General features: G+C 53.0%; 55 protein-coding genes and 1 pseudogene (1 of these 56 only partly in view). 24 read left to right on the top strand and 32 right to left on the bottom strand.

Annotation, left to right across the window (positions count from 1 at the left end; translation table 11 throughout):
- Nucleotides 1-164: 164 nt before the first annotated feature.
- From HMPREF0494_RS05050 to HMPREF0494_RS05040, 3 genes are read right to left on the bottom strand one after another with little or no spacing between them, the layout of a single operon-like run.
- Nucleotides 165-1157, bottom strand: coding sequence for a LacI family DNA-binding transcriptional regulator (locus HMPREF0494_RS05050; RefSeq protein ID WP_007123865.1), 993 nt, complete (start codon nt 1155-1157; stop codon nt 165-167).
- Nucleotides 1158-1187: 30 nt separating this feature from the next.
- Complete coding sequence (locus tag HMPREF0494_RS05045) at nt 1188-2636, bottom strand: UDP-glucose--hexose-1-phosphate uridylyltransferase (protein WP_007123864.1); 1449 nt, start codon at nt 2634-2636, stop codon at nt 1188-1190.
- A 29-nt stretch (nt 2637-2665) separates the two neighbouring features.
- Nucleotides 2666-3844, bottom strand: coding sequence for a galactokinase (locus tag HMPREF0494_RS05040; RefSeq protein WP_040458813.1), 1179 nt, complete (start codon nt 3842-3844; stop codon nt 2666-2668).
- Between the two features lie 182 nt (nt 3845-4026).
- Between HMPREF0494_RS05040 and HMPREF0494_RS05035 the strand changes: the two genes are divergently transcribed.
- From HMPREF0494_RS05035 to HMPREF0494_RS05020, 4 genes are read left to right on the top strand one after another with little or no spacing between them, the layout of a single operon-like run.
- On the top strand, nt 4027-5004 hold the full coding sequence (locus HMPREF0494_RS05035; RefSeq protein WP_007123862.1) for an SGNH/GDSL hydrolase family protein: 978 nt from the start codon (nt 4027-4029) through the stop codon (nt 5002-5004).
- A complete protein-coding gene (locus HMPREF0494_RS05030; RefSeq protein WP_007123861.1) occupies nt 5001-5807 on the top strand; it encodes a tyrosine-protein phosphatase in 807 nt (268 codons plus the stop codon). The genes HMPREF0494_RS05035 and HMPREF0494_RS05030 overlap by 4 nt, the downstream gene beginning before the upstream one ends.
- 27 nt (nt 5808-5834) lie before the next feature.
- Nucleotides 5835-6341, top strand: coding sequence for a YbhB/YbcL family Raf kinase inhibitor-like protein (locus tag HMPREF0494_RS05025; RefSeq protein ID WP_007123860.1), 507 nt, complete (start codon nt 5835-5837; stop codon nt 6339-6341).
- Nucleotides 6342-6355: 14 nt separating this feature from the next.
- On the top strand, nt 6356-6580 hold the full coding sequence (locus tag HMPREF0494_RS05020) for a hypothetical protein (RefSeq protein ID WP_007123859.1): 225 nt from the start codon (nt 6356-6358) through the stop codon (nt 6578-6580).
- 74 nt (nt 6581-6654) lie between these two features.
- On the opposite strand, the gene HMPREF0494_RS05015 is transcribed toward HMPREF0494_RS05020, so the two are convergent.
- From HMPREF0494_RS05015 to HMPREF0494_RS05000, 4 genes are all read right to left on the bottom strand, one after another.
- Nucleotides 6655-8022, bottom strand: coding sequence for an APC family permease (locus HMPREF0494_RS05015; RefSeq protein ID WP_007123858.1), 1368 nt, complete (start codon nt 8020-8022; stop codon nt 6655-6657).
- The gene (ald, locus tag HMPREF0494_RS05010; RefSeq protein WP_040458812.1) at nt 8015-9127 is read right to left on the bottom strand and encodes an alanine dehydrogenase; all 1113 of its coding nucleotides are present in this window, start codon (nt 9125-9127) and stop codon (nt 8015-8017) included. The genes HMPREF0494_RS05015 and ald overlap by 8 nt, the downstream gene beginning before the upstream one ends.
- Before the next feature lie 393 nt (nt 9128-9520).
- Complete coding sequence (locus tag HMPREF0494_RS05005) at nt 9521-9847, bottom strand: hypothetical protein (protein ID WP_007123856.1); 327 nt, start codon at nt 9845-9847, stop codon at nt 9521-9523.
- A gap of 15 nt (nt 9848-9862) precedes the next feature.
- Entirely contained in the window at nt 9863-10936 is a 1074-nt protein-coding gene (locus tag HMPREF0494_RS05000) for a hypothetical protein (RefSeq protein WP_007123855.1), read from the bottom strand.
- A gap of 84 nt (nt 10937-11020) precedes the next feature.
- On the opposite strand from HMPREF0494_RS05000, the gene greA reads away from it, so the two are divergent.
- On the top strand, nt 11021-11527 hold the full coding sequence (gene greA / locus HMPREF0494_RS04995; protein WP_007123854.1) for a transcription elongation factor GreA: 507 nt from the start codon (nt 11021-11023) through the stop codon (nt 11525-11527).
- Nucleotides 11528-11709: 182 nt separating this feature from the next.
- On the top strand, nt 11710-12462 hold the full coding sequence (gene pnuC, locus HMPREF0494_RS04990; protein ID WP_007123852.1) for a nicotinamide riboside transporter PnuC: 753 nt from the start codon (nt 11710-11712) through the stop codon (nt 12460-12462).
- An 89-nt stretch (nt 12463-12551) separates the two neighbouring features.
- Here pnuC and HMPREF0494_RS04985 read toward each other — a convergent pair whose 3' ends face one another.
- Nucleotides 12552-13538, bottom strand: coding sequence for a D-2-hydroxyacid dehydrogenase (locus HMPREF0494_RS04985; RefSeq protein ID WP_007123851.1), 987 nt, complete (start codon nt 13536-13538; stop codon nt 12552-12554).
- Nucleotides 13539-13551: 13 nt separating this feature from the next.
- On the bottom strand, nt 13552-14703 hold the full coding sequence (locus HMPREF0494_RS04980) for an aminotransferase class I/II-fold pyridoxal phosphate-dependent enzyme (RefSeq protein ID WP_007123850.1): 1152 nt from the start codon (nt 14701-14703) through the stop codon (nt 13552-13554).
- Between the two features lie 158 nt (nt 14704-14861).
- Between HMPREF0494_RS04980 and HMPREF0494_RS04975 the strand changes: the two genes are divergently transcribed.
- The 4 genes from HMPREF0494_RS04975 to HMPREF0494_RS04960 all read left to right on the top strand — a co-directional run bounded on the left by HMPREF0494_RS04975 (nt 14862) and on the right by HMPREF0494_RS04960 (nt 19286).
- A complete protein-coding gene (locus HMPREF0494_RS04975; protein WP_007123849.1) occupies nt 14862-15542 on the top strand; it encodes a response regulator transcription factor in 681 nt (226 codons plus the stop codon).
- Nucleotides 15535-16509, top strand: coding sequence for a sensor histidine kinase (locus HMPREF0494_RS04970; RefSeq protein ID WP_007123848.1), 975 nt, complete (start codon nt 15535-15537; stop codon nt 16507-16509). Before HMPREF0494_RS04975 ends, HMPREF0494_RS04970 begins: the two co-directional genes overlap by 8 nt.
- Before the next feature lie 96 nt (nt 16510-16605).
- Nucleotides 16606-17361: an ABC transporter ATP-binding protein gene (locus HMPREF0494_RS04965; RefSeq protein ID WP_007123847.1), complete on the top strand. Its 756-nt coding sequence runs from the start codon at nt 16606-16608 to the stop codon at nt 17359-17361.
- A gap of 2 nt (nt 17362-17363) precedes the next feature.
- Nucleotides 17364-19286, top strand: coding sequence for an FtsX-like permease family protein (locus HMPREF0494_RS04960; RefSeq protein ID WP_007123846.1), 1923 nt, complete (start codon nt 17364-17366; stop codon nt 19284-19286).
- A gap of 52 nt (nt 19287-19338) precedes the next feature.
- Here HMPREF0494_RS04960 and cls read toward each other — a convergent pair whose 3' ends face one another.
- The 4 genes and pseudogenes from cls to HMPREF0494_RS04940 form a co-directional block, all read right to left on the bottom strand.
- Complete coding sequence (gene cls, locus HMPREF0494_RS04955) at nt 19339-20832, bottom strand: cardiolipin synthase (protein ID WP_007123845.1); 1494 nt, start codon at nt 20830-20832, stop codon at nt 19339-19341.
- A gap of 117 nt (nt 20833-20949) precedes the next feature.
- Complete coding sequence (locus HMPREF0494_RS04950) at nt 20950-21222, bottom strand: hypothetical protein (RefSeq protein ID WP_007123844.1); 273 nt, start codon at nt 21220-21222, stop codon at nt 20950-20952.
- Nucleotides 21223-21254: 32 nt separating this feature from the next.
- Complete coding sequence (scrK, locus tag HMPREF0494_RS04945; RefSeq protein WP_007123843.1) at nt 21255-22133, bottom strand: fructokinase ScrK; 879 nt, start codon at nt 22131-22133, stop codon at nt 21255-21257.
- 19 nt (nt 22134-22152) lie between these two features.
- Nucleotides 22153-23513 (bottom strand): annotated as a pseudogene (locus tag HMPREF0494_RS04940) (glucose-6-phosphate isomerase).
- Between the two features lie 204 nt (nt 23514-23717).
- Between HMPREF0494_RS04940 and HMPREF0494_RS04935 the strand changes: the two are divergent.
- A complete protein-coding gene (locus HMPREF0494_RS04935; protein ID WP_007123840.1) occupies nt 23718-24005 on the top strand; it encodes a SemiSWEET family transporter in 288 nt (95 codons plus the stop codon).
- Between the two features lie 257 nt (nt 24006-24262).
- On the opposite strand, the gene HMPREF0494_RS04930 is transcribed toward HMPREF0494_RS04935, so the two are convergent.
- The 7 genes from HMPREF0494_RS04930 to HMPREF0494_RS04900 form a co-directional block, all read right to left on the bottom strand.
- Nucleotides 24263-24769: an O-acetyl-ADP-ribose deacetylase gene (locus HMPREF0494_RS04930; RefSeq protein ID WP_007123839.1), complete on the bottom strand. Its 507-nt coding sequence runs from the start codon at nt 24767-24769 to the stop codon at nt 24263-24265.
- Nucleotides 24769-25407 carry a helix-turn-helix domain-containing protein gene (locus HMPREF0494_RS04925; protein WP_007123838.1) on the bottom strand — a complete coding sequence of 213 codons (639 nt, stop codon included), beginning with the start codon at nt 25405-25407 and terminating at the stop codon, nt 24769-24771. Before HMPREF0494_RS04925 ends, HMPREF0494_RS04930 begins: the two co-directional genes overlap by 1 nt.
- 259 nt (nt 25408-25666) lie before the next feature.
- Nucleotides 25667-27571: a M13 family metallopeptidase gene (locus HMPREF0494_RS04920; RefSeq protein ID WP_007123837.1), complete on the bottom strand. Its 1905-nt coding sequence runs from the start codon at nt 27569-27571 to the stop codon at nt 25667-25669.
- 69 nt (nt 27572-27640) lie between these two features.
- Nucleotides 27641-27937, bottom strand: coding sequence for a hypothetical protein (locus HMPREF0494_RS04915; RefSeq protein ID WP_007123836.1), 297 nt, complete (start codon nt 27935-27937; stop codon nt 27641-27643).
- A complete protein-coding gene (locus HMPREF0494_RS04910; protein WP_007123835.1) occupies nt 27930-29189 on the bottom strand; it encodes a vWA domain-containing protein in 1260 nt (419 codons plus the stop codon). Before HMPREF0494_RS04910 ends, HMPREF0494_RS04915 begins: the two co-directional genes overlap by 8 nt.
- The gene (locus HMPREF0494_RS04905) at nt 29186-30355 is read right to left on the bottom strand and encodes an AAA family ATPase (RefSeq protein WP_007123834.1); all 1170 of its coding nucleotides are present in this window, start codon (nt 30353-30355) and stop codon (nt 29186-29188) included. The genes HMPREF0494_RS04910 and HMPREF0494_RS04905 overlap by 4 nt, the downstream gene beginning before the upstream one ends.
- Entirely contained in the window at nt 30356-30988 is a 633-nt protein-coding gene (locus HMPREF0494_RS04900; protein ID WP_007123833.1) for a DNA-3-methyladenine glycosylase, read from the bottom strand. It lies immediately after the preceding gene.
- Nucleotides 30989-31054: 66 nt separating this feature from the next.
- On the opposite strand from HMPREF0494_RS04900, the gene HMPREF0494_RS04895 reads away from it, so the two are divergent.
- Both HMPREF0494_RS04895 and HMPREF0494_RS04890 read left to right on the top strand, forming a co-directional pair.
- Entirely contained in the window at nt 31055-31411 is a 357-nt protein-coding gene (locus HMPREF0494_RS04895; RefSeq protein WP_007123832.1) for a DUF488 domain-containing protein, read from the top strand.
- Between the two features lie 115 nt (nt 31412-31526).
- Entirely contained in the window at nt 31527-31907 is a 381-nt protein-coding gene (locus HMPREF0494_RS04890; RefSeq protein ID WP_007123831.1) for a helix-turn-helix domain-containing protein, read from the top strand.
- Between the two features lie 51 nt (nt 31908-31958).
- Here the strand turns inward: HMPREF0494_RS04890 and HMPREF0494_RS04885 are convergent, their stop codons facing one another.
- Both HMPREF0494_RS04885 and HMPREF0494_RS04880 read right to left on the bottom strand, forming a co-directional pair.
- Complete coding sequence (locus HMPREF0494_RS04885) at nt 31959-32282, bottom strand: DUF7671 family protein (RefSeq protein WP_007123830.1); 324 nt, start codon at nt 32280-32282, stop codon at nt 31959-31961.
- 2 nt (nt 32283-32284) lie between these two features.
- On the bottom strand, nt 32285-32686 hold the full coding sequence (locus HMPREF0494_RS04880) for a hypothetical protein (RefSeq protein ID WP_040458811.1): 402 nt from the start codon (nt 32684-32686) through the stop codon (nt 32285-32287).
- 111 nt (nt 32687-32797) lie between these two features.
- Between HMPREF0494_RS04880 and HMPREF0494_RS04875 the strand changes: the two genes are divergently transcribed.
- Together HMPREF0494_RS04875 and HMPREF0494_RS04870 are read left to right on the top strand one after the other, a co-directional pair.
- Nucleotides 32798-33439 (top strand): NAD(P)H-hydrate epimerase, encoded by a 642-nt coding sequence (locus tag HMPREF0494_RS04875; RefSeq protein WP_007123828.1) that lies wholly within the window; start codon nt 32798-32800, stop codon nt 33437-33439.
- Nucleotides 33440-33460: 21 nt separating this feature from the next.
- Complete coding sequence (locus HMPREF0494_RS04870) at nt 33461-34222, top strand: NADPH-dependent oxidoreductase (protein WP_007123827.1); 762 nt, start codon at nt 33461-33463, stop codon at nt 34220-34222.
- Between the two features lie 81 nt (nt 34223-34303).
- Here HMPREF0494_RS04870 and hisS read toward each other — a convergent pair whose 3' ends face one another.
- The 3 genes from hisS to HMPREF0494_RS04855 all read right to left on the bottom strand — a co-directional run bounded on the left by hisS (nt 34304) and on the right by HMPREF0494_RS04855 (nt 37725).
- On the bottom strand, nt 34304-35581 hold the full coding sequence (hisS, locus tag HMPREF0494_RS04865; protein ID WP_007123826.1) for a histidine--tRNA ligase: 1278 nt from the start codon (nt 35579-35581) through the stop codon (nt 34304-34306).
- Nucleotides 35582-35897: 316 nt separating this feature from the next.
- Nucleotides 35898-37082, bottom strand: a complete 1185-nt coding sequence (locus HMPREF0494_RS04860) for an MDR family MFS transporter (RefSeq protein ID WP_007123825.1) — start codon at nt 37080-37082, stop codon at nt 35898-35900.
- Between the two features lie 22 nt (nt 37083-37104).
- Nucleotides 37105-37725 (bottom strand): LVIS_2131 family protein, encoded by a 621-nt coding sequence (locus HMPREF0494_RS04855; protein WP_007123824.1) that lies wholly within the window; start codon nt 37723-37725, stop codon nt 37105-37107.
- A 237-nt stretch (nt 37726-37962) separates the two neighbouring features.
- Between HMPREF0494_RS04855 and HMPREF0494_RS04850 the strand changes: the two genes are divergently transcribed.
- A complete protein-coding gene (locus HMPREF0494_RS04850; protein WP_003714304.1) occupies nt 37963-38148 on the top strand; it encodes an LBP_cg2779 family protein in 186 nt (61 codons plus the stop codon).
- 45 nt (nt 38149-38193) lie between these two features.
- On the opposite strand, the gene HMPREF0494_RS04845 is transcribed toward HMPREF0494_RS04850, so the two are convergent.
- Nucleotides 38194-39132, bottom strand: coding sequence for a LacI family DNA-binding transcriptional regulator (locus HMPREF0494_RS04845; RefSeq protein WP_007123822.1), 939 nt, complete (start codon nt 39130-39132; stop codon nt 38194-38196).
- Between the two features lie 386 nt (nt 39133-39518).
- On the opposite strand from HMPREF0494_RS04845, the gene HMPREF0494_RS04840 reads away from it, so the two are divergent.
- Together HMPREF0494_RS04840 and HMPREF0494_RS04835 are read left to right on the top strand one after the other, a co-directional pair.
- A complete protein-coding gene (locus tag HMPREF0494_RS04840; protein WP_007123820.1) occupies nt 39519-41366 on the top strand; it encodes a LysM peptidoglycan-binding domain-containing protein in 1848 nt (615 codons plus the stop codon).
- Between the two features lie 123 nt (nt 41367-41489).
- Nucleotides 41490-41816, top strand: a complete 327-nt coding sequence (locus HMPREF0494_RS04835) for an ArsR/SmtB family transcription factor (protein WP_007123819.1) — start codon at nt 41490-41492, stop codon at nt 41814-41816.
- Between the two features lie 71 nt (nt 41817-41887).
- On the opposite strand, the gene HMPREF0494_RS04830 is transcribed toward HMPREF0494_RS04835, so the two are convergent.
- The 6 genes from HMPREF0494_RS04830 to HMPREF0494_RS04805 form a co-directional block, all read right to left on the bottom strand.
- Nucleotides 41888-42109: a hypothetical protein gene (locus tag HMPREF0494_RS04830; RefSeq protein WP_040458810.1), complete on the bottom strand. Its 222-nt coding sequence runs from the start codon at nt 42107-42109 to the stop codon at nt 41888-41890.
- A gap of 208 nt (nt 42110-42317) precedes the next feature.
- On the bottom strand, nt 42318-44300 hold the full coding sequence (locus HMPREF0494_RS04825) for an ABC transporter ATP-binding protein/permease (RefSeq protein WP_007123817.1): 1983 nt from the start codon (nt 44298-44300) through the stop codon (nt 42318-42320).
- Nucleotides 44301-44453: 153 nt separating this feature from the next.
- Nucleotides 44454-45128, bottom strand: coding sequence for an ABC transporter ATP-binding protein (locus tag HMPREF0494_RS04820; protein WP_040458809.1), 675 nt, complete (start codon nt 45126-45128; stop codon nt 44454-44456).
- 10 nt (nt 45129-45138) lie between these two features.
- Nucleotides 45139-46209: an ABC transporter permease gene (locus HMPREF0494_RS04815; RefSeq protein WP_007123815.1), complete on the bottom strand. Its 1071-nt coding sequence runs from the start codon at nt 46207-46209 to the stop codon at nt 45139-45141.
- Nucleotides 46210-46731 carry a TetR/AcrR family transcriptional regulator gene (locus tag HMPREF0494_RS04810; RefSeq protein ID WP_007123814.1) on the bottom strand — a complete coding sequence of 174 codons (522 nt, stop codon included), beginning with the start codon at nt 46729-46731 and terminating at the stop codon, nt 46210-46212.
- Between the two features lie 131 nt (nt 46732-46862).
- Entirely contained in the window at nt 46863-47876 is a 1014-nt protein-coding gene (locus HMPREF0494_RS04805; RefSeq protein ID WP_040458808.1) for a zinc-dependent alcohol dehydrogenase family protein, read from the bottom strand.
- Nucleotides 47877-48210: 334 nt separating this feature from the next.
- Here HMPREF0494_RS04805 and HMPREF0494_RS04800 point away from each other — a divergent pair, with 334 nt between their 5' ends.
- The 6 genes from HMPREF0494_RS04800 to HMPREF0494_RS04775 form a co-directional block, all read left to right on the top strand.
- Nucleotides 48211-49827 carry an Nramp family divalent metal transporter gene (locus HMPREF0494_RS04800; RefSeq protein ID WP_007123812.1) on the top strand — a complete coding sequence of 539 codons (1617 nt, stop codon included), beginning with the start codon at nt 48211-48213 and terminating at the stop codon, nt 49825-49827.
- Nucleotides 49828-50069: 242 nt separating this feature from the next.
- Nucleotides 50070-50633, top strand: a complete 564-nt coding sequence (locus HMPREF0494_RS04795) for a hypothetical protein (RefSeq protein ID WP_007123811.1) — start codon at nt 50070-50072, stop codon at nt 50631-50633.
- A 338-nt stretch (nt 50634-50971) separates the two neighbouring features.
- A complete protein-coding gene (gene thrS, locus HMPREF0494_RS04790; protein WP_007123810.1) occupies nt 50972-52774 on the top strand; it encodes a threonine--tRNA ligase in 1803 nt (600 codons plus the stop codon).
- A gap of 696 nt (nt 52775-53470) precedes the next feature.
- Nucleotides 53471-54280: a 2-keto-4-pentenoate hydratase gene (locus HMPREF0494_RS04785; RefSeq protein ID WP_007123809.1), complete on the top strand. Its 810-nt coding sequence runs from the start codon at nt 53471-53473 to the stop codon at nt 54278-54280.
- Nucleotides 54281-54311: 31 nt separating this feature from the next.
- Complete coding sequence (locus HMPREF0494_RS04780; protein WP_007123808.1) at nt 54312-55253, top strand: L-lactate dehydrogenase; 942 nt, start codon at nt 54312-54314, stop codon at nt 55251-55253.
- 263 nt (nt 55254-55516) lie between these two features.
- Nucleotides 55517-55580 carry the beginning of a hypothetical protein gene (locus tag HMPREF0494_RS04775; protein ID WP_007123806.1) on the top strand. Its footprint extends 1007 nt past the window's final position, so only the first 64 of its 1071 coding nucleotides appear in the window; the start codon lies at nt 55517-55519; the stop codon falls past the right edge of the window.

Raw genomic sequence — 55580 nt, 5'->3', positions numbered from 1 at the left:
AGCAGGGCAATTTCTGGCAAGCAAAGCTGCTTTGCATTGCTGATATAGCAACGTTTGGCAAGCACTCATCATCTATGGGAAGGCAAACTAATTCAAACAAAAAACGATGGATAACGGTGCCATTTTTGCTCCGTCATTCATCGTTTTAGTTAAAATTACAGATCCTACCTGGTCGTCTGCCGCTTAATCAGGTGCGTCCCGACGACCGTCTTGCACGGGTCGGCATCCGGCCGCTGGAGCCGCTTAATCATCATTGCGACCGCCGCGTGGGCCATCTCGTCAGTCGCCACATGGACCGCCGACATACTTGGGTACACGTACTTTACCAGGGCGGTGTCGTTAAAGCTGATCAGAGCCAGCCGTTGCGGAACTGCAATTTTGGCTTCCTGAACCGCCTTTAGTGCCCCCACCGCCATTGGATCATTAGCGATAAAAATCCCGTGGGGCAAGCGGTCGCCTAAGCGGTCAATTGCCTGTTTCATGGCCTGATAGCCCGACATCGAGGTGTAGTCGCCGGCTAGCATATACTCCGCATGATACAGACCCCGCTGGCGGAGGTCGCTTTCAAAGTAGAACCGCCGCAGGTCCGGCACAATTTCGTTATCCGTCGTGGTTTCCGTTCCTGCCAGCATTCCAATGTCTTCAATTCCCTCGTTGATAAATTCACTAATGACCGAACGCACCGCGTTTTCAAAGTCAGGCACCAGACAGTCATACCCGGCCGCCAGACTGTCGTAGTCGACAAAGACAATGTTCTTCGTGACCAGGCGCAGCTTTTCGACCTGGGAATTACTAAATTTACCGATGGCAATAATCCCCGTCACGTCCTGGGGAATATCCTCCATGTTGTTCTGGTAAATCGGCACCGTTTGCAGGCCCCGCTGTTGCGCCGACCGCTCAATTTCCATCCGGATTGCCATGTAGTACAGGTCGTCCAGCTCCTGGGTAAGCGAATACCACTGGATCACGGCAATCTTTTGGACCTGGTTATTTTGCGGCCGCTTGTGCTTGGTGTAGTTAAACTGTTCCGCCGTCTCAATCACCCGCTGGCGGGTCTTTTCATTTACGGAAAGGGTCGCGTCATTATTAAGGATTCGCGATACCGTAGCGATTGACACCCCTGCCTTATTCGCAATGTCTCGTAACGTTACTGCCATCCTTAAACATGCTCCTTTCGGTTACTGCCTTTATAGTTGCGCCACAAAGCGTTCCCAGCCTGCCTGACCGGCCGCATCGTCCTTAAAGACTCCGGCGTTTTCCAGGACGTTTGCAAAGACGTTGGCCAGTTCTTGTTCCAGCACCTCATCGACGTTCTTGGCAGTGATGGTTTGACTGCTCTGGACTTCCTTCGCCCAGGCCAGGTGACTGTCTGCAATCTTGTTCTCCTGGCCCAGCCAAAACTTCTTGACTTCTGCCAGTTCCCCCTTGAGCCGGGCCGGCAGAATTGCCCGCCCCATCACTTCGATCAAGCCGATGTTTTCCTTCTTGATGTGCCACAGCTTTTCGTGCGGGTGGAAAATGCCCAGCGGGTACTGGTCGCTCGTGTTGTTATCCCGCAAAACCAGGTCCAAGACGTATTTTTCACCGTCGCGGTGCATGATTGGCGTCACGGTATGGTGGCGGGTTCCCCCGTCGAAGGCCTTGATACTCAGGGCTTCATCGCTGTAATGGTCCCAAACGTCAATGATGTGGGTCCCCAGGTCAATCAACTGGCCGGCGTCCGCGCTGGTCAAACGGAGATCACTCATCGGCCAGTTGACGATCCCCGCTTCGACCGCTGGGTACTCAGCAAAGTGTAGCGGCTTCTTAATCGTCGCCTTCATCATCGGGAAGACGTGCCGACCACCCTGGTAGTGTTCGTGAGCCAGCATCGAGCCGCCGACAATTGGCAGATCAGCGTTGCTGCCAACAAAGTAAGCGGGTAGCTGATTTTCGATTTCCACCAGGTTAACCAGTGTCTGCCGGTTAATTTTCATCGGTTCGTGCTTGCCGTACAAGAAGATACAGTGTTCATTAAAGTAAGCATATGGCGAATATTGGAAGCCCCACTGCTTGCCGCCGATGGTCATCCGGATAATTCGGTGGTTGCTCCGGGCGGCTTGGCCTAAGCGGCCCTTGTAGCCTTCGTTTTCCATGCACAGTGCACACTGCGGGTACTTCTTTTTGGTATCATGCGCCGCCGCAGCGATGGCCTTCGGGTCCTTCTCTGGCTTGGACAGGTTAATGGTAATCTCTAAGTTACCATACTTGGTTGGTTTATCAAAGACCACGTTCTTCTTAATTGCTGCCACCTTGACGTAGTCGTTTCTGGTACACAGTTTGTAGAACCAGTCCGTTGCCGTTGTCGGTGACTGTTGGTACTTTTCCCAGAAAGTATTATTAACCACTGACGGCCGGGGAGTCATCAAGTCATAAAGCTGGTCGTTGAGAATTTCCCGGGCGGTTTGCCCATCTTCAATTTGGCCGTGCTTAACAGCGAGATCAACTAACTGGGCCACTAATGGCTGGGCCGTTTGAGCATCCACATCTTCATCGCCGACCAGCGCCCGAATCTTATTCAGCACGTAAATCCGGTCCAGCGGCTCGTAAGCCCCACTGGCAATTACCTTATCGGCATACTCTTCCATTAACTTCATGTTCTCATTCTCCTTGCAAATGGCATTAATTACAGCTTATGTGGCCCGTCAACAACTTCGGCATCATAGAAGCTGGCGTCATAGCCAATCTTGTCCCGGTATACCTTACCAACGTTCTTCTTGAAGTCTTCGGCCGCGGCCTTCTTGACAATGGCAATTGCGCTCCCGGCAAAACCGCCGCCGACCATCCGGGCACCGAGGCAGCCTGGCTGTTCCCAAGCACTCTCGGCCAGGGTATCCAGTTCCTTTCCGGTAACCTCGTAGTCATACTTCAGGGAAACGTGGGAGGCGTTGATCAGCCGCCCCAGCTCTTCCAGGTCGCCCTTTTCCATCGCGTCGATGGCCCGCTTGGTCCGTTCATTTTCACTAACTGCGTGCCGGGCCCGCCGCAACAGAGTATCGTCATTAATCAGGTAGGTGTACTGGTCAAAGGTCTGCGGGTCGATTTCACCCAGCTTGTTAATGTTAAGCTTCTTGCTGAGGCGCTTAACGGCTTCGCCACACTCTTCCACCCGCTCGTTATATTTGGAACCGGCCAGGGAGTGGGTCTTATTCGTGCTCATAATCAGGATTTCGTAATCGCCCAGTTCCAGCGGCAGGTACTTATATTCCAAGGTGTTGCAATCCAAGAAGATGGCATTATTCTTCTTACCCATTCCGACAGCAAACTGGTCCATGATTCCGGAATTCAGGCCGACAAAGTCATTCTCGGTCTTCTGACCCAGTTTAACCAGTTCGACCTCGTCGATGTCCAGGTTGAATTCGTCTTTCAAAATGTTTCCCATCAGCATTTCAATAGAAGCTGATGATGACAGACCGGAACCGTATGGCAGGTAGCCGTGGATGTACAGGTTGAAGCCGTGGTCAATCTTGTAGTTGCGCTGTTTGAGGTACACCAGCATCCCCTTGAAGTAGTTGACCCACTTTTCGTCAGCCGCAGTCTGGGGCTGGTCATCGTTAATGTCAAAGGTAATAATCTTGCTGTTTTCTTCCTTGGCAGAGTTGGCGGAATAAACCGCGACCGTGCTGTCTTCCCGCGGGCCGTAAACGCCATACGTTCCGATACTAATGGCACACGGAAAGACGTGGCCGCCATTATAGTCAGTATGTTCGCCGATGACGTTAATCCGGCCGGGGGAGAAGAAAACGTCCTTGCCGTTTTCGTTAAAGACTGCTTTGTATTCGTCAAGAAACTGTTGCTTATCCATCACGATAACCTCCATTGTCCAAATAAAACTGCGTAGTAAACTTTTACTAAATATATTTTAAGCTCATTTACTTCTCTCGTCAATAAGCGCTTTCATTTTTGTTAAATAAATCTCGGAAGCGCTTACTAAATTGAGGAGCTAAAAAATGTTAAAATGGACAAAGTAAGGGAGGAGCGAGCCCCATGACGCAATATTCACCAAGTCAACTACTCCCACTGGCCCAGCGAACCGGCCGGTGGGTAACGAAAACTATCAAAGGACACCCGGCCCTGTATACGACTAATCTGGGGAGTGTCGTTCGCTTTAAGGTGAGTGGAACCCCCACTGTTAACGTCAATACGATCAATAATAGCCACCCGGGCACGCCCCGGCAGGTCTATGCGTGGCGTTACGACCAGCAGCCATGGCACCGGTTTTGCGCACAAGCGCAGCCGGTTGAGTTAGGGTTGCCCGATCGTAAGGACCACCTGCTAGAAATCATGACAGCAGGTAATAGCGACTTTGATGAAGTCTGGACCGGCCAGGAAGGGTTCGCCATTCGGGGCCTTGATGCCAAGGATGGGCAGCTGGTGCCAGCGGCAAAACGCCCCGTCGTTAACTTCATCGGTGATTCAATTACCGCCGGCTGCTGGGTGCGGGGAAAACACGCCGCCGTTGATTACCGTCCAGAAAGCAATTACGTCGCGACTGCCAGCGACCTGCTGGAAATTGATGGTGTGCGGATTGCTTACTCCGCCGCTGGTGTTCTCCGTCCCGGTACTGGCGGTGTACCAACCGCGAAGGGCTTCTTGAACCGGATTGATGCCGGCACTACCTGGCGGGTAAACCGCCCCCAAGTGGTGGTAGTGAACTTAGGGGTTAATGACCGTCGCTTTGCTGCTAGCCAATTTATCCTGGCTTACGACCAGTTCTTAAAGCAGGTGGCCACCACATTTCCGGACAGCCGTTTGTTGCTCTTAACCCCGTTTAGCCAAACTTTTCAAAGGGAAATCCGTCAACTAGCTGCTAGCCACCGATTAGAATTAGTAAACACCACGGGCTGGTGCCCGGACTTTACCGATGGGCTTCACCCGAACCAGGCCGGGTCCATTGCAGCGGGACGCCGGCTCGCCCCGGTACTGAAAGCAGCACTAGCGAAAACAAGGAGGCCGCAATCATGACTCAGCAACGATTACTCCCAATTAACCACGGTTATAACTTCCGTGACCTTGGTGGCTACCGTACAAGTGATGGCCGAACCGTTAAGTGGCGGCGCCTGATTCGGGCGGGGGCCCTCAGCCGGCTTAACTCCCAAGATCAGGAAACCCTCGCGGCAGTGCCCGTCACCATCGACATTGACTTGCGTTCAAAGCCGGAAATTCTTGCGGCACCCGACCGGATTCCCCAAACTGCCAAGTACTACCACCTCCCCGTTTTTAACGTCGACGTCACCAATGCCTCGCGCAGTGACGAGGAGGTTGCCCAAGAAATGCAGGAACCAGGTAACGGCTACCGGCATATGCAGCTGGAGTACCGAAATATGGCAAAACTGGCCAGCGCACGGCAGGCTTACCGCAAGATGTTTTCCCTGCTGCTGGCCAATTCTGCTGGTGCAACCCTTTTTCACTGCACGGCGGGAAAAGACCGGACCGGCTTCGGGGCCTTTTTGATCCTGTCTGCCCTTGGTGTTCCACGTGAAACGATTTTGCAAGACTACCTGCTGACCAATGAAACGACCGCAGAATTTCGCCAGCGCTGGGTGGCCCAACTACAAGCCAGCACTGCTGAACTAGGCAACCGGGACGCCGTAATCAAGAACCGCAGCGACATGATGGCGGTCTTTCCCGGTTACCTGACGGCCGCAATTGACACCGTCAACCAGCTGGCTGGTGATCCAAAACACTACCTGACTGACTACCTCGGCCTGACCCGCCATGATCTGGCCGACCTGCAACGTTTATATTTAGACGAGGAAAGGTTATAATTGTGAACATAAGGAGGATGTGTGCAGATGCAAGTTTCAGTTCCATTAGAAAACGGCTTCCTGGCGGACGAATACGGTAAATATGCCCCTGCCAGCGCAATGCTAGCGGAGCACCCCATCAAGTCATTCCCGATTAAGATCAGCGATGCTCCTGCGGCGACAAAGTCGTTTGCCCTCGTCTTTATCGACTTTGATTCCACGCCGGTCTGTGGTTTCACCTGGATCCACTGGCTGGCGGCGAATCTTCCGGCAACAATGACTACCATTCCAGCCAACGCTAGCCGCAGTTTAGCAGACCAGCTTGTCCAGGGCAAAAACAGCAATGCCGGCCGGCTCGTCAATGGCGATCCCCGGATCAGCACTGGTTACGTTGGTCCCCAGCCACCTGACAAGGCCCATGACTACACCCTAACCGTTTACGCCCTGGACACGGTCCTCCCCCTCACAAACGGCTACTGGTTAAACGACTTTATCCACGCCAGTGCGGGCCACATTTTAGCTAAAGCCGAAGTAACCCTACCTAGTCGCGCCTAAGGAAGTGATAATCTATGGAAACAAGAATCTTTTTTAATCCTGGTGACTCAATCGCCAATATTCATGACTACAACGAGGCCATCCGCAAGGGGCAAATCTTCAAGCGGGAACGGCAAAGCGATGAACTAGTCATCGCTAAGGGGCCCGACGATGAAGAATACGCCATCTTCTACGCCAAGGACGCCCTCCCGGCGGGCCACCAGAAGTCGCAACCGTACGACGTTAAGAATAAGCTGTAAACCGCATGGAATATAAAAAAGAGCGTAAAGACTAGGTCTAATGACCCGCGTCTTTACGCTCTTTTTCGTTTTTCCTAAGCAATGACGTGTTTGCGGGAGTAAGTTAGATAAAGCACCCCGCCACAGCCCAGCCAGATAAGGTAAGAAAACCAAGCTTCAATTGAAATCGTGACCAATAGAATCACACAGATCAGCATTGCCAGGATTGGAATCACTTTCCCACCCGGAACCACAAACGGTCTTGGCAGTTCCGGATACTGTTTTCGCAGCAGCATCACCAGCAAGGAAACAAGCAGGAAGACCATTAGGGAACCAACATTAGCAATTAATGCCAGGTAGTGAAGGTCAAATTCACCGGCAAGGATCGCGGCCAAACAGCCAATTAGCAGGATTGCCCGGTTGGGGCTGCCGCTGCGCTGACTAAGCCGCGACCAGGAAGTCGGCAGGAAGCCGCCCCGGCTCATCGCCTTCATAATATTGGCCCCCGCGTAGATAAAGGCATACACCACCGCAATAATTCCCAGGATTGCCCCCGCCGATACGAACTGGGCCACTAACCAGTGCCCATGGGCAATTAAGACAAAGGACATCGCTTCGGAGATGTCAAGGGCGGGGTACTTCAGCGCCCCCGTCATTATCAGGCTGACAATTACGTACAATGCGGTTGAAATCGCCAGCGAGTAAATGATTGCCCGGGGGATCGTGTGTTGGACGTCCTTGGCATCTTCCGCGGAGGTCGCCAGTGCATCAAAGCCCAAAAAGGAGAAAAAGACCGTTCCCGCCCCGGTTAGGACTCCCCGGGCACCGTATGGGAAATAGGGGTGCCAATTGGCCGGGTTAACGTCTTGAACACTAACCACGATGAAGAGCAGGATGACTAAGAGTTTGACACAAACCAGACAGTCATTGACAAACTTGCTCTGACTAGTCCCCTGCATGAGCAGCAGGGTAATCAGCAGGACCATCAACAGCGCCGGGAGGTTAACCACCCCGCCCTTGCCAGCTGGCAGCAGCAGACTATTCGGCAGGTTGACCCCCAGCTCAGCCAGAAACGATTTGACGTATCCGGTCCAGCCGTTTGCAACAGTGGCGGTGGTGGTTACATATACCCCTAGCAGGGTCCAGCCGGTGAAGAAGGCTGGCAGCCGGCCCAGTGATACCCAGCTGTAAACATACGCGCCGCCGGAGTTGGGGATACTAGTCGTTAGTTCCGCATAGCAGAGACCAATCAGGCAGCTCGCCAGTGCGGCAATCAAGAACGACAAGGTCACCGCGGGGCCAGCATCCTGAGCAGCAACAATTCCCGTTAATACCAGAATTCCCGTCCCGATGATTGCCCCAACACCTAAAATTGTTAGATCAAACAGGCCGAAGGTTCGATCTTTTTCCGCCTTTTGTGCATTTCGTAAGACCAGGCTGGGGTCAATCCGCTTGCTAGCCAATTAAGTCAATGAGGGGCTGATAATGCAACCCAAGGCTGTCGGCCACTGCCTTTGAAGTTAATTCCCCTTCGTAGGTATTCACACCCGTAGCAATCATCCGGTCATTTTGCGCAGCCGTTTCAATCCCCAGGTTAGCAATTTTGAGTGCGGGACCGGTCGTGGCACTGGTCAGCGCTTCCGTAGCAGTTTTTGGCACTGCCCCCGGAATGTTAGCGACCGTATAGTGAAGCACCCCGTGGGAGACGTACACCGGGTCATCATGCGTCGTCGCGTGGGTCGTCGTTTCAAAGATCCCACCCTGGTCAATCGGTACATCAACGACCACCGACCCGGCCTCCATCGATTCAATCATTGCGGTTGTTACCAGGGTTGGCGCTTTTGCTCCCGGAATCAGCACCGCCCCGATTACCAGGTCGGATGCCTTGACCGCTTCGGCAATGTTATGCGGTGTTGACATTAGGGTCTGGACCTTCCCGTCAAACAGATTATCCAGCTCTTCTAACCGGGAGGCGTTAATATCCAGGATCGTTACCTGAGCACCCAGGCCAACGGCGATCTTGGCGGCGTTAAAGCCAACCGTTCCGGCCCCGATTACGGTCACCTTCCCCCGGGCTACACCGGTCGTCCCGGCAAGTAGCCGGCCTTTGCCCCCGTGCGGTTCTTCCAGGAAGTGGGTTCCCACCTGAACGGACATCCGGCCCGCAATTTCGCTCATCGGGGCCAGTAATGGCAGCCCGCCATTCCGGCCAACCATAGTTTCGTAGGCAACTCCTGTTACTTTGCTTTCTAACATTGCCGCCGTTAGTTTCGGGTCGGCGGCTAGGTGGAGGTAAGTATAGATAATCATGTTCGGACGGAAGTAGTGGTATTCTGTTGCCAACGGCTCTTTGACCTTGACTACCATCTCAGTTTGCCATGCTTCGTCAGCCGAGCCAATCTTAGCCCCGACCGCGGAGTAATCTGCATCGGCAAAGCCACTGCCGACTCCGGCATTATGTTCAACAATCACTTCATGGCCGCCAGAAACCAGGCTCGCAACCATGCTTGGGGTAGCCCCAACCCGTTCTTCTTGGTTCTTGATTTCTTTTGGAATACCGATTAGCATAACTAGAATGCTCCTTTCATTTTGCCGCCTCCCCCTTATGCTTACATTTAAAATAATATATTTTATAATCATCTGCAAGCAGCCAGTTAGCATCAATAACAGTATCGATTGCCGTTTCTACCTATTTAAAATAATAAAAGAATTTATTTCACATGGTTATGAAAAGCAGGATCACCGGTAGTGCGGTGACCAGCTTACCCGGTCGTCACTTAATCACTAACAAGACAATTAACTAGAACCAGCTTGCCCCGCGACCTTTTAACGGAATCAATTCTTTTTAACAAGCACAAACGACCGCTAGGGTTCACTTTTGCCGAACCCTAGCGGTCGTTTGTAGACCATGCTGTTCACTTTTGCGCTCAATAATAGCCTCCGCAAAGGCCGGCGAACGCCTTACCGTCCACCAACCAGCTTGGTGGTTTCCTCCTCGAGCCGGAGGATCAACGCGTCAGCATTCTCGCGGAAGTCCGCGACAAAGCTCGCCCCCTGCGGGCTAACTTCGCCAACCTTTTTTCCCATAAAGTCGGTCACTAGCAGCCGCTCTCCTGACCATTTTACATCATCATAGTGGCCTTCCAGGGCTTCATCAAACAGGGCCTGGAGAATATCCCGAACCGCCCCGTGGATTACCTCATCTTCCGTAACCTGTTCACCATGAAGTTTTCGCTGGGCGACCTGCATAACGACGTCGTCCATGCTTTGTGGAATCTCAACGCTCATAAGCTGACCTCCTTTCTACCTGCGCCGCTTTTTCCGCCGGGCTTTCTTGCTAAACTTAACCCCCCGCGGGGCCCGGCGCGGTGCTGGGGCCGCGGTTGACACGGCTTGCTGCCGGGCCAGCCGCCGCTGCCGTTTTAGCAGCTGCTGGTGCTCATACTCGCTCCACGGGTTTAGTAGCGTTCGCATAAAGCCCGCCACTTCTGCGCGATGGTCATCCATCCATTTTTCGGCTGTTTGGACATCATCGGTGTTGATCCCATTGCTCCGAATAAAGGACAGCATTAACTGGGTTTCCCGTTCTGATCGCGTCAAACTGGCTAACATATCCTGGGATGGCTGCATCTTGGCGATTGACTTCAAAGCGGTCCGGTATTGTTCCAGATCAATCTGCCCCGTCCGCTTGAGGTAGTCAAACAGCGCCTGCGCGGTTGGGACGATGTTTTCAATCTGCTTGGGCGTGATCGCAGGGTCTAAGGGCATCATCATCCCCAACACCTGTTGCAAATCATTGAATGCCCAGTTTCCAGGGTACTGGTGAAACTCCTGAGCCATCAGCCGAATAAATTGGCCAACCAGGTATTGGCGGCTGGCGCCATCTAACGGCTGACTTTGAAATTCCGGCTCTAGTGCGGCGGCATCCTTGGCCCGTTTAATAAACGCCGCCAGCTGTTCCTGCGACCATGGCCGGGCCGCTGGCTGCTGGGGCGCTTGCGCAGTTGGCTGACCATGCAGCTGGGCCCAGGTCTGGTGCGCCTTTCGGCAGGCATTCATATTTACCCGCTGGTCGTCAATTGCCTGGCTCAGTTCTTGGTAATTCGGTGCTTGAATAAATGCCAGGTAGGCCTTCAAAACCGGGGCTACGGCAATGCCAAACTGGTTGGTCAGCGTTGGCTCGGCAATAAAGTCACCCACCATCACTTCTTTAACCGCCTGGGGAGTCCACGCGGTGTCGGCCAGGTGCTGTTCCTCCACCATATGGTGAGTAAAGCGGGTCAAGATTTCTTGCGCGTGCTTTTGCTGGTTAGCAGATAGCTGATGATACGTGGACGAAGCAAGGAACTCTTTAACCTTTCCTTCTCGTTCGTTCATTCTTCACTACTCCTCCGTCATAAATTGAATTTTCCTTTCTATCATATCATAATTAAAAAATAAAGAAGTAACGGGGGAAGTCAAATGCAGAAAAAGAAGATTCAAGAAGCAATGAAACACGTTTATTTTCAAAAGATGACGAGGGCGGGCTACCAGGAAATCGAGGACGAGATTGCCCGCCTGCAAGCCCAGCGGCCCGCTAAAATTGAGCAGCTAAAGGCGGCGCGTGCCCTTGGCGACCTTTCAGAAAACACGGAGTACAGCACGGCCAAGCGGGAACTGCGGCACCTGGAAAGCCGGCTCCGCTACCTCAACAAGCAGCTCCAGTATGCGGAGATTATTGCCCCAACCAACGCCGGCACGGTCGACCTGGGCACGAGCGTTACCCTCCGTTTTGAAGATGATGACGACGTGGCCACCTACCGGATCGTCGGGAAGCAGGAAGCCGACCTGGCAAAGCAGAAGGTGGCCTTCGATTCTCCGCTCGGTCAGGCAATTATGCACCAAAGGGCGGGCACCACCGTCACGGTCCAGGCACCACAAGCGCCCTACCAGGTCACCATCATTAAGATTGCCCTGAATGCGAAATAAATTTTTGGCCTGGTGGCAAAGCGGTTTCATCGCTTACCGGGTCCCATTTGCCAAACGTAATCAAATGATTAGCCAGTTAATTGGCCCCTTGCATTCCGTATCCGCGCCGCTTAGAATACTACATATTGTGTTTGCAGCGCTGTAAACCCCAATCAACACTATATCTTGTAGAGGGGTTAATTATGTTAACTAGCTATTTTAAGTTTCTCACCCACCAGCTCACGGGCTGGCCACGGCAAAATTCTTACTTGTTTTTCTTTAGTCTGGGTTGTCAGGTCATGACCCTGGTCAGCGCGCCAATTACCTGGCTGACCCTGGTTACCTTTATCGGCACCACTTTGGGTGTTCTGTGCGTTTTAGCAATTAACGCCGCTAAGTCGGTGAACGGCTTCCTGGGGATTCTCTCGGCAATTTGCTTTATCATCGTTGGCTTTCACGCTAAAAACTACCTCAGTATCGGTGAACAAGTCGCCTACATGATTACCCTGGACATTCCGGTGCTGCTCTCTGCTAACTGGAACATCAACATGGCGGCCAAGATCCGCCACTTTACTCCCCGCAGCTGGCTGGTCGCCCTCATTGCTACCGCGGTAGTTTACCTGGTTTCCGGCTACCTGATTGGCCGCTTGACCGATGACCCGCGGCCGTGGGTTGACGCCATCAGTTTCTCAATCAGCCTGACCGCTGGTGTAATCTGTTTCCTCCGTTTTAACAACCAGTATTTCTGGTGGCTGGCCTCTGGGCTGGCCCAGCTAGTCCTCTGGTTTATCTCCTACCGCCAGGGAACGGCTAGTCTGGCAATGGCCGTCAACAGTTCGATTTACCTCATTAATGACGTCCTCGCCTTTACCGTTTCACCTTGGTACAACGCCAAACTCCGCCACCAGCTGAGTGAACGCGAGCAGGCCTATGCCGAAGAGATGGGCTTAAATTAAATCTTAAAAAACCGGCACCGGATAAATTTGCAGATTTATCTGGTGCCGGTTTTGCCGTCCTATTTAGCAGCCGTGCCCACATTAATTATTTACTTATAGACTTCAAATTGCGGCCGCTTGCCGTTAACGATTGCGACCACATCGTCCAAGCCCATTGCCACCATGTTTTTCATCGCCGTGTCGGTATAAAAGGCACTGTGTGGCGAAATCAGGACGTTCGGCATGGCCCGCAAAGTCTTGTAATCCTCTGGAATTTCCTCAGGTGTGGCCTGCTTTTCAAAGAATTGGCCCTCATCAGCCAGGGTATCCAGCGCTGCCCCGGCAATTTCCTGATTTTGCAGGGCCGCAATCAGGTCGGCAGCGTTTACGATCCCGCCCCGGGCCATGTTAATCAGGTAAGCCGTCTTCTTCATTTTCTTAAAGGTGGCACTGTTAAAGAGGTTAGCGGTCGATTCATTTAACGGCGTGTGAATTGTCACGATATCTGCCATCTGCAAAAGCGTATCAAGGTCGGTGTATTCCAGGTAGGGATTTAATTCCACCCGGTGAATCGGGTCTACCGCGATTACCTTAGCCCCTAGTGCAGAGTATAACTGAGCCGTGGCACCCCCAATGTGCCCAGCGCCGATGATCCCGACAGTCAAGTTGTAGATTTCGGTACTTTCCAGTCCTGCCCAGCGGAAGTCCAGCTTATCCATTCGCTGGTCGTAATAGCCTAACTTGCGGACCAGGCGCAGGGCCTGGGTTAAGCCCATCTCAGCAATGGCCCGGGGCGAGTAGGCCGGGACATTGGTGACCGTTAAGTCGTACTTCTTGGCCAGGTCAAAGTCGATCATGTCGTAGCCCACCATCCGGGCGGTCAGCTGCTTAATGCCATACTCATGCAATTTCTGGTAAACCACCGGTTCCAGTGGTTGGGTTTGTTGGAAGTCAATGCCATCAAAGCCTTTTGCCCATTCGACGGTGTTCGCATCCAAGCGTTCGGCGACGCACTTGACCTCAACCCCAGTTTTTGCGGACCATTCCTGAATATACTTCTTTTCTGGTTCCAGGACCGCATACATCAGAATTTTCATTATGGACACCTCCTTACCAATTCAATTGCTTCATCTTCGCCACTGCTTCTTTGAGCGTCGCCAGTGGTTGGGTCGCAGCAATCCGGACGAAGCCTTCACCGCACTTGCCAAACGCTAACCCTGGCACCACCAGGATGCCCGCCTTCTTGAGCAGCTGGTCGGCAAAGTCAACGGAATTCAAGCCGGTCTTGCGAATGTCGGCGAAGACGTAGATACTCCCCTGAACCGGACTGACGGACAGCCAGTCAACCTGCGGCAATTCCTTCTGCAGGTAATCTAACCGTTCTTGAAAGGCTTGCACAATCGGTGCGACCAGTTCGTTATGGTGTTGAAGTCCATACAGGGCCCCCACCTGTGAAAGCGTCGGTGCCGAAAAGGTAACCGCATCGTTAACGTCATTGGCCGCCGTCACCAGCCAATCCGGTCCCACCAGGTAGCCGATTCGCCAGCCAGTCATGGCAAAACTCTTTGACATCCCGCTGATGATGACGGTATTGTCTGGTGCATATTTGGCAATCGGCGTAAAGGTCTGACCGGGCATGACGTAATCAGAGTAGATTTCGTCGCTAAGAATCAGCAGGTTCTTTTCAATTGCCAGCTTAGCCAATGCCTGGGCTTCTTCAGTCGTCATGACGTTCCCAGACGGGTTGTTCGGGGTATTGACAATGATCGCCTTGGTCTTTGGCGTAACCTTCTTGGCAATCTCCTGAGCGTCAATCTTAAAGCCCTGGTCTGGCTTGCCATCGACGATTACCGGGGTACCGCCGGCCAGTTTGACCTGTTCAAGATACGGTGAGAAGCACGGTTCGGGAATAATCACCTCATCGCCAGGATCCAGCAGTGCTTCCAAAGCAACAAACAGGGCGTGTTCGGCACCGACGGTAACCAGCACTTGCTGGGGAGCAAAATGGAGCTGGTACTTGTTTTGATAAAAATCACAAATCGCCTGACGCAGTTCGGGCAATCCCTCAGCGGCTGTATAGTGGGTCATCCCCGCCTTCGCTTTGGCAAACGCCGCTTCGATAATTGGCTCTGGTGTCGTAAAATTAGGATCACCAACTGACAAGTCAATCACGTTGTCCATCTTCGCCGCCAGCGCACACACGTCTGCCAAAATATTGGCGGCCGGCTGTTGGTAAGCCTTGCTTAAAATCGAACTGTCCATTTTGCATCCTCCGTTTCGTTTCACAGAATTCTCATTACCCCTAGTATAGTGAGTTTATATTCAAAAGTCCACATATTTATGCAAAATCGCTGCATATCGATTGAATACTTATGAAGCTGGAAGTGCGGTAAAATTAATGTACGAAAGGATGATGCGCAATGGCCAAAATTTTTATGGTCGAGGATAACCCTACAATGGTTGCTGCCGTTACCACCGAACTAAAAAAGTGGCAGCACCAGGTAGCAACCGTCAATGACTGGCAAGCGGTTGCCGATGAAATTGCCACGGCCCAGCCGGATCTGATCCTCTTTGACCTCACCCTGCCGAGCTTTAACGGCTTCTACTGGATTCAGGAGGTTCGCAAGGACTGCCAAGCGCCAATTATCGTCATCTCGGCCGCAGACATTGACAGCAACATGATGCACGCCGTTGCAGCCGGAGCAGATGACTACCTGATGAAGCCCTTTTCGCTGACGGTCCTATTAGCTAAAATCCAGGCCCAGTTGCGGCGCCATGCCACCGACCAGCGGGAGAGCCAGGTGCACTGGGGCAACAATCAGCTGAACCCGCTTACGGGCCAGCTGCAAAGCCCCCAGGGAACCGTCCAACTTTCCCCCACCGAAAGTGCCCTCGTGCAGGTGCTGGTTCACCACCTTGGTCAGACTGTAACCAAGGAGCAGCTTTTGGAGTGGCTCTGGCAAGGCGGCAAGTACCTGAACGAGAATACGCTAAGTGTTAACGTCAGCCGGTTGCGAACCAAACTATCCTCGGTCGGCCTTGACCAGAGTATCAGAACGGAACGGGGCGTTGGCTACCGGATGGTGGACGACCATGAATAATTCTTTTGGGCGGCTCTGGCTGCGGTCCCAACTCCCACTACTCAGCGGCTACGCTCTCCTCACCGGTTTAGTTGCCCTGCTCTGCTACCTGTACCGACTTCCGCTAATAGTCCTCATTGACCTCCTCCGTTTCAGTTTGCCGCTGCTCATCATCTGGCTAATTGCTACGATTCTGCTGGCAAAGCATCGGCAGGCCCTGCTTGCGCGTCAGTTGCCACAGGCTGATTTTCAACCACACTCGCCGGTCGAGGGGCGGTTAGCAACTATGCTTACCAAATCTCAGCGTAGTTCCCGACAGATCCTTCAAGCGGTCCGGCAAAAACAACGCGAACAAAACGACCACCGGGACCTGTTCGCCCACGAAATTAAGAACCACCTTGCAATTTTGCGGGCTCAGGCCGAGGAGCAGCCCCAAGTGCCCAGCAAACAAGTCCGGGCCGCGGTTCAACAGGCTAATTACTACCTCGACCTGCTCCTTAGTGGTGAGCGCTTGGCGATGACTAGCCATGATTTTAACTTTCAGTGGTTACCACTCGCCAAGTTGGCGGCGGCCATTGTTCAAGAAAATGCCGCGCTCTTTATCAACAAACAGCTTGTCCCCGAGATCAGCATTCCCGCAAGCCTGCGCCTATTGACCGACCAAAAATGGCTTCATTTCTGTATTAACCAGCTTCTGACCAATGCTATTAAGTATGCAAAGCCGGGCTCGGTTATTAAACTGGTTTGGCAAACGGACCGCTTAACGATCTGTGACACCGGACTGCCCATCAGCAGCACCGACCAGCCGCGAATCTTTGAAAGCGGCTTTACGGGGCAGAATGGTCACCAGACCACCAAGTCAACGGGGATGGGATTGTACTTTGTCAAGCAGGTCGCCGACCAGCTCAACTTCAATGTCCGGGTCTTCTCGCCGAACAACCACAGCACGGTCGCCGAACTGGTCTTCCCTCCCGACAGCATCAGCTGATTCTTACAAAGCTGTAAGGTTCCGTACGCTCCTGTAAGTAGGAAACGCTCCGGAGCCTTTTTATAATGGAGTTAAACACGAAAGGGAGGTCCAATTATGGCCTTATTAAATCTTAACCACGTTCAAAAAATATTCGACGCCGACACCAACCACCAGGTCGCCGCGTTAAAGGACATTGACTTTAGCGTTGGCCAGGGAGAATACGTTGCCATCATGGGTGAATCGGGGGCCGGGAAGAGTACCCTGCTCAACATTATCGCGACCCTGGATAAAGCCACGAACGGTTCAGCTGTCTTAAATGGACAAGACCTCGGTGAGCTAGGTAAAGACGACGCGGCGCGTTTCCGTCGTGAACACCTCGGTTTCGTCTTCCAGCGTTTCAACCTCCTCAACAGTTTAAGCAACCGGGACAACATTTACCTCCCACTGGTACTAGCCAAGACGAAGCCAGCGGAAATGGAACGCCGTCTTAAGCCCCTGGCTAGCCGCCTGCGAATTGACCGGGTTATCGACCGCTATCCCGCCGAGATTTCCGGTGGTCAGCAGCAACGGGTGGCAATCGCCCGGGCCCTAATTACCAACCCCGACTTACTTTTGGCCGACGAACCGACCGGGGCATTAGATTCCAATACCAGTCAGGAAATTCTCAGCTTGTTTGACGAGGTGAACCAGAATGGGCAAACCATTATTATGGTTACCCACAGTGCTGCCGCGGCCAGCCACGCAAAACGCACGCTGTTTATCAAGGACGGCCGGATCTACCATGAGCTATTCCGTGGTGACCAAAGCCTGAAACAATACCAGGACCAAATTAGTAACACAATGATTACCTTGACGAACGGGGGTGAATAGCCATGCTGTTCATTCAACTCCTCAATTCCAGCTTCAAGCGCAACCTGCGGGTATACGGCCCCTACCTGCTCGCCACCAGCATGATCGTTGCCATCAATTATATTTTTGCCGCGATCAGCGCTAACCAAAGTTTGAAAAGCCTGGGCACTGGTGCCGTTACCGGGTCGCTCTTAAAGCTGGGGAGCACCTTCATTATCCTGGTGACCGCCGCCTTTCTCCTTTACGTCAACCGTTTCCTTTGGCAGCAACGCAGCCAGGAAATCGGCCTATATAGTATGCTGGGAATGACCAGCAAAAACCTTTCCCTCCTTACCGTGCTGGAGAAGTGCTATTTGCTGGTGATCAGCCTCGTCGCCGGGTTAGTTACCGGTGTGATCTTCGAGAAGCTCGCCTTCCTCGGCCTGAACCGCCTTCTTGAAATCGGCAAACTCCACCAGCCATGGGTTGTCCCGGGGGCGCTGGTCAAAACCGCTGGCTTGATTGCCTGCTTCTTTGTCATCCTAATGGTTATCGACCTAATTAAGATTCACCTCATGAAACCGACAAGCCTATGGCACACTAGCACAATGGTCCCCAAGCACCACGGAGCCATGTTCAGCCTCGCTGGCGGCCTGGGAATTGCCATGCTGGCCGGCGCGTACTACATCACGCTAACTACCAAGCCAAAGATTACCGCGCTGAACTATTTCATGTTAGCGGTAATCCTAGTTATCATCGGTACCTACCTCCTCTTCATTGCCGGCAGTGTCCTCTTTCTGAATTGGCTCCGGCACCGATCGGGTTTCTATTACCAGCCACGGCACTTCATCGCGATTTCTGGGATGCGGCAGCGGATGGAACAAAATGGCGCGGCTCTGGCGACGATTTGCCTTTTATGTACCGCGGTCCTGGTTATTCTCTTCACCGCTTTAACCCTTTATACCGGGATCCGGAATACCGTTCGTTCCTATACCCCTACGGACATGACAATCGTTACCAACCAGCCCTTGTCAAGCGCGCAACGCCAAGTGATTAAGCATACGGTTGCGGACCACCACGCCAAGCTCAGTCAGCTCACGGCTTACCAGGCTACCACTGCTCAATTTGGCTACTGGGAAGGCCAGCGGTTCGTAAACCAGGGATCACTAAGCAAGATGAATACGGACACTTCCAGCGCCCTTATCCTGGTCAATGCCAACACCTACCAGCGGCTCACTGGCAGCCACGCGAACCTAACCGCCAAGCAAGCACTGCTTTATTCCCCCGCTAAACCGCGTTCAGGAAAGTTAACGGTTAATGGTCAGGCATACCAAACTAAGGCCATCCACCGGTTCAACTTTGCCTTTAACCCGGACCACTCAATTTATACACCTGCCTTCATGGTGGTCAAACAGCTGCCCCAGGGACTTCCAACGATGTCCGTAACGACCTTTAACTACCAGCTAGCTGGCAACAAGAAGCGGCTCGCCTTTGAAGCCGCCCTCCAGCAAAATCTGGGTCTGCCAAACCCGCAGGTCACTGGCCAAACGACCATCACTGCCCTCCTCAAGCAGATGTATGGCGGCCTCGTATTTGTTGGTATTTTAATCAGTCTGGCACTGGGGATCACTACCACCATCGTCATTTACTTCAAGCAAATTTCGGAGGGTTACGCTGACCAGCAACGGTTTACCACCATGCAGCAGGTCGGCCTCAGCGAGCGTGAAACGACTAAGAGTATCCACAGTCAGGTCCTAATGGTCTTTATGCTGCCAATCGTCGGCGCAATCGTTAACCTGCTCTTTGCCCTTCCAGCAATCCGTCAAATCATGATCCAGCTTAGCTTTTACAACCAAAAAGCCATGGTCATCATTGCCGGAACGATAACCCTCGCACTCTTAGCCCTCTACTTAGTAATATACGGTTTAACGACCAGAATCTATCACCAAATTGTTGAAAAAAGATAATTTAAACGTAAAAAACGACGCCAGATCTGTTCCATCTAGCGTCGTTTCCTAGTTACAGCACCGGCGATAACAGCCGCGAGAAGTATTGCTTAAACTTCCGCCAGTTTGACTGCTGGGCAAAGTATTCTGGCGTCAGCAGGGTGCTATCCTGAATGTCATCTTCAAAAATCTGCTTGAGCTGGGCGGTCAAGACCTCGTTATAGCAAAACGCATTGGCCTCCCAATTCAGCCGGTAGCTCCGGTAATCCTGGTTTGCCGAACCGACCGAGGAGAGGTTCTCACCACTGACCACCATTTTAGCGTGCAAAAAGCCGCGATTGTACTTATAAACCTTGACCCCGTTATCAACCAAGTATTTGGCGTAGTATTCCGTTGCCCGGTACACAAAGGGGTGGTCGGGCATACAAGGGATCATCACCCGGACGTCGATCCCGCTACGGGCCGCAATTACTAGTGCCTCTAGCACCGATTCTTCGGGAATCAGGTAGGGTGTCTGGATGTAAACGTACCGCCGGGCCGAGGAGATAATCGATTCATACCCCCGCCGAATCGCGTAGTTCTCGTTGTCCGGACCGGAAGAGACAATTTGCATTACCACATCCTGGTTCGGGTCGCTGGGCCGTTCGATGTTTAAGCGTGCAACCATCGCTTGAAGGTCCACCCGGGTCTTGCCAGTCTTTCGGCAGGTCATGTTCCAATCCATGGCAAACCGCCCGGTCAGGGTTAACGCTGCTTGGCCAACCACCCGCAGGTGTGTATCACGCCAATAGCCAAACTTGGCCTTTTTGCCCACATACTGGTCGCCAATGTTGAAGCCGCCAATGTAGCCAATTTTTCCATCGATCACCACAATCTTCCGGTGGAGGTGGTAGTTCAGCCGGGGTGTCGATAGTCGCTTGTTTGACTTGGAATTAAAGGGCTGCGCCTCGCCCCCTAATTCCTCCAGGTGAGCAAAGAACTTATAGGTGGTCCCATGCGACCCGCTGAGGTCGTAGAGAACCTTAACCGTTACTCCTCGTTTGGCAGCCCGCTCTAAAGCCGCCAGGACCCGGTGACCAAGTTCATCCGCGTAGAAAGTATAAAATTCAACATAAATGTGGTCCTGAGCGTGGTCAAAATCCCGAATCATCTCGGAAAACAATTTTTGACCATCAATAAAAACCCGGACCCGGTTGTTAAAGGTCACAATCGCGTCATCCAGGCTTGACGATAGACTTACCAACTGCCGCGCCCGGGCAAGCCGACCGCTTTGCAAGAGGAGCTGGTGTTTTTCCAGCAGTGCCGCTTGCCGGGCAATTAACCGCTCCCGGAAGCTTTCCTGCTCACTCCGAATGCTAAAAATATCCTCATTTGATATTTTACGACCGACAAATAGGTAGGCGATAAAACCGATCACTGGAAAGACCGATAGCACCAACAACCATGCCCACGTCGACGCGATGTCGCGCCGGGTCCGAAAGACGGTCCAGACCGCAAAGGCAATGTTGATTAGCCACAGCACTTCAATCACGCGCCGGACAATGTCCCATGTCCAAACTATGTTCATCTTGCTCTCCTCGTAAATTAAATTTTCTTAATTATACCATTCATCATTCCCTTCGTTGCCCAAACAAAAAATCTCCGAATCAGCTGACCCAGAGATTTTTGCTGCTTTAATTTTGCCCTAAAACAATGACGGCAAGGAAGTAAAGAAGGTAATCAACCCGAAAATGATGGCCGGGAAGTTCGCCCAAAAGACAGCCCAGTCCCGCTGCCGCTTAAAGTAAGCGTAAATGCACCATAACAGACCGTTGATTGCGGCCACCAGTGGCTGGAGGGGCGCACCGTAGCTGCCGTGCAAGTTATTAATGATTTGCGGAATGTAGGAAACGTACATACAAATCGCAATTACCGTCGCAACCTTACTCAAAATGCTAATGAATCTTGTCTCTTTCATAATCTCATGTCCTCTTCAATTCTATCCGCGAGTTATTCAGTGGCAGCCTTTAATGCCAGGGCAAAGTCACCGATGGTAGCAGAGCCGTTGTTCTTCGCTAACGGCATGGTAATGTATTCGTCAACGTCACCAACGTCAACGTAGTCGTTCAGCAGTTTTTTAAATTCACGCCGCACCTTCTTCAGAAATTCCTCGCTGACAACCCCGCCACCGAAGATAATCTGCCCAGGGCGGAACATCAGGGTTGCGTCCAGGGCTGCTTGGGCCACGTAGTACGCCATGATGTCCCAGACGTGGTCAGTCAGCGGAACGTCCTTCCCCTTCTTGCCGGTCCGGGCTTCAAAAGTTGGCCCGCTGACTAAGCCTTCCAGGCAATCGCCGTGGAATGGACAAATCCCCTTAAAGTCCAGGTCGTCTGGGTGCCGTTTCAAGCGGATGTGACCCATTTCTGGGTGGCCCAGTTCGCCGACAAACTTGCCGTCGATGACCGCTCCGGCACCACAGCCGGTCCCAATCGTGTAGTAGACGAGGGAGTTGATCCGCTTATTAAACAGGGTCGACAGGACGTATTCGCCATATGCCGAACCGTTAACGTCCGTGGTCCAGGCAATCGGAATGTTGAAGTGCTTTTTGAGCGGGCCCACAAAGTCGGTATCTGCCCAGCCCTTCTTAGGGGTGTTGGTGATGTAGCCGTACTTCGGCGAGCTCTTCCGAATTTCGATCGGGCCGAATGAGGCAATCCCGATCGCCGACAGGTCGTCCTTGTACTGGTCAAAGAATTCGATGCACTTCTGCAGGGTTTCTTCTGGGGTGGTGGTTGGGATGTGGACCGAATCCTGAATTTGGTAGTTGATGTTGCCAACCGCACAAACGAACTTGGTCCCCCCGGCTTCGATACTTCCTAGTAGCATACTGACTTCCTCCTTAATCCTAGTTGTTCTTGTCCATTTCCGCCCGCAATTGCTTGCCGACTTCTTCGTAGCCTGGCTTGCCTAACAGGCCAAACATGTTGGTCTTGTAGGCTTCGACCCCTGGCTGGTTGAATGGGTTGATCCCGTTCAGGTAGCCGGAAATTCCCATCGCCACTTCAAAGAAGTAGATCAGGTAGCCGAGGGTGTATTCATTTTCTTCTGGGATGTGGACGGTCATTACCGGTACCCCCCCCCGGCCGTGTGGGCCGCCACCACGGCTTGGTAGGCCTTGGTGTTGGCGAAGTCCATCGTCTTGCCTTCCAGGTAGCCGAGGCCGTCGAGGTTGTCCTCTTCAGCTGGGATCTCCACGTCGAAGTTCGGCTGGTCGAGTTTGACGACGGTTTCCATCAGGAAGCGGCGCCCTTCTTGAATGTACTGCCCCAGCGAGTGAAGGTCAGTCGTGAAGTTGGCGCTGGATGGGTAGATCCCCTTCTGGTCCTTCCCTTCGGATTCACCGGCCAGCTGCTTCCACCATTCGGCGAACATCCGCATGTTTGGTTCATAGTTTTCAAGGAGTTCGGTCTCGTAGCCCTTCCGGTAGAGGATGTTCCGGTAGGCAGCGTACTGGTAAGCCTCGTTCTTGGTCAGGTCTGGGTCAACGTAGTCCTGTTCGGCTTGGGCCGCCCCGGCCATCAGCTGGTCAATGTCGGCACCAGAAGTGGCGATTGGCAGGAGGCCAACCGGGCAGAGGACGGAGTAGCGGCCACCGACGCCATCGGGAATGATGAAGGATTCGTAGCCGTTGGCGTCGGCTTCGGTCTTTAAGGCGCCCTTGGCCTTATCAGTTGTGGCGTAGATCCGCTTGTTGGCCTCCTCCAGGCCGTACTTTTCAATCAGCTTCTTCTTGAAGATCCGGAAGGCAATTGACGGCTCGGTCGTCGTCCCGGACTTGGAAACGACGTTGACGGAGAAGTCCTTGTCGCCGATCAGTTCCAGCAGGTCGTGAACGTAGGTCGAGCTGAGGGAGTTCCCGGCGAAGATCACCAGCGGGTACTTCCGGGCTTCCGCACTTTGGGCCTGGTAGAAGGTGTTGTGCAGGAAGTCGATTGCCATCTGGGCACCGAGGTAGGAACCCCCGATCCCAATTACAACCAGGATGTCGGAGTCGGCCTGGATCTTCTTAGCGGCCTGCTTGATCCGCGCAAACTCGTCCTTGTCGTACTCACTCGGCAGGTGAAGCCAGTCGCGGTAGTCCGCGCCAGCGCCGGTCCCGTTGCGGAGCTCGTCGTCCGCCGCCTTGACCATCGCCTGCATTTCACCCAGTTCGTTGTCGTGGACAAATTGTTTCAATCCTTGTGTATCAAATGAAAGATGTGCCATAAACTGCTCTCTTCTTTCTTAATTGCTAGTTTTATTTCCCGCTGAAACGGTTACTATTTTCGTCAGCTTCCATGTTAGCGCTTACTATCTTGTATGTCAACCGGTTGACATTAACTTTTTTAGAGAATAAGATATGAGAAAAGCGGTTAATACAGTGCTCTTATATGGAAGATTGGTTTAACAAACGAAAGGAATCACTATATTATGGATAATCAAAAACTGACAACAAAACAGAAGGTTCGCAAGTACACCGGGAACTTCGCTACGGTTGCCTGCCTGGTCATGTACTTCTCCTACATCGAACAGATCATTGCCAACTTCACCGGCCAGCCGGTTTCGCCGGTCCAGCCATTTTTCGCCTCAATCAACGCCCTGCTGTGGGTAATCTACGGCTGGGTAAAGCCGGACAAGAAGGACTGGCCCGTGATTATTGCTAACTTCCCGGGAATCATCTTCGGCTTGGTAACTGCCGTCACATCATTTATTCACTAAAATGCTAAAAGGGGGAGCGAGACAGAAGTCGGTCACGACTTCGTTTTCGAGCCCCCGCGAGCACAAATAGGGCTTCAGAGTTCGGCTTTGCCGAGCACTGAAGCCCCTTTGTGTACCGCGCTGTTCGCGTTTTAACTAAGTAAAAGAGCTTATGTCACAGCCCCTCTCGTTTTTGTTCCGAATATTTTAAAGATATCGCGTGACCCCAGATAGTCTAGCCTTACAGTCCCTAACCGTGGGTTGGGTCACAGCTTCTTTTAGCTATTAACCGCCGTTCGGTACGCCCGGGCAGTCGTCGGGTCAAAGCAGACCATCGTCACTTCTTCCACCTGACTGGCCGTTTGCAAAAATTCCCGAATTGTCTGAATGGCAATTTGGGCGGCCCGGCCTAGCGGAAAAGAGTAGACACCGGTGCTGATCGACGGAAAGGCGACGGTCCGACAGTCGTATTCGTCCGCCAGAGTCAAACTGTTCCGGTAGGAATTCGCCAACAGCTGATCCTCCCCATGGTCACCACCATGCCAAATCGGGCCCGGCGTGTGGATAATATACTTTGCCGGCAGGTTAAAGCCGCTGGTAATCCGGGCCTCGCCGGTCGGGCAGCCGCCAAATTTTTCACAAGCTGCGTACAGGGCTGGGCCCGCCGCCCGGTGGATTGCCCCGTCGACACCGCCGCCACCCATCAACGTGGTGTTGGCCGCATTGACAATTGCGTCTGCCGCAACGGTCGTAATATCGCCTTCAACTACCTGAATTGTTTTCATTACCGATTCCTTCTTTGCCTGAATTGCGGGTACAGCCAGATTACTTCAACAATCGACATCGCTGATAAGGCCACTACAAAGCCCCGCCCAAAGCCGGCACCAATCCCATAAGCCGTCCCTGAAAAGCTAGTAAAATCAAGCTTGATTAGTAACGCTGTCACTACGATAAAAGTCAAGATCGAACCCACCTGGGTGAAGCGATTCTGGTTCTTCCAATCGGCCTTGCTTAACAAGAAATAAACATTTACAGATAAGAGGCCAACGACTACTCCAGCTAAAAGACGGCCTAGTGGTGGCAGCTGGTTAATCATGCCGGTTCCAAAGAGTGCCCGCCATAAAAAGTATAAACTGATAACAACGTTGCATAAATATGAAATTGTAAAAATCCGGTCCTGCTTAGCCAACGACGCGTGTTCTTGTTTATAGTTATTGATCATTTCGTGATCCTCCCGTAATAAATCATCTAAACTTATCTGGTAGAGGTCACTGAGCTGGACTAACATAAAGATGTCTGGATACGAGCGCCCGTTTTCCCAGCTGGAAATCGTCTTCCGGGATACCCCGAGCTTCGTTGCGACTTCCTGCTGGGTCCAGTTGTTGTGGGCCCGGTATTGTTTGATTTTTTCTGCAAATTCCATTCAGTGCCTCCGTGATTCAAATTGATTTCCCGGGAAATAATTCTTGCTAACAAGATACCAAGCCGGACTAGAAATGTCACGCTAACCTTTCCAGACAAACAAAATCACCGGGTGCTCAGTTTCCGAGCCCGGTGATTTTTAATTTCTGATAACGGGCAAAATAACCACAGGACTAGTGCCTAGGTCCGGCCGCTCTACCAACCGACGCCCGAGCCGAGTCTTCCATCCTGGCAAAGAGGTCATTTCACACTTCCAATTTCTACCAAATATTGACCCGATCTTCCGGCGCCTTGTACATCCGGTCGCCCGGCTGGATGTCAAAGGCGGTGTAGAAGTCCGCCTGGTTCTGGGCCTGGACGTTGGCCCGCAGCTTCTGCGGTGCGTGAACGTCAATTGACAGCAATAATTGCTCGTACTGTTGGGTTGCCTTCATCCGCCAAATCGTTGCCCAGTTGATGAAGAACTCTTGAGCGTTGAAATCATCCTCTTCCTTAGCGGCTTCCAGGGCACAGGATAGGCCCCCGCCATCAGCGATGTTTTCAGAAACCGTCAGCTTGCCGTTAACTTTCTGCCCCGCGATTGGCAGGCCGTCAAACTCGTCAATCATCTTTTGGGCGAGTTTCTTAAAGTGGGCCGAGTCCTCCGGCGTCCACCAGTTATTGAGGTTCCCATACTCGTCAAAGAGGGCCCCATTGTTATCAAAGGCGTGGGAAATTTCGTGGGCGATGACCGCCCCAATTCCCCCGTAGTTCTGACTGCTCGTCTGCTTGAGCGAATAGAACGGCGCCTGCAGGATCGCGGCCGGGAAGACGATAATATTCTTAAACGGGTGGTAGTAGGCGTTGACCGTGGCGGCACTCATTTCCCACCGCATCCGGTCAACTGGCTTATTCCAGCGGCTGAACATTTCCTTGCTGGCGACAATGCTCAGTTGGTTGAGGTTGGCAATCAATGATTCCAGCTCGTCCACCTTTAAGTGGTCATACAATGCCGGGATCTGGTCCGGATAGCCAACTTGAATGCCCAGCTTGTCCAGCTTGAGGACCGCCTTGTCCCGGGTTGCCTTGCTTAGCCAGGTGTTATTGTTCAGGCGCTTTTTGTAGACCGCAATCATCTGCTCGACCATGTGGTGAACGTCGGCCTTGGCCTGCGGACCAAAGTAGGTTTTGCCGTAGTAGTCCCCCGCCACTTGGCTAAAGATGTCCCGGGCCAGGTAGTAGGCGAACTTTTGCTGGCTAACCGGCTTCTTGCTCCCAGATAAGGCCCGGCTGTACCGCCCATTAATCTCCCGCAACTCATCGTCCAAGTAACTGGCGTTGTCGCGAATAACGTTAATCAACGCCCAGCTCTTAAAGAGGTCAAAGTGGTCCTTGAGAATCCCGTCCAGGGCCTTGAAGTAGGCCGGCTCCATCACGATTACCTTATCCGGCGTGGCGCCCACCAGTTGCTTGATAACCGCGGCTAAGTCGAGCTGGTCCGTGGCGGCCGCCAGTTCATTCAGCGTCTGCGGATTGTACATCTTGCTGTAATCAGCCGCCTCTTCCGCGCTCTTGACGTTCGGGGCCAACAGGGCATCAAAGGCCCGGGTGTCCGCAATCAGTTGAGCCGCCTGCTCCTCGTCATAATCAAGCTTCAAGAGCAGTTCCTTGACCATCCTGGCCCAAAGCTGCATCAACTGGTCGTGCTGAGCTTTTTTCGCCGGTTCATAATAACTCTTATCTGGCAAAATCAGGGACGGTGAGGACACAAACAGCGCATAGACCGTCGCATTCTTCATATCCGCATCGATGTCAAAGGATACCGGTGACGGCATCCCCATCAGCACCCAATTTTTCCACTGCTGCTGGTAGTCATCGTACGAGTTGAGAGCAGTAACGCTGGCTAGCAGGCGTTGCAAGGGCACCGGCCCGACCTTTTTACGCAGGTCAAACTTCTTCGCCACCCGGTAGAGCTTGATCATCTCGTTAAAACGCGGGTCAGCAGACGTCTTCTCACCGTTCGCGTAGGCTTCAAAGTCGGCCATCATCTGCTTATCGATTTCATCGACTAGGTCATTAAAGCCCCCCGTCGCTGGTTTATCATCAGGGATCTTCGCGTCCTTGATCCAGGCCCCATTGACGGCCTCGTAAAGGTCATCCTTAATTAATTCCTTATTAATTGCCACGTTCCTATTCCTCCTCAAAGTGAGTTTGTCACTATTATACTATTTTTACGTTGTGGGCTGGTAAATTAACTACTCCTGAAAAGGCCGCAGCAGCTCCTGACGGGCACTTGCCGCAAACCACTGCTGGTGGTCAATCAGCAATTGGTTAACGGCCCGGTAATTCCCCAGGTCGACCCGCCCGGGAAGCAAGCCGGCACTTTGCAGCTGCCGGGCAAGAACAACGTCTTGGCTGCCCAGGGTATCCCGATAAAGCGGCTGCTCGTCTGGCGTCCACTCTTCATTCACTAGTGCCGCCGCCCGCACATAGTCCCTACTGTGTGTCAATACCGCACGCATCGTTTCTGGTGGCAATAATTGTTCAGCCATTCTGCTTCCTCCCTAGTTCAAACACCCGGCTGGCGGGAGCTGGTACGGATAGTTGGTCCCGCCTGGTGGTCAATAGCCAGTCAACATTCCGGTAATGGTGGTCACGGAGCGTCTGCTCACCCCAGCCGTCGGTAATAATCACAACTACGGTCCCCGTTTTTGGAACGTGGTGGTCACGAAGGTAGTCAAAGACACACTGGAAACGGGTGCCCCCACCACCGTGCCGGACCAATTCGGGTGCCTGCCCGGGCCGCAACCGCTGACTTGGACCATGTACCTGAGCGTCAAAGGAATGGAGCCAAACCGGCAGTTGAAGGGCCGCGGTCATTTGCTGAATCGCCAGTAGCGCCACGCCCAATTCCTTATCAGGTACGGACCCGGAGTTATCGACAAAGAGGTGCACCGCGGGAACCAGGCGGCTCACCTGTCCGGGCAAGTCCATGCGCAGGGGTTGCCGGCGGTTAAACCGGTTCGCCCGGGGCCGCTTTCCTCGGGCAATTTTGCCCAGCTGGTGTCGCAGGAGCCGCCGCCAATTGGGCCGAGCAGCTAACGGGCTAACGGGGTGCTCAATTTGCGCCCGAAGTCCGCCCGGCAGCAGGCCACGATCCCGCTGGGGCGTCTGCCGCCAAGCCCGCTGTACGACCGTCCTGATTGCCGCTAGTTGGGTCTGCTGGTCACCAGCAGCTCCAGCATTACCGGTATGCCAGCCAGCATGGCTTTCAACTTCCGGCGCCCCGGCCTGGGGACCGCCGGCCGAGCGGCGCAGCTGGTCCTGTTCGGCTGGCTGAGCATCCCTGATAATTCGCAAGTATTCTTGGGAATCCAATTTTGCCGGGACCCGGCGGCGAAGGACCCGTCTCAGTTGGGCCAAACTAGCCGTGCCCGGGGGCGAGGCCGGCAGGTACTGGTTGACCGCAATGTCGGTCGCCGCACGCACCAGGTCTTGGTCAGGGTAGCGGCAATACCGGGCCGGATGTTCCCACACCACGTGGAGGGCCAGGTGCTCCAACAGCAGTGCTGCGTCGTCTTGCCGCATCTTTGCCAGCCGGTCAGGGTTAACCTCGATTACCAGCTGACTGTCAGCCCAAGCTAGGCCCATCACCCCCCGGAACTGCCGGTCAAAGCGGTGAGGCAGCTGCAGGAGGACCTCCCCCATCAACCGGTGCCGGTGCAGGATGGTCGTAAGCAGCTGGCCAAACCGTTGTTCAGCAGCCGGTGCTGACCGCCGAAAAATTTCTCGCCAAAAGGTCATCGGTGCCGTTCCCCTTGACTAGCAACCCGGGCCAGCTCACGGTAGAGGGTCGCCACCGCTCCGGCTGGGACCGTGGCGGCCTGCTGGTACATCGCCGTTAGCAACGGCAGACCGGCCTCGCCAACCGATTGGGCAATCGCTACCTGGCCGTCAGCGCTGACCAGGCGCAGTAGTTTAACAAAGGCCGCGGCCCCCTGCTCCGTATCCAGGCCATAAGCACCCGGCTGGGCCACCCATTCACGGAGAAGGTTCACCTTAACCGCCTCAGTTGCCGAGTGGAACTGTTCCTGCCCGGCCGCACTGGTCTGCACTGCCGCCAACGTCAACTCACTTCCTTGGGCAAGAACAAACTGGGCAAAGGATTCACCCACAACCGCTCCCAGGTCCCCGGTAAAGAGGTCGCTGGCCAGTTGTTCTTGAACCGGCCGAGGAAGCCGTTCTAATTCATCAAGATTGCTGCTGACCCGTTCCCAGGCCCGGGGCGTCGGCGTCAGGTCGCTCTCCGGACCGCTGGCAACGACCAGCAGCCGGTCGGGGTGGTCGCTTAGGTACTTAATAACTAGCGGATTGATGGCCGGCTGCCGGTGCCGGGCCCACTTCAGCCATTCCGCAGGGGCGGTGGTCATGACCAAGCGCACGGTCCGGTCATTGATGGCCGCATCGCCGACCGCAACGTCATACTCCCGGTCGCCAAAGCCCAGCATGGTGCTATCCGGGTTTTCCGCAATAATCATCTTCACTTGGGCGGGAAGCTGCAGGGAGTTGATCCGGCGTTGTAAAACCAGGTTCATCAGCTCGCTTTGCACTGCCTGGCTCCCCCGGTTAAATTCGTCCAGGAACCAGATAATTGGCTGTTCGGGGTGCCCTTCTGCAAACTTAATAATCCGAATCAAGGTTTCCGCGTAGCCATACTGCACGTTTGCCAGGCGGCCGTAGTCCTTGGTTTCCACAAAGGAATCACTCGTCAGGGGCGGCACTGGGATCGCCAAATCCCCCTTCTCGCTCAAGCTGACCACGGTTGTATAGAGCTGGGCGCCCATTTGCCGGGCCACCTCTTCCACCAGCGCGGATTTGCCGATTCCCGCATCGCCAACGATATTGGGAACGTTGCCCGCACGCAGCACCAGCGGGACCGCGGTTAATAACTGTTGGTAGGTCAGTGCCATTTATGCTCGCCACCCTTGCGTTGCTAAATCCATTTCCCGTTTCCGCATCCCTGATACATAGGGGTTGCCCGCAACATAAAAACGCTGGGGAGCCGCACCATCCTTACCAGCAAGGTTCACCCCAACCCGGGGAGCGGTAATTATTTCCCGGGGAATTTTAAACGTCGTCAGGTCAACCGTCAGCTTATTACCCTCCATCGGCTGGCCATCGAGCTGCCGCGAGTGGATACCAAGCGCCTGAACCAGCTTGGCGGGGCCGTTCGTGACGCTTACCCCCGTCGTCCCCCGGTGGCGGGCCATCAATGCTGGGTTGACCGCCGGCTCCAGCCCCCGCAGGAGAATCCCCTGCGGTTCCTCGGCATCCTGAACGACAATATCAAAGCAGTAGTGGCCCCGGATTTGGTAAAGGTAAATATTTCCCGGCTGGCCGTATAACGATTCCGAGTAGCCAGTGCGCCGCCCCCGGTAAGCATGGGAAGCCGAGTCGTTTTCACCCAGGTAGGCTTCACACTCGACGATGTAACCACCGGTCCGACCATCAGGGCCATCATAGGTCACCAGTTTCCCTAACAGGTCCCGGGCAATCGCAATCGTTGGCCGACCGGTAAAAAATTGCTGAAACGCCGACAACATAATTGAAATCCTCCTCTACTAAACTTATCCTTAAGGTAACACTAAACGAAAGGTGGTTCATCTGCAATGCTTAAAACTGAACGAATTTACACCAAGCCAATCGATACGGACGGTTACCGAATCCTGGTTGACCGCTTGTGGCCCCGGGGAATCTCCAAGGTGAACGCCCACCTTGACTGCTGGCTAAAGGAAGTGGGGCCGAGCAACGAGCTCCGCAAATGGTTTAACCATGACGCAGCCAAGTATCCGGAATTCAAGCAGCGCTACCTGGCCGAGCTCCGGGATAACGTTGCCTATACCATTCTTAAAGAGCTGGTCGGCAGCCACGCGCAAGAGAACGTCATTCTCCTGTATGGTGCCAAAGACGAGCAGCATAACCAGGCCGTCATCCTCAAAGAACAGCTGGAAAAGGACCTGGGGTAACGCCCGGTTGCGGACCCGCAACTAATAATTACCCGGGAAATATTCGTAAGTTCTTGTCGGCGCCCCCCGTTCCCTTATAATTGAACTACGAATTCAACGAAATGAGGAAGCAGCAATGAACAAGTTTCAACACCAATTAGCTAACTTACGGCAAGCAGCAGGCCTGTCACAGGAACAGCTGGCCGACCAGCTCCACGTTTCCCGGCAAGCCGTTTCTAAGTGGGAAAACGGCAGTACCCTGCCGGACATTGATAAAATCGTCCAAATTGCCGATATTTTACAGGTGTCCTTGGACGAACTGGTCCTGGGCAAAGCGCCAACGGTCAGTCAGTCAAAGCTGGATCGATTAATTGATGCCCACCTTCAGCAAAGCCAGCAAGAAAACCACTGGCGTTACCGGGAAATCAATAACGGTTGGGAATTTCTCGCCCGCTACTGGTGGCTTATCCCCGCCCTCGGTGGTGTGATCTGCGGAATTATTGGCACCTTCAAATAATAATATCTAACAAATAAGTCCACGGCTTCGGCACACCCCGAAAGCGTGGACTTATTTATTCTCTAGCATTGCCTGGCCCTGCTGAAGGACCTCATCAGTAACCCTGACTGAGAGGAAACGCTGCAGGGGCGTTTCGCTGTGACGGTCCTTAAACGCCATTGGCTCTGCCGCCAGGATGACCACCGGCAGGTTGTTTTCCGTCAGCATTAACTGACCGGGGCCCTGGTACTTGCCCTTGGTATGTTTGCCGGTCCGCCAGGTATGGAGTTTAGCATCGCCATGCTGGTCAACTTTTAGCTGGTACTGGCCACCGGCATCTGCTTCGACCGGAACCCCCGTAAACTTCTGCACTGGATACTGGTTTTTCTTGCTCATAACTACCCTTTCACCTTCTCATCTTCGGCCGCCAGCTTTAATAGCTGGTAAAAGTAGCCTTCCTGCATCGCCCTTGCCCAGGTTCCCCGCTGAAGGTCTTCGCCATCGACAATCAGTGACAGCATGGCGTTTGCCACCCGGGTATTGTTAATCAGCAGGGCTTGGCTAACGGTCACCCCGTTTAATTTCGGTTTGATGTGAAAGTGCCGCAGCGTTTTCCGGTACTGCTGGTCATAAGACGGGCTATCCCGAAAACACCGGACAAAGTCTAACAATTCCTGGTCGTATTGGGGGTACCCCGCCCGCACCAGGCCGTCCTCTGGTTGCGAAATGGTCCACGCAACCTTCTTTCCCGTCATCTGTTGAAAGTATTTCTCTGCCTCTTGCCGCGCCAAGCAGCTCACCCCCTCTGTTCTTACCATTAAGTGTACCGATTTCCCGGATAAATGTCACTCACCAGCTACGGAAAATTCATGTTACCATTAGAATAAGACTTACTAATTGGAGGTAATTTTATGGAACAAGCAGCGATTACTGCTGAACAGATGCGGCACTATGATTCATTCACCATCAACACAATTGGGATTCCTTCCCTCGTCCTGATGGAACGGGCAGCATTAGCAGTCCGGGACGAAATTTTGAACGCCTATCCACTCAACCTCAATCACGTGGTGGTAGTTGCCGGCAGCGGCAATAACGGCGGTGATGGATTAGACGTCGCCCGCCTCCTCCACATCGCAGGGGTCAAAGTTACCATCCTCAACGTCGGCAACCCTGACCACGCTTCTGAGGAGCACCGGGTTCAGGACCGGATTTGCCAGTATTACCAGATTCCGCAAACCAGCGACCTGACCATCCTCAAACAAGCCACCCTAATCGTCGACGCCCTCTTTGGAATTGGGATCGACCGGGCGGTTAAGGGGAATTACGCTACCGCCATTGACGCCATCAACGCTAGTGACGTCGTGGTGGTTGCCGTCGATATGCCCTCTGGAATCAACACTGACACCGGCGAAGTAATGGAAACCGCGGTCAAAGCTGACGTCACCGTGACCTTTGCGTTTAACAAGGTCGGCCTCACGAAAGGTGCCGGAAAAGAGTATGCCGGCCGGGTCGCCATCGCCGATGATATGGGAACCTACGCAGTTGATGATTAAAAGGAAAACGGGTGATTACTAATGATCCATAACCAAACAATTGATAACCAGCTCAACCACCGCACGATTCGGGCATTCAAGGATCAGCAGCTAAGTGCTGACCAGCTGGCAACCCTCTACGCCGCGGCCAGTCACACTTCGACCAGTATGTTCATGCAACAGTTCAGTATCCTCCACCTGACTGACCCCCAGCTCCGCCAAGCAGTCCGGGATATTTCTGGTCAGCCCTACGTCGGCGCTAACGGGGACCTGCTGATCTTTGTTGTCGACCTCTACCGCAACCAGCAAATCCGCCAGCAAATGGGGAACGACGACGGCCGGCTCCACACCACCGATATTTTCATGCAAGCAGTGGAAGATACCGTCCTTGCTCTGCAGAATACCCTGGTGGCTGCCGAGAGCATGGGACTGGGCGGGGTCATCCTCGGTTCCATCAAAAACGACCCGGCCCGCCTGGTCAAAGTTCTGAGCTTGCCGAAGATGACGATGCCCCTCTTGGGCTTGCAAGTCGGGATTCCTGACCAACAGCCGCAGCTCAAACCCCGCCTGCCGCTTGACTTCGTTGCCTTTGACAATGCCTACCCGACCGACTTCAACGTCCACGACCTGGCTGATTACGACCAGCGGGTCCACCAGTATTACGACCTGCGTGACGCTAACCGCCGCGTTGACACCTTCACTAACCAGATCAACGGTGCCAAGCTCAACCTGGGTGACCCAGACCAGCGAGACGAGCTCGCCAAAGTGCTCCAGGAACAAGGACTGGCTCTTGACTGGAAGTAGACTAACTTGAGGCTAACAATAAAAGAGGTCCTGATGGTGAACCTTCAAACCGGTTTTACCAATCAGCACCTCTTCTTTTTATTACTTCAAATACTTAGCCGGGTCGGCCGCGAAGTCCGCGACTTTCACTTCAACCGCGTCCTTTGTCGCTGCGTTCTTCAGTTGGAACTGGCCCGCACTGACTTCCCGGTCGCCAAAGACCGCGAAATACTTAGCGTTGCGCCGGAAGGCTTCCTTAATCTGCTTGCCGACCTTAACGCCGCTGTAATCCTTATCGGCAACGATACCGTGTTGACGGACCTTGTTTAAAAGCTCAAAGGCCAAGTTATCACCCTGGTCATCAGCACTCGCCAAAAAGAGGTCAAGCTGGTCCTGCGGGGCAAAGTCCGGGTTTTCCTGCTCTAAGAGGAGCATTAACCGTTCAACCCCCATACCGAAGCCGATCCCGCCCTCTTCCGGGCCGCCAAGCTGGGAAATCAAGCCGTTATAACGTCCACCGGCACAGACGGTCGTGTAGCCGCCCCCGAACACCGGTGAGTCCGACATAATTTCAAAGATGGTGTGGTTGTAGTAGTCCAGCCCCCGCACCATGTTAGTATCAATCTCGTAGTCGATTCCCAATTCCTTGAGCAGGGCCTGGACCTGGTCAAAGTAAGCCTGTGATTCATCATCCAGGTAGTCCAAAATTGACGGAGCGTCGGCGACTAATTTCTGGTCACCAGCGTCCTTGCTATCCAGGACCCGGAGCGGGTTCTTGTAGAGCCGTTCCTGGGAGTCAGCACTCAGCTCATCATAATGCGGCTTGAGGTAGTTGATTAGGGCTTCCCGGTAGTCTTGCCGGACCTGCTTGTCACCGAGGGTGTTAATCACCAGCTTAACGTTGGGCACCCCGAACTTCCGGAAGAGGGCCATCGCCATTGCAATCACCTCGACGTCAATCTGTGGTGATTCGTTATTCAGTGCTTCGACCCCAATCTGGTGGAATTCACGCTGCCGGCCGGATTGCGGACGTTCATACCGGAACATCGGCCCCATGTAGTAGACCTTATACGGTTTTGGGTACTCCGGTCCGTAGAGCTTATTTTCTACGTAAGCCCGGACAACCCCGGCCGTTCCTTCCGGCCGCAGGGCAATATGGCGGTCACCCTTATCGTGAAAATCGTACATTTCCTTTTCAACAATGTCAGAGGTGTCCCCCACGTTGCGCGCAAAGACCCGGTAGTCTTCAAACATTGGCGTCCGGATTCCCCGGTAGCCGAATTGGCGGAAGACCTCCCGCGCGTTTGCTTCGACCTTTTCCCACAAGCCAGTGGTCCCCGGCAAGAGGTCCGCCGTTCCCTTTGGTTTCTGATAATCCATCGTTTAACTTCCCCTTTCATTAACAAAGCCCCCTAAGGCCGTAACCTTAGAGGGCGATTTTACTCACTGTCCCACCTCTATTTGCACCAGCCTCGCAGCCGCTGCCTCCAGAAGTCGTTGATAACTTCGTGACGATAACGGGTCATCCGGAACCGGCTACTCTTTTCCCCGGTTCAGCTCAGTAGAGGTGGTTTCACAGCCGCTGCTAGTTCTCAGCATTGCTAGTTCTCTGTCAAGGTGTGGCTGCTTTTATTCTACTTCCAGTGCTTTTCAGTTCATCAGTGATTTTACCATAAGTAGCTCCGTTTGGGTATCACTATTTCGCGCTTTCGCTGAACCGCCGGAGCCGCAGCAGGTAGGCAAAGACCCCGCCAAGGGTCACTGCCATCATCAAAAAGACCGAGATAAACAGTTCCTGGTAATTTCCGTGGTCAATCACGAAACCGCCATAGAGTGGTCCAATCGCCCGCCCGATCGACATCATGATATTAAGGAGGCCCTGGTAGTGACCAGCCTCGTTTACCGTCGTCAATTGGGAGATCCAGGCTGGCAAGCCCGCAAAACTAGCCATTTCCCCCACCGTCAAGAGGACAAAGTCGAGGACGAAGGCCCAGAGGCTCCGAGCAAAAATCAACAGGAGAAAGGAGCTCGCAAAAATCAAAATTCCGACCATAATTTGGCTGGACAAGCGCACGTAGGGGCTCAGCTTATTCACCAGCGGCTGCCCCACGAGGATCAGGACCCCGTTGAGCGTCCACAGGAGACTGTAAGCGTAAAAGGGGATCCCCATGTTGGTCATGTGCACCGCCATCACGCTTTCCCAGAGCGAGTAGCTCAGGTGGATCGTCACGAAGTTTAACAGAATTAGCCAGATTAACGTGAGGGCCCGCCGGTGCTTCCCGGACGCGGCCTTATCCTTAGTACGCGGGGCTTTCGCCGGCAGCGGTACCCGGACATTGAGGGTCAACACCACCACGAGGGCGAGCAGGAAGTAAAAGCCGGTGGCCACCGCAAAGACCAGTACAACACTGATTGGCAAGAGCACTCCTACTGCCAGCGTTCCGATTACGACCCCGACGTTGAAAGCCATGTAAATATAGTTAAAGACGTAGCGGGAACTGTGGTCGCTAACCAGGGAGCCGTAAGAATTAACGATCGTCATGTTAATCCCATCCCCGAGGCTGTTCAGCATCATGAGGATGGCAAACCACGGCCAGCCATGCGCAAAAATCAGGGTAAAGATGGCTAACGTCGAAATCGTCACCCCTAAGACTGCCGTATGGTACTGGTCCCAGTGGTCAAAGAGCCAGCCGCCCAAATAGTTGCCCACCATCATGCAGATTGACATCAAGAGCATCACTATCCCCGCGGTCGTTAAACTTTCGTGAAGGTAGTTATGTACATACATGGTGGTCAATGGCCATAAAAAAGCAGCTCCAGTATTGTTAAGCAGACTCGCCAAGGCTACCCATTTTAACTTAACTCGTTTCTGCTTGGTCATTTTGGATCTCCGCTGAACCTCCTTAACGTTCGTGAACCATCTCTGCTGACGGCACCCGGATCAGGGTGTAGGTCGCGGCGTCGCGGTTGGCCCGCAGTCCCAGGCCATTAATGACCGTATTCTGGTAGTGGACCGTCATCGTCGCGGCAAACGCGTGCCCGCTCTCCTGATCCGCCTTCTTTAGCTGCGCCTTATTCCACGGCAGGCTGCTGGCGTCCAAAGTCACCAGCCGCCGGCCATCAGCCACCGAGCCAAAGCGGGAATTTGTCGTGTACCGATTTCCCTTGGCCCAGTAAGTATACGAAACTACCGGGTGCTGGCCAGTTTTGCTGCGGGTAGCGAGGACATAGTAGTAGTCGTTTCCCTGGTTGTGCAGCTGCAGGTTGGCGTACTGCATTGAAATCCTTGTTTCCCGGTGGTTATCAATCGCAACCTGCCGGAAAAAGGTCAGGTGCAGCATTGCCCCCAGCCAGGCCAGTGCAACCACCAGCAAGGCGACGTAGCGCCAAAATAGCTTCGGCGCAAAGGCCTTTTTCGTCTTTGCAATTAACATCAGCTGCTGAACCCGGATATAGTGAATTACCCAGCAGAGAAAGGCAATTGCCAGGATCCACGATAGCCAGCCCAACCAATTCCAAGTCATATCTACAACGCTCCATTCTGTTTACCAATCGTTATACCTTGATTATCACATAAATGCCGCTCCTTGTCCCGCTTATTGCGGCCGATTTTCTGAAATAAATTGCCGTTTCTTTTTGGGAACTCCCTAAACTGTGCTAAACTTAAAAATGGTATTTAACCAGTTTGTCTCACCAGTGGACGAATTAGTGAAAACGCACTTTAATTGACGACCTGGTCAAATAAGGAGGAGATTGATTTCATGGATAATTTGAGTGAGTTAGCGCAAGAATTAATCAAATTTGAGCATGATAACGACTTAAACGATAATGAAGTTGCCTTCGGGAGCCATTTGTCAGTCGAACGAATTCATGACATTAAGTCATCAAATTCCGCAGCGACCTCTGAAGAAGCCGAATTGCTCCAACGCTTTATGCAAAGCAAATAACCAATACTAAAAAGGCGTGGGCCATCGTGGTCCGCACCTTTTTTGTTACTGGCGAAAAGTGACTGGCAAGGTCGTCGACGCCACCTGGACGGTAGGCTGGGCGACCCGCTGCAGCAAAGTTTTAATCAGGGCCGTCGCGAGTTCTGGAATTGGCTGAACAACCGTCGGCAGTTGCGGCGCCACCTTCTGAACCAGCTGCGAACCGTCATAACCGGTAATAAAGAAATCCCTGCCCATCCGCAGTCCATTTGCCCGGTAAACCGCTGCAATTTCAAGCGCTTGAATATCGTTGGAGGCCACCACCCCATCGTAAATTCCCGGGAAGGTCGTCGTAAATTCGATCCGGTCCAGGGCGAGGGGGTCAAAGCTCCGGTGCTCCGCCGTCAACCGGTCAACCGCCCCCTGCAGCCGGTTCAGCGTCGGCGAAGCGAAGGTATCCTCATCCACAATCACTGCGATGTGCCGAACGGCGTGCTGCAGGAGGTAGTCAACCGCCAGCTGGCCGCCCCGGTAACTATCTGAAGCCACGATTGGGACATTATCCGCCAGGTAGCGGTCAAACGAAACGATGGGAGCCGCAACCTGATGGTATTCTTGAATATCGAGGTTGTGGGAGCCCGAAATAATCCCGTCCACCTGGTTGGCCATTAGCATACTTAAATATTCATGTTCGATTTCGGGATTTTCCGCCGACGAAGCGATGATGGCCTTATAGCCCTGCTTAAACAGCTGCCGCTCCAGTTCGTTGACCAATTCGGCAAAGAAGGGGTTTGTTAGATTAGGAAAAATTAAGCCGATAAACTTTGACGGCTTCCCCTGCATGGCCCGGGCCAGCGCATTCGGCTGGTAGTTCAGCTCACGCATGGCCGCATGGACCTTATTAATGGTTTTTTCACTCAGCGAGCCATAATTGTTGATAACTCGTGAGACCGTTGTTACCGACACCCCAGCTAATTTAGCAACATCCTTTAACTTCGCTACCATTCCTTTGATACCTCACATGTAAATCTTAAAAGCTCTTTTATTATATCCTAGTGTCTGCTAAACCGAAATTATTTCTCCTTGGCTGACCGCTTCGACATATGTATTTTTAAGCATTCAACCAAGATTATCTGTCAGCTGATAAAGGCGAAGCATCCACCCAGCCAGTTAAGATTTATCAAAGATTTTTCAGTCGTTAAAATAAAATATAAATATACTTATTTTGCCTGCTGGATTTGATTGACGTCGCGGGCCAGAAATGATAGTTTTATAGACAGTGCAATCTTAATAACTTCTTAACTTTTTTATTTCAATTTTATAAAACGTCCACCTAGTTTCAACTTTTCTTTGAACTATCGCGTTTTAACTGATAGGGGGAGCTAACGAACATGAAACAAGCAGAACTTAACAGTGCCACTCACTTTAAAATGTATAAGAGCGGCCGCAAATGGGTTGTAGCTGGTTTAACCGCTGTTTCACTGCTGACCGCTACGGGAGCAGTTGCTCACGCTGACGATAATGGTCAAGCACCAGCCCAGGCGCCGGTAACCAACGTCAACAATCAGAATCCAGCAACCGCCGACCAGACGAATAACCGCCAGGCGGCAAGTACCAGCCAAGATGGGAACGCAGCGAACGCTAGCCAGAACCAGCAGGCAAATACCAGCAACACACTAAACGTTCAGGCCGCTCCGCAAGCCCGGGCAGTAACTGCTTCGGCCTACGCCGCACAGGCCAACACGGCCCAACAGCCGCAAAGCCAAACGGCGGACGTCAGCTCCCTCCACTTTAGCAACAACGCGCGTTGCCAGCAGTTCATCCAAAGTGTTGCACCGGGTGCCATCAATGGTTGGAACAATTACCAAGTGCTGCCTTCAGTCACGGTTGCCCAGGCAATCCTCGAAAGTGGTTGGGGACAAGCCGCTCCCGGCAATAACCTTTTCGGGATCAAGGGTTCTTACAACGGGCAGTCAATCCGGCTCCAAACGCGGGAAGTATACAACGGCCGGAGCGTTTACATTTACGACAACTTCCGCGCTTACCCTAGTCTGAGCGAATCCGTTGAAGACCACGGACGCTTTTTGGCGGTCAACAGCCGCTACAACAACCTGCGCGGTGATACCAACTACATTTCCGTAACTAACAAGCTGCACCTCGACGGTTACGCAACTGATCCGAACTACGCTTATTCTTTGCAAAACTTGATTCGGACCTACAACTTGACCCAGCTCGATGCAGTGGCCTTTTCGGGCAAGGTAGTTGTCAACAAGCAGCAAAATGACAACTCGTCCAGCAGCTTTAGCAACAGCACCAATTACTACACGGTCCAAAACGGCGACACCCTCTCCGGCATCGCCAACCAGTTCTCAACCACGGTGAACACCTTGGCCCACTTAAACGACATTCAAAACGTCAACCAGATCTACGTCGGCCAACGGCTACTGGTCCGGCAGGCCAGCCAACCAGCAACGCCTAGCCAGCCGGTTGTTAACCACAACCAGCAAAGCAACAACGGGCAAAGCAGCTACACCGTCCAGAGCGGCGACACCCTTTCCGGCATTGCCAGCCAATTTGGGATGAACTATTCACAGCTGGCTCAGATCAACAACATCGCTAACCCGAACCAAATTTACGTCGGCCAGGTCCTGCAATTGCGGGCGGCCGCTGTTAACCACACCACCACGACGCCAACGAATTCCAACGCGAACACCGGGGCATCGTCATACACCGTTCAAAGCGGCGACACCCTCTCCGGCATCGCCAGCCAGTTCGGAATGAGCTATTCGCAGTTAGCCCAGATCAACAATATCGCTAACCCGAACCGGATTTACGTTGGCCAGGTCCTGCGGGTAGGCGGCACGCAGAGCACGCCGGTTAACACCGTTAGTCAACCGCGCCACAACAATGCTAGTGCTAGCGGTTCCTACACCGTCCAGAGCGGTGACACCCTTTCCGGCATCGCCAGCCGGCTCGGGGTTTCCTACGAACAGCTGGCCCAAAGCAATGGCATCGCCAACCCGAACCGCATTTACGTCGGCCAGGTCCTGCGGGTAAGTGGCCAAGCAACTAGCTACCAGGCCCCTGCCGCGGCGGCTCGTGGCGGCTACACCGTGCAAAGCGGTGACTCGCTGTCTGCTATTGCAGCCCAGTACGGGCTCGATTGGCGGACGTTAGCGCAACGGAATAACCTGCAAGCGCCATACACGATTTACGTCGGTCAGCGCTTGAGCTTCTAATTTGAAATTCCTAAGGAAAAGCAAAGTGTCTGTATTGGCACTTTGCTTTTTTCGCTTTAAATATTAAAATTGTAGTAATAACAATTTGATAGTCCGTGCAAGACACAAAGTGGGGGAAGTGCAATGGTCAGTCAAACTACTAGGGAATTAACAAACATTGAGAAGGCCAGCCAGCTATTTAAGATTCTCGGCAATCCTAAACGGCTCCGCCTGATTTACCTGTTGATCCAGCATTCGATGAGTGTTTCCGAAATTAGTGAACGGCTTCAGTGGGAGCAGTCTGGTGTTTCCCACCAGCTGCAGATCCTTCGCAAGCTCCACCTGGTTCAACAGCACCGACATGGCAAGGCCATCATCTACCAGTTGGAAAATCCCCAGCTGATGACCCTGGTCGCCGATGTTTTAAGCCACGCTGATGAGATAATGAACCGGCCGGTCACTAAAAAGTAACAATACGCAAGTAGTTAATCGATGTCGATTGACCACTTGCGTATTGTTTTGTCCATCGTTTGCCGCCCTGCCTAAACCAGCTTCAGCTGAAAGTCATCCCTGCTTTGGATGTCCTTCACCGTTATGGTCGCACCATCATGGATTTGGCTTTGGACCAAGCAAAAGCTCGGGTGCTGGTGACTATAAAAACGAAATTGATAATACGGTGCTGCTAGCTGCATTACTCCTTGGCTGCCATCAGAGCAGTGAATTGTCTGGGTCTGCTGATTGTCGTGAAGATAAACGGTCGTCACTGCTATCACCTCCAGTCAATATTATAGCATATTTTTGGTATACCTAAAAATAAAGTGAATCATTACTTGGGATTCTAACGTGAATGCCGTTGACACGCAACAAGCCTATTTGGCCTGCCAGCCAGCTACTACGCTGTTGCATTACTAGCTTTAAAACAGCAAAGAGACTGAGTTAATTCCCAGCCTCCTAAATCTTAGGTTAATTCAATTAATCAGCCGCCAACGCGTCAATCGGGTTCAGCTTAGCCGCGTGCCGGGCCGGCAGCAGGGCCGCGATGAAGGAGATAATTACGGCAACCACGACGGCAAAAATTACGTTGCCCACCGTAAGCTGCACGATATTGTACTTAATCAGACCGTAGAGCGCGTGGTTGAGGATCAACGACACGACCGCTACAATTCCCAGAGCCAGGATGGCCGAGAATAAGCCAATAAAGATTGACTCCGAGGTAAACAGCCGGCGAATGTCTTTCTTCCGTTCCCCCAGCGCCCGCAGAATCCCGATCTCCTTTGTCCGCTCCGACACTGACATATACATTGTGACAATAATCATCAATACGGACACCAGAAGCGAGATTCCGGCAATCGCCGCCAGGATGGTGGACGCTAGGCGGACATAGGTATTTACGGTTTTGAGAACCGAGCCAACGGTAATCGCACTCAGGATCCGTTCATTCTGCCCGTTCCGCAGGTTATTAATCTGGTTGGCCGTACTCTCCACCGTTGAGAGCTTCTTGGCAACGAACACCGCAAAATTCGGCCGGGCATCCGCATCGTGCTGCCGCAACAGGCGCTGCATGGTTGCGTAATTAATGGTGGTTCCCGCGCTGGCACCCTCGCTTAAACCGGCAACCCGCACCGTCCCTTCAATTGCGACTGGCGCGCCCTGCTTATTGACCCAGTTAAAGCTGAGCTTGACCTGCTTGCCAATCAGCTGGCGGTAACTCCGGGGCCCAGCCAACTGAATTGCCTGTTGCTTGGTCAAAACGATTTCATTATTCCCGGGCCGGTGGCCGTGCTTGATGGAGCTTGCCGTAACTGACTTATTCCAAGTCGTCATGTTGGTCCCGCTCTGCTGCAGCTTGCCATAGTTAAGCCGGTAACCGCCGATCATGTTCCCCTTTTCGACACTGGCGCCGTCCGCGAGCTTGGCCAGCCGGTTGAAGTCGCCATTACTGAGCACCATTGACTGCGGGTCCGCCGCCATATTCTGCATTAAGGCGGACTGAACCTGGTCCTGCGTCAGCCGTTTTCCCGTTGGATTCTTTAAAACGGTAATGGAGCGTGGGTTCGTCAGCGAGTTAATCTGGTCTTGAATATAACCGTTGATGCCGTTCCCCAGTCCACTAAACAGGAGGACGGCAAAGATCCCAATTGCCGTTCCCAACATAATCAGCGAATTGCGCCAGAAGTTGTACATCAGGTGCTTAAACGCCATCCGGTAACTAGCCGTTGCCGGCAGCTGTTTTGGTTTGATGACCGTGGGGGCCGCCGGAATCGGGTAAGCCGGCCGCAGGCGCTGGTCCCCATCAATTTTCCCGTCCGCCAGGTGAACAATCCGGGTTCCGTGATCCGCCACTTCCTGGGAGTGGGTCACCGCAATTACCAGTTTGCCATCCTTAGCAATGTTATCCAGCAGGGCCAGCACTTCCTGGGTATTTTCCGAATCCAGGGCGCCGGTCGGTTCATCGGCAATTATAATCTGGGGATCACTGGCCAGGGCCCGCGCAATCGCCACCCGCTGCTTTTGCCCGCCCGAAAGGTGGTTCGGGTGCTTGTGAACCTGCTCGCTCAGTCCCACCTGATCCAGCAGCTTCAGTGCCCGGGCCCGCCGCTCTTCCCTGCTGAGGGTTGTCATATCAAGAGCGATTAAAACATTGTCCAGCACGGTCAGGTGGGAGATCAGGTTATATGATTGGTAGATGTAGCCCACCATTGCACGCCGGTAGTCATCCAGCTGCTTTTCTTTTGCGTGGTCCAGCACCTGGCCGTTCACCAAGACCTGGCCTTCAAAGTCCCGGTCCAGACCGCCAATGATGTTCATCAGGGTTGATTTTCCCCCACCGGACTCCCCCAAAATTGAAACAAACTCTCCCCGGGAAAATTGGAGATCGATTCCCTTGAGCACCGGAAATGCTTCCTTATCCAGGTAGTATGCTTTCCGAATGTCGTGTAATTCTAAAAACGCCATTTCATTCTCCTTTTAGTGTAATGGCTCCATTATAGCAAAGTCGCCGCCCGCCAGGAATGGTCAGGCCAGTTTCTCAGAAAGGACGGACGTGAAACAAAAGAGCCCCCAGCCGGTGATTTTACCGAGCTGGAGGACATTTAAGAACGCTGTTATTCACTTTTCCTGAATCATTTTACCGTCCATTAGCTGATAAACGTGATCCGCAAACTCGCGTAACCGCAGGTCATGGGTCACGACAACGATTGCCTTGTGATGGTTCTGGGCCATCTGCTTTAATAGCGCCCCCACCACCTTCACCCGGTCGCTATCTAGCGCCGCCGTCGGTTCATCCGCCAGGACAATCTCCGGGTTCGGGTACAGCGCCCGGGCAATTGCCACCCGCTGGTTCTGCCCGCCAGACAACTCGTCAGGAAAGTGCTTCGTCAAGTCGGCGATCCCCAACTCAGTTAACAGACGTTGGAATTCCGCATCCGGCAGGTTGCCGGTCTTTTTTACTTTTCGTACCAGTACAAACTGGTCGGCAACGCTTAGGTAGGGAAGCAGGTTGTACGATTGCAGGACAAAGCCAATCTTGTTCAGCCGCAGCTGGTCACGGTCCTTAGAAGTTAACTTTCCCAGCCGTTTTCCCTCGACCGTTACGCTCCCGCTAGAGGGGGTCTGAAGGCCGCCGGCAATTGTTAGAAACGTACTCTTTCCCGAGCCTGAGGGGCCCAAGATCAAGCTTAGCTGGCCCCGGTCAGCGCTGAAATTGACGTTATCCAGCACCTGGACCCGGCCAATCCCTTCGCCAAAGGTCTTATTAATGTTTTTTAATTCGATTACTGCCATCGTATCCCTCCTAGCCATTCAGCGCCCGCACGGGGTCAATTTTAAGAATCATCCGCACCGGCAAGAATGCCCCCAGCACACCGAGGATAATTAACACCACGACCATTAGCGCAATCAGCGGCCAGTCCAGCACCAGGGCAACGGTCATCGGCATTAGCCAGGTGGTCAGCAGGGTCAGCAAAAGACCCCCACAGATTCCCGCAGCCATTAGGATCACCGCCTGATGAATCGTGGTCGCAATCAAGTAGCGGGCTGGGATCCCTTGGGCACGCAGGACCGCATAATTCGGCATCTTCTGCATCGTCAAAATGTACAGGAAAACCGCAATGATAATCAACGAGATTACCATTAAAAAGCCAATCATGAACGCAAACGTGTTGTTTTGGGCCGCGTACCCCGGCAGCTTCTGAATAAACTCCTGGCTGGTGTAGCGGGCCAGTTTGTCAAAGCGGTGCCCGCCCTCCAACTGGTTGCTGATGATTCCACTCGCCACGACTTGCTGATTCACACCACGGAGCGTTTTCCACGTCGCTAACCGACCGTACACCACTGGCGCCACGTTGAGCTGGGCTCCCTTGGCAAAACCGACAATCCGGTAGTCGTCGGCAGTCGAATTCAGCCGGACCCGATCGCTTAGCCGGTAGCCCTTCGCCCGCAGACTCTGGTCAACCACCAGCTCATCAGCGTGGTGGGCGTGCCGGCCGCTTGCCAAGGGGATATTTTCCTTGGCAATGGCCTGCTTCGGGTCCAGGCCGATAAACTGGGCACTTTGCTTATCAGCCTTGCCATTCGCCTTGGTAAGCACTACTGGCGCTTGCCCCACCAGCGATTCGTGCCGGTTAAGCCGGTGTCCGGCGAGCTGGTCGCTGGTAATCAGCGACTGGCTCAGGTTATCATTGGCGTTTTTATTCAGGTAGACGGTCTGCGTCTGCCAGGTCGTGATGGCCGCTTTATTTTCGTTTGCCAGGCCGATCATCATTCCCATCAGGACAAACATCAGGTAGCTAATCATTACGATCATCGCGATAATTAGCCCATAGCGGACCTTCTCATGTTTAATTTCGCGTAATGCTAAAAACATCTAATCACCTCGTGCTAGGAGGCTCGTTAATGCTTCGGCCAGCCGCTGGGTAGCTTCTGAACGCTCCTGCGGCTGCCAAAGGGCCTCCCTAATCGTTTCGTGTACTAGGACCATTACTGCCCATTCGACCGCGCTGGCGGGCCGTAAGCGGGGCACCACTTGGGTGTGCAGCAGGGCTTCGTTGACCGCGTAGTGCCGCTGGATTAACTCCTGGTACGGACTGGCGCTGACCTGTTCTAAAAACGTCGTCACCTGGTCGACATACTCCTGCGCAGTTAATAAGCGGTGGGCCCGGATTCGTGTATCATGCAGGTCGTTCATCGCGTACTGGTATAGATAGCGGTAGGCGTCCGTCAGGTCAGCGAAATACTTATAGAAGGCCCCCCGTGCGATGCGGGCACTCTTCACAATTCGGGCGACCTGGGCATCGGCCAAGTTATGCTTGCTAAACTCCTCTAATAGGGCCTGCCGAACCAGGTCCTGCTTACTCTCGGTTAAATTTTCAAAGGTTTGGGTTGGCATTTTGTTCCTCCTAGTGACACCGTGTCATTTTTAAGCTTGTCAACAGCATACACCCTTTGGTGACACCGTGTCAACATAACTGTACAAAAAAAACATTCCCCAGTAATTTCCCGGGAAATGTTTTTAGTCCGTTAGGCTTCTTCGCCGGCCAGTTTCACAACCGCCTTTGAGACGTTTTTAATACGGCCATTTACGAAGTCGTCAACTTCCTTAACGTCAAACTCGTGGGACAGCAGCGGTAACACGTCAACCTTGCCTGAAGCCATTAGGGCGATGGAATCTTCAAAGCAGTACGGGTTGATAAACGCTCCCTGAATCTTCAGCTGCTTTTGGAAGACTTCGTAGCTGTTAATGGCGAACTTATCGTCAGGGTTTCCCACGCCGAACATGGAAACCTGACTACCGCGGGCGGCCGCCTCAACGGCCTGTTCCTGTGTTTCCGGCCGGCCAACCGCCTCGATTACGATGTCGTACTCGTTCGTCGGAATCTGTTCACCCTTAGCGGTATTGATGGCCTTGGCACCAAAGCGGTCATGGTTGAGCTTCAGCTTATCGTCATTCCGGCCACTGAGGGTCACTTCGCTCACCCCATAGGCTTGCAGGGTCTGGACAAACAATTGCCCCATAAAACCGTCACCGATTACTAGCGCCTTCTGGTAGGGGTGGATTTCCAGCAGGTCAACGCCGTGAACCGCGCATGACAGTGGTTCCGTAACGGCAGCGGCCTTCAATGACACACTATCTGGAATTGCGTAAACCACCTTAGCCGGGGCGGTAAAGTAGTCTTCAAAGCCCCCATCACGGGTAACGCCAACTGCAGAAAGGTTCTCACACATTTCGGGACGGGAAGTCCGGCAGTATTTGCATTCGCCGCAGTAGATGTTCGGGTCAACCGTGACCCGGTCCCCGACCTTAACGTTCTTAACCGCGGACCCCACCTTGGCAACAACTCCTGAATTTTCGTGTCCCAGAACAATCGGCGGAACCGCGCTGGCAGAACCCGGCAACCCCGCGTATAGGGCGTGATCCGTCCCGCAGATCCCGGCATAGGCGGTGTGAACTAACACCTCGTCCGGCTTAACTGCCGGAGTTTCCACGTCCTTGACTTCGAGCTGCTTAGTTCCAGTTAACACAAGTGCTTTCATAATCATTTCTCCTTAAGATGTAATAACTTAAAACCTGCTTTATTATAGTGAACTAAATCACCATTTGTCAAACGTTTATCAAATGGGGCACTTTAGCCAATTAACCGGCCTTGTTTAACTTTTTGTTAAATTTATTTTGGCGGCCCGTCCACACCTTTGCAAGCGGTTCCTTTAGTTAACCGCCGCCAATCTGTCTTCAAGGCAGCCTCGTTTCACGGGCTGAAAGACCGTCAAGGCGGCGATTTTCCGTTGAAATGTAATATTTTTTATGCTACCCTAACAAAGTATTCGAATTAAGTTAATTTTGGTTACCAAATCGAGTTAACAAAATAAGATGAAAGGTGGATTTGGCGTGGACAACACAAAAAATCAACGGAAAAAGCATCACTTGATTGAGTATGCTAACGGTAAGTCACTTGAAGAAATTAACGGGACCGTGGAAGTCCCGCACGGCAAAGGATTCTGGCGAACCCTGTTTGCCTACTCTGGCCCTGGCGCCCTGGTTGCGGTTGGTTACATGGATCCAGGTAACTGGTCAACCTCGATCACCGGTGGTCAAAGCTTCCAATACACCCTGATGACTACTATCTTGATTTCAAGTTTGATTGCGATGTTGCTTCAATACATGGCGGCTAAACTCGGAATCGTGAGCCAAATGGACCTTGCCCAGGCAACACGGGCACGGACCGGTAAAGCATTAGGGGTTGTCCTCTGGATTATGACGGAATTGGCCATCATGGCGACGGATATTGCGGAAGTTATCGGGGCGGCGATTGCCTTAAACCTGCTCTTCCACATTCCGTTAATTCCATCAGTGTTCATCACCGTTTTGGATGTTTTGGTACTGTTGCTGCTGACCAAGATTGGCTTCCGGAAGATCGAAGCCATTGTTGCCTGTCTGATCCTGGTAATCCTGTTCGTCTTCGCCTACCAGGTTGCCTTGTCTGACCCGAACTGGGGCGGCGTCTTCATGGGCCTGCTGCCTTCCGCAAAGGCGATTGCCCAGCACCCGGAAATCGGTGGAATTACTCCTCTGACCGGGACCCTGGGGATCATCGGGGCCACGGTAATGCCCCACAACCTGTACTTGCACTCCGCAATTTCACAAACCCGGAAGATTGACCACAACGACCTGGATAGCATCCGGCAAACGGTCCGCTTCACGACTTGGGACTCCAACATTCAGCTGTCCCTTGCCTTCATTGTCAACTCATTGCTGCTGATCATGGGGGTGGCGGTCTTCAAGACTGGAGCCGTCCAAGACAGTTCCTTCTTCGGTCTGTACGACGCTTTGAACAACACCTCGATGCTTTCCAACCCGGTCCTGATCGCCGTTGCTAAGTCCGGGGTCCTCTCAACCCTGTTCGCTGTCGCCCTGCTGGCTTCTGGGCAAAACTCAACCATTACCGGGACCTTGACTGGTCAGGTCATCATGGAAGGGTTCGTCCACATGAAGATGCCGCTCTGGGCCCGGCGGTTGGTAACCCGGTTGATTTCCGTTATCCCGGTATTGATTTGTGTCGCCATGACTAGTGGTGAAAACGCCATTCAACAACACACGGCCCTGAACCTGCTGATGGAAAACTCCCAGGTCTTCCTGGCCTTTGCCCTGCCGTTCTCAATGCTGCCACTGTTGATGATGACCAACAGTGAGGTTGAAATGGGTGAATTTAAGAACCGGCTCTGGGTCAAGATCTGTGGCTGGATTTCCGTTATTGCCCTGACTTTCCTGAACCTCTACAACCTGCCGTCCACTTATGAAGGTTTCGGCATTTGGTCCAAGGGGCTCTCTGACGTGCTCGCCTACATCACGATTATCGCCATCCTGGTCCTGCTGCTCTGGACCTGCGTGGAACTGTACCGCGGTGACAAGCGCTTTGCCGCTGAAGGCAAGGGCTTTGGTCAAAAGGAAGCCGCAATGGAAGGCGCTAAGACTATGGAAAATGACTAAATTACGCAGGAATGTCACATCACGTTCACAACTTTTTCAACTTTGGCGAGTATCTTATAGATAATCCCAATTAGATAATCTCCCAAAGCAAATAATGATCTGAAACGGCCACCCGCCTCTGCAGCGGATGACCGTTTTAGTTTTACCGCTTGCCTGCAATGAACAATGTTATAATATAGACTTGAACATTATTAACCACAACTAACAAGCAGCACCGAAGTTTTCGCAACTTCCTAAATGAGGTGAAGACATTGAATAACAACGAAGAACGGCCCAGCCGGGTCCAGCTTTATGATTCACGGACCAAGAAACGGGGAACCGGTAAGCTAAAGGGCGGTAAGGGCCACCACCCGCAAAAGCCGGGCCGGGGCAAGAAAATCTTTAAAATCCTGCTAGCGATCCTGCTCACGGTCCTGCTGGTAATGATTATTATTTTCATCGTCAAGCAGCACAACCCGATCAAGACTAACACCAACAATGACCAATCGGTTTCGACTAGCTCGAAACGGTCGAGCAGCCACCGGCACCGCCATTCCTCCAGCTCCAGCAGCGATGATGACGACACCGGTACGACTGGTACCAGCAATACCTACTCCTATTCGATTCCGGCTGGGCAAACTGGCAACCAGCAAACGACGACCAACCAGGGTCAAGGCCAATCCCAGCAGCAGAATAATACTACCGGCCAGCAGCAAGGTGGTACTCAGCAGGGCAGCCAAAACTCTGGCAGTCAAACTCCGCAGACCCCTAGCGGCAGCTCTGCTGGCAACACGCCTGCTGGTGGTGCTCCTCAAGGTCAACGCTAATAATTTAACTTTTTTGAAAAAAGGGCTTGTCAAAGTCAAAATGGGTGTTATAATTCTAGTCAATCAAAAGGAAATGCAAACAACCACTGCTTAACCAGGGAATTGCGACCTTGACTGGAAGCCGCATTGAGTCGACAGTTGCTTGTACCACCTTGTTAGATTACTGGCCGAAATAAGGCTGGTTGGGTCGTGTCCGTTAACACACCATAGAGAGCGTTGCAATCGTAACGCTGAACATGGGTGGAACCACGCTAACTACTGTTAATTAACGTCCCAAGTGCACTACTAGTGTGCACTTGGGACGTTTTTAATTTATATTGCCAAAAGGAGAGATTAATATGGCACAGATTGCAGTTATGTCCGTTGATGGGTCAGTCAAAAAGATTGACCGCGATTCAGAAGAAGGTTTACAAGCACTGCGGAAGCTTGCTTCCCTGCTGCTGAAGGATTCCCTGCACCAAGAATTTAAGGGAATCCGCTTGGGTGAAAGCGTTGCTGACGAAGATGGCTTCCACGTTGACTCCGACAAGGATGACCAACAGGTATCTGCCGACGAATTATCAGCATTGCAAGACGCCCTGCTGGCGAAGGCCAAGGACGCCAAGGTTGAATTCGTCGAAGCCGACCTGGACGACGCCCTGGCTGAAGTCAAGGACGACCCTTACTCCAGCGAATTAATCAAGGAGGCCGCTAAGGACGGCAAGGTTGCCATGTACCAAGTCGGTGACGTCAAGGCCGTTGCTGATGGTGACATCATGGTTTACGGCGACGCCATCAAGCACCTCAAGCTCTTGTCCGTTGCCGGGGCCTACTGGAAGGGGATGTCCTCCAACCCAATGCTGCAACGGGTTTACGGGACCGTCTTCTTTAGCAAGGACGCCCTGGACGAGGACATGAAGAAGCGGCAAGAAGCCCGTGAACACGACCACCGGGTAATCGGTAACCAACTCGACCTCTTCTTCGTTGATCCAAAGGTCGGTGCCGGTCTGCCATACTGGATGCCGAAGGGTGCTACGATTCGCCGGACGATCGAACGTTACATCATTGACCGGGAAGTCGCTGATGGTTACGAACACGTCTACACCCCAGTGCTGATGAACCTAGACGCCTACAAGACTTCTGGTCACTGGGAACACTACCGTGACGACATGTTCCCGCCAATGGACATGGGCGACGGTGAAATGCTGGAAATCCGGCCAATGAACTGCCCAAGCCACATCCAGATTTACAAGCACCACATCCGTTCCTACCGTGACCTGCCAATGCGGATCGCCGAACTCGGGATGATGCACCGTTACGAAAAGTCTGGTGCCCTGTCAGGTCTGCAACGGGTTCGTGAAATGACCCTGAACGACGGTCACACCTTCGTTGCCGTTGACCAGATCCGGGACGAATTTGCCAAGATCCTGAACCTGATCATGGACGTTTACAAGGACTTCGACATCACCGATTACAGCTTCCGGCTGTCCCTGCGTGACCCGAAGAACAAGGAAAAGTACTACGGAAACGATGAGATGTGGGATGAATCGCAAAAGCTGCTGAAGGCGGCCATGGATGACCTGAACCTCGACTACTACGAAGCCGAAGGTGAAGCCGCCTTCTACGGACCAAAGCTGGATATCCAAACCAAGACGGCCCTCGGCAACGACGAAACGATGTCCACAATCCAACTGGACTTCATGCAGCCAGACCGCTTCGGCCTGTCCTACGTTGGCAAAGATGGTAAGGAACACATGCCAGTCATGATCCACCGTGGGATCGTCGGTACCATGGAACGGTTCGTTGCCTACTTGACTGAAATCTACAAGGGTGCTTTCCCAACCTGGTTAGCTCCTGAACAAGTCCACATCATCCCGGTTAGCGACGAAAAGCACGGTGACTACGCTAAGCAGCTGGCTGACAAGATGAAGGCTGCCCAAATCCGGGTAGTCGTTGACGACCGGAACGAAAAGATGGGCTACAAGATTCGTGAAGCCCAGACCCAGAAGGTTCCGTACACGCTGGTTGTCGGTGACGATGAAGTTAAGGATAACGCTGTTTCTGTTCGGAAGTACGGTGAAGAGGCCCAAAACAGCATGAGCCAGGACGCCTTCATGAACGAAATCCTTGCTGACATCGCTTCCTACTCCCGGAAAAATTAGTGAAGAACTCTCCCAATAACGTTTAATAACTGCACTGTGCCTGCCCGGCTGACCCCACGGCTGGGCAGGGCCATATAAATACTCATTAACCTCCAAATTAATGACGTAAGGCACCCGTCAGATGTACTGTCTGGCGGGTGTCCTTTTTGATGAAAATATTTTTCTCATCTTTTTCTCATTTTATCCTTGATTTTCTCATAAACAGGTGCTATCCTACTAACAATCAATCAAAATAAAAGACGTTGATCGAGAACGAAGCCGCGAACCGGTAGCAGAGAGCTGGTGGGTGGTGCAAACCAGTAGATGGGGCGCGCGCTTCAATCACTCGGGAGTCGTATGTCGAACGAAGTATCAAGTAGAACGTACTGGCAGCACCCATTATCGTGCCGACTAATTGCCCTTAGCGGTGGCAGTTGGTTAAGGCGGTTTTTCTAACCGTAAAGAAAGGTGGTACCACGTTTTACAGCGTCCTTTTCAGTTTCTAATCCAGAAGCTGGGAGGACGCTTTTTTCGTTCTTCGTTCCAATCAATTAAAGGTGGTGATGGTCGTGGCAGACAGCGACATTAGCAACATTCACATTCAGCAGGAATTAATTCAAGTAGCAACAAATCAAGATTTAAGTCGTAGTTAACGATTAGCCCGATTTCATACCGAGCGAAAGGTAACGGCGGCACGAGTTCAAGGAGGAAATACTTATGACTGAACAACACGTTACCTTAAACCAACAACAAGAAGCATTCGCCCAGGCCCTCGCAAAGGCCTACCAGAGCAAGGTCCCCCTCAAGATGGCCGACTGGCAAGGCGTCGTCACCGATGATGATACTGCCTACGCCGTCCAGGACCGCTTCGTCGCCCTCAAGAAACTCCCGACTGGCGGCTACAAGGTTTCCTTGACCTCTAAGCAGACCCAGGATATGTTTGACTCCGACAGCCCCCTCTACGGGCAACAGGTTGACTCCCACTTCCTGCCTTCCCCAGCCCAGCTGTCACTAAAGGCCCAGACGATGGAGCCATTGCTGGAAGTCGAACTTGGTTTCCGGGCCACCGAAGATCTGCTGGCAACCGATAGTTTAGCTGACCTGCTCCACAAGACGACGGTGTGCGGGACCGTCGAATTACCAGACAGCCGCTTTGCCGACTGGTTCCCCGACCTGGATAAATTCAGCGTGATGAGTGACTGTGCGGTCGGTGGCTACGTCGTTTACGGTGAAGAACGGCCGACTGACGAGGTCTTCCCCACCGTCGAAGATGCCGCGAACGTTAACGTTACCCTCTACCATGACGGGAAGGAAGAGGCCACCGGCAGTTCTAGCGAAGTTCTCGGCAACCCCTTAGAATCCCTCTCCTGGTTAGTTAAAAAACTGGTCGCCCAGGGAAAGGTGTTCCGAGCTGGGCAGCTGGTATCCTCCGGGACCTTCCTCCTGCCGCCCCACCTGACTACGGGTAAGTGGGAAGCTAAATTTGACCACGGTTTCGGTACCGTAACGGTTAACGCTGTCGACTAATCAGACTTGAATAAGAAAGGGAGTTTTGCTTATGACAAGAAAAGTAGCAGTAGTTGGAATGGGTCACGTTGGCGCCACGGTTGCCCACTACCTCGTTGCCGGCGGTTTTACCGACGATTTAGCGCTTTATGATACGAACGAAGCCAAGGTGCAGGCCGACGCCCTCGACCTCCGCGACGCCATGGCCAACCTGCCCTTCCACACTAATCTGACGGTCAACGATGATTCCCAGCTCGCCGACTGCGACGTGGTCGTGTCCGCCCTCGGGAAATCCAAGCTGGTGGACACCCCCGACCATGACCGCTTCGCTGAATTCAAATTCACCCGAACCCAGGTGCCGTTGGTCGCCAAAAAGCTCGTCGATAATGGTTTCCACGGTAAACTGGTCGATGTCACCAACCCCTGTGACGTCATCACTTCGATGTACCAAAAACTGACCGGCCTGCCAAAGGAACACGTCATGGGTACCGGGACCCTGCTGGATTCGGCCCGGATGCGGGCGCGGGTTGGTGAAGCCCTCAAGGTCGATTCCCGCTCGGTGGATGGCTTTAACCTCGGGGAACACGGTAATTCCCAGTTTACCGCCTGGTCGACCGTCCGGGTCCTCGGCAAGCCCCTGCTCGACCTCGTTAAGGAGCGGAACCTCGACCTCGCCAGCCTAGAAGAACGGGCTCGCCAAGGCGGCTACCTGGTTTACAAGGGTAAAAAGTACACCAACTACGGGGTTGCGACCGCCGCGGTGCGCTTGACCAACGCCCTCCTGAGCGACTCGCGAACCGTCATGCCGGTTTCTAACTACCGGGCCGAATATGGCACCTACCTCTCCTACCCAGCGGTGGTGGGCCGCGATGGTGTGGTCGAACAGCTCCAGCTCGACCTGACGGCGGACGAGCAGGAGAAGCTTGCCACCTCCGCTAAGTACATCAAGGAGCGCCTGCAGGCCGAAGAGGAACGGGCGGCCAAGGGAGAATAAATTTGCTAGGGGTGGCCCATTACTAAGTTGAAATTTAAATAACACGGTCCATAAAAGAGGAATGTTCCCTGTTAACTTTCGGAAACATTCCTCTTTTTCATTGCTTGTTCGCCCTCCCTTTGATTATTTCCACATAAATCACGAACATTATGCAAGGTTATCTTAAAATAATGATTGATTTTGAAAACCTTTCCTTGTATCATCAAGTTGTAGTTAACAATGTCGACAATTAAGCTATTATTGTTCGTGTTTAGGAGGGTACCATGCACTGGTTTGCAGATATTATGGCGGCGCTAGGCGTCGTTCTCAACGGGATTCCCCAGGGAA

Source organism: Limosilactobacillus antri DSM 16041 (assembly GCF_000160835.1).
GTDB lineage: Bacteria > Bacillota > Bacilli > Lactobacillales > Lactobacillaceae > Limosilactobacillus > Limosilactobacillus antri.
Note: the sequence above shows the minus strand (reverse complement) of the source record. Positions and strands in the feature narration are given on the sequence as shown.

Bases quoted from the DNA above. Each gene is read 5' to 3' on its own strand.
- cls (WP_007123845.1), bottom strand. From the start codon at position 20,832: ATGAACATAGTTTGGACATGGGACATTGTCCGGCGCGTGATTGAAGTG.
- HMPREF0494_RS04840 (WP_007123820.1), top strand. From the start codon at position 39,519: ATGAAACAAGCAGAACTTAACAGTGCCACTCACTTTAAAATGTATAAG.
- HMPREF0494_RS04855 (WP_007123824.1), bottom strand. From the start codon at position 37,725: ATGACTTGGAATTGGTTGGGCTGGCTATCGTGGATCCTGGCAATTGCC.
- HMPREF0494_RS04905 (WP_007123834.1), bottom strand. From the start codon at position 30,355: ATGGCACTGACCTACCAACAGTTATTAACCGCGGTCCCGCTGGTGCTG.
- HMPREF0494_RS04870 (WP_007123827.1), top strand. From the start codon at position 33,461: ATGATCCATAACCAAACAATTGATAACCAGCTCAACCACCGCACGATT.
- HMPREF0494_RS04890 (WP_007123831.1), top strand. From the start codon at position 31,527: ATGAACAAGTTTCAACACCAATTAGCTAACTTACGGCAAGCAGCAGGC.
- HMPREF0494_RS04815 (WP_007123815.1), bottom strand. From the start codon at position 46,209: ATGTTTTTAGCATTACGCGAAATTAAACATGAGAAGGTCCGCTATGGG.
- hisS (WP_007123826.1), bottom strand. From the start codon at position 35,581: ATGGATTATCAGAAACCAAAGGGAACGGCGGACCTCTTGCCGGGGACC.
- HMPREF0494_RS04800 (WP_007123812.1), top strand. From the start codon at position 48,211: ATGAAAGGTGGATTTGGCGTGGACAACACAAAAAATCAACGGAAAAAG.
- HMPREF0494_RS04780 (WP_007123808.1), top strand. From the start codon at position 54,312: ATGACAAGAAAAGTAGCAGTAGTTGGAATGGGTCACGTTGGCGCCACG.
- HMPREF0494_RS04895 (WP_007123832.1), top strand. From the start codon at position 31,055: ATGCTTAAAACTGAACGAATTTACACCAAGCCAATCGATACGGACGGT.
- HMPREF0494_RS04845 (WP_007123822.1), bottom strand. From the start codon at position 39,132: ATGGTAGCGAAGTTAAAGGATGTTGCTAAATTAGCTGGGGTGTCGGTA.
- HMPREF0494_RS05000 (WP_007123855.1), bottom strand. From the start codon at position 10,936: ATGAACGAACGAGAAGGAAAGGTTAAAGAGTTCCTTGCTTCGTCCACG.
- ald (WP_040458812.1), bottom strand. From the start codon at position 9,127: ATGCTAATCGGTATTCCAAAAGAAATCAAGAACCAAGAAGAACGGGTT.
- HMPREF0494_RS05035 (WP_007123862.1), top strand. From the start codon at position 4,027: ATGACGCAATATTCACCAAGTCAACTACTCCCACTGGCCCAGCGAACC.
- HMPREF0494_RS05005 (WP_007123856.1), bottom strand. From the start codon at position 9,847: ATGAGCGTTGAGATTCCACAAAGCATGGACGACGTCGTTATGCAGGTC.
- HMPREF0494_RS04910 (WP_007123835.1), bottom strand. From the start codon at position 29,189: ATGACCTTTTGGCGAGAAATTTTTCGGCGGTCAGCACCGGCTGCTGAA.
- HMPREF0494_RS05030 (WP_007123861.1), top strand. From the start codon at position 5,001: ATGACTCAGCAACGATTACTCCCAATTAACCACGGTTATAACTTCCGT.
- HMPREF0494_RS04925 (WP_007123838.1), bottom strand. From the start codon at position 25,407: ATGGAATTTGCAGAAAAAATCAAACAATACCGGGCCCACAACAACTGG.
- HMPREF0494_RS04935 (WP_007123840.1), top strand. From the start codon at position 23,718: ATGGATAATCAAAAACTGACAACAAAACAGAAGGTTCGCAAGTACACC.
- HMPREF0494_RS04785 (WP_007123809.1), top strand. From the start codon at position 53,471: ATGACTGAACAACACGTTACCTTAAACCAACAACAAGAAGCATTCGCC.
- pnuC (WP_007123852.1), top strand. From the start codon at position 11,710: ATGTTAACTAGCTATTTTAAGTTTCTCACCCACCAGCTCACGGGCTGG.
- HMPREF0494_RS05045 (WP_007123864.1), bottom strand. From the start codon at position 2,636: ATGAAGTTAATGGAAGAGTATGCCGATAAGGTAATTGCCAGTGGGGCT.
- thrS (WP_007123810.1), top strand. From the start codon at position 50,972: ATGGCACAGATTGCAGTTATGTCCGTTGATGGGTCAGTCAAAAAGATT.
- HMPREF0494_RS05025 (WP_007123860.1), top strand. From the start codon at position 5,835: ATGCAAGTTTCAGTTCCATTAGAAAACGGCTTCCTGGCGGACGAATAC.
- scrK (WP_007123843.1), bottom strand. From the start codon at position 22,133: ATGCTACTAGGAAGTATCGAAGCCGGGGGGACCAAGTTCGTTTGTGCG.
- HMPREF0494_RS04965 (WP_007123847.1), top strand. From the start codon at position 16,606: ATGGCCTTATTAAATCTTAACCACGTTCAAAAAATATTCGACGCCGAC.
- HMPREF0494_RS04980 (WP_007123850.1), bottom strand. From the start codon at position 14,703: ATGGACAGTTCGATTTTAAGCAAGGCTTACCAACAGCCGGCCGCCAAT.
- HMPREF0494_RS04835 (WP_007123819.1), top strand. From the start codon at position 41,490: ATGGTCAGTCAAACTACTAGGGAATTAACAAACATTGAGAAGGCCAGC.
- HMPREF0494_RS04900 (WP_007123833.1), bottom strand. From the start codon at position 30,988: ATGTTGTCGGCGTTTCAGCAATTTTTTACCGGTCGGCCAACGATTGCG.
- HMPREF0494_RS04850 (WP_003714304.1), top strand. From the start codon at position 37,963: ATGGATAATTTGAGTGAGTTAGCGCAAGAATTAATCAAATTTGAGCAT.
- HMPREF0494_RS04885 (WP_007123830.1), bottom strand. From the start codon at position 32,282: ATGAGCAAGAAAAACCAGTATCCAGTGCAGAAGTTTACGGGGGTTCCG.
- HMPREF0494_RS05040 (WP_040458813.1), bottom strand. From the start codon at position 3,844: ATGGATAAGCAACAGTTTCTTGACGAATACAAAGCAGTCTTTAACGAA.
- HMPREF0494_RS05050 (WP_007123865.1), bottom strand. From the start codon at position 1,157: ATGGCAGTAACGTTACGAGACATTGCGAATAAGGCAGGGGTGTCAATC.
- HMPREF0494_RS04985 (WP_007123851.1), bottom strand. From the start codon at position 13,538: ATGAAAATTCTGATGTATGCGGTCCTGGAACCAGAAAAGAAGTATATT.
- HMPREF0494_RS04970 (WP_007123848.1), top strand. From the start codon at position 15,535: ATGAATAATTCTTTTGGGCGGCTCTGGCTGCGGTCCCAACTCCCACTA.
- HMPREF0494_RS04810 (WP_007123814.1), bottom strand. From the start codon at position 46,731: ATGCCAACCCAAACCTTTGAAAATTTAACCGAGAGTAAGCAGGACCTG.
- HMPREF0494_RS04805 (WP_040458808.1), bottom strand. From the start codon at position 47,876: ATGAAAGCACTTGTGTTAACTGGAACTAAGCAGCTCGAAGTCAAGGAC.
- HMPREF0494_RS04930 (WP_007123839.1), bottom strand. From the start codon at position 24,769: ATGAAAACAATTCAGGTAGTTGAAGGCGATATTACGACCGTTGCGGCA.
- HMPREF0494_RS04820 (WP_040458809.1), bottom strand. From the start codon at position 45,128: ATGGCAGTAATCGAATTAAAAAACATTAATAAGACCTTTGGCGAAGGG.
- greA (WP_007123854.1), top strand. From the start codon at position 11,021: ATGCAGAAAAAGAAGATTCAAGAAGCAATGAAACACGTTTATTTTCAA.
- HMPREF0494_RS04825 (WP_007123817.1), bottom strand. From the start codon at position 44,300: ATGGCGTTTTTAGAATTACACGACATTCGGAAAGCATACTACCTGGAT.
- HMPREF0494_RS04975 (WP_007123849.1), top strand. From the start codon at position 14,862: ATGGCCAAAATTTTTATGGTCGAGGATAACCCTACAATGGTTGCTGCC.
- HMPREF0494_RS04960 (WP_007123846.1), top strand. From the start codon at position 17,364: ATGCTGTTCATTCAACTCCTCAATTCCAGCTTCAAGCGCAACCTGCGG.
- HMPREF0494_RS04915 (WP_007123836.1), bottom strand. From the start codon at position 27,937: ATGGCTGAACAATTATTGCCACCAGAAACGATGCGTGCGGTATTGACA.
- HMPREF0494_RS04950 (WP_007123844.1), bottom strand. From the start codon at position 21,222: ATGAAAGAGACAAGATTCATTAGCATTTTGAGTAAGGTTGCGACGGTA.
- HMPREF0494_RS04860 (WP_007123825.1), bottom strand. From the start codon at position 37,082: ATGACCAAGCAGAAACGAGTTAAGTTAAAATGGGTAGCCTTGGCGAGT.
- HMPREF0494_RS05020 (WP_007123859.1), top strand. From the start codon at position 6,356: ATGGAAACAAGAATCTTTTTTAATCCTGGTGACTCAATCGCCAATATT.
- HMPREF0494_RS04875 (WP_007123828.1), top strand. From the start codon at position 32,798: ATGGAACAAGCAGCGATTACTGCTGAACAGATGCGGCACTATGATTCA.